General features: G+C 46.2%; 54 protein-coding genes, 15 tRNA genes, 2 rRNA genes and 1 pseudogene (1 of these 72 cut by a window edge). 50 read left to right on the forward strand and 22 right to left on the reverse strand.

The window, feature by feature from the left end; translation table 11 throughout:
• From KNQ09_RS00005 to KNQ09_RS00105, 21 genes are all read left to right on the forward strand, one after another.
• A 23S ribosomal RNA gene (locus KNQ09_RS00005) occupies positions 1-173 on the forward strand; the annotation flags it as partial.
• Positions 174-275: 102 nt separating this feature from the next.
• Positions 276-391: ribosomal RNA gene (gene rrf / locus KNQ09_RS00010) — 5S ribosomal RNA — on the forward strand.
• Positions 392-397: 6 nt separating this feature from the next.
• Positions 398-472 (forward strand) — tRNA-Asn (locus KNQ09_RS00015).
• A gap of 26 nt (positions 473-498) precedes the next feature.
• A tRNA-Ser gene (locus KNQ09_RS00020) sits at positions 499-589 on the forward strand.
• A gap of 21 nt (positions 590-610) precedes the next feature.
• Positions 611-685: transfer RNA gene (locus KNQ09_RS00025), tRNA-Glu, on the forward strand.
• A gap of 10 nt (positions 686-695) precedes the next feature.
• Positions 696-769: transfer RNA gene (locus tag KNQ09_RS00030), tRNA-Met, on the forward strand.
• 8 nt (positions 770-777) lie between these two features.
• Positions 778-853, forward strand: a tRNA-Asp gene (locus KNQ09_RS00035).
• Positions 854-860: 7 nt separating this feature from the next.
• Positions 861-936: transfer RNA gene (locus tag KNQ09_RS00040), tRNA-Phe, on the forward strand.
• Between the two features lie 31 nt (positions 937-967).
• Positions 968-1,051, forward strand: a tRNA-Tyr gene (locus tag KNQ09_RS00045).
• A 4-nt stretch (positions 1,052-1,055) separates the two neighbouring features.
• Positions 1,056-1,126: transfer RNA gene (locus KNQ09_RS00050), tRNA-Trp, on the forward strand.
• 9 nt (positions 1,127-1,135) lie between these two features.
• Positions 1,136-1,208 (forward strand) — tRNA-His (locus KNQ09_RS00055).
• Positions 1,209-1,218: 10 nt separating this feature from the next.
• Positions 1,219-1,290, forward strand: a tRNA-Gln gene (locus KNQ09_RS00060).
• 8 nt (positions 1,291-1,298) lie between these two features.
• Positions 1,299-1,373, forward strand: a tRNA-Gly gene (locus KNQ09_RS00065).
• A 6-nt stretch (positions 1,374-1,379) separates the two neighbouring features.
• Positions 1,380-1,453, forward strand: a tRNA-Cys gene (locus tag KNQ09_RS00070).
• A gap of 36 nt (positions 1,454-1,489) precedes the next feature.
• Positions 1,490-1,570 (forward strand) — tRNA-Leu (locus KNQ09_RS00075).
• 4 nt (positions 1,571-1,574) lie between these two features.
• A tRNA-Gly gene (locus tag KNQ09_RS00080) sits at positions 1,575-1,645 on the forward strand.
• A gap of 38 nt (positions 1,646-1,683) precedes the next feature.
• A tRNA-Gly gene (locus KNQ09_RS00085) sits at positions 1,684-1,754 on the forward strand.
• A gap of 89 nt (positions 1,755-1,843) precedes the next feature.
• Complete coding sequence (gene queG, locus KNQ09_RS00090) at positions 1,844-3,004, forward strand: tRNA epoxyqueuosine(34) reductase QueG (protein ID WP_064300395.1); 1,161 nt, start codon at positions 1,844-1,846, stop codon at positions 3,002-3,004.
• Positions 2,979-3,458 (forward strand): methylated-DNA--[protein]-cysteine S-methyltransferase, encoded by a 480-nt coding sequence (locus tag KNQ09_RS17525; RefSeq protein ID WP_214857012.1) that lies wholly within the window; start codon positions 2,979-2,981, stop codon positions 3,456-3,458. The genes queG and KNQ09_RS17525 overlap by 26 nt, the downstream gene beginning before the upstream one ends.
• A 3-nt stretch (positions 3,459-3,461) precedes the next feature.
• Positions 3,462-3,935, forward strand: coding sequence for a tRNA (uridine(34)/cytosine(34)/5-carboxymethylaminomethyluridine(34)-2'-O)-methyltransferase TrmL (trmL, locus tag KNQ09_RS00100; protein WP_023467320.1), 474 nt, complete (start codon positions 3,462-3,464; stop codon positions 3,933-3,935).
• Positions 3,936-4,182: 247 nt separating this feature from the next.
• Positions 4,183-4,749, forward strand: coding sequence for a DUF5366 family protein (locus KNQ09_RS00105; protein WP_029340917.1), 567 nt, complete (start codon positions 4,183-4,185; stop codon positions 4,747-4,749).
• Position 4,750: 1 nt separating this feature from the next.
• On the opposite strand, the gene KNQ09_RS00110 is transcribed toward KNQ09_RS00105, so the two are convergent.
• Positions 4,751-6,526 carry a transglycosylase domain-containing protein gene (locus KNQ09_RS00110; RefSeq protein WP_214857014.1) on the reverse strand — a complete coding sequence of 592 codons (1,776 nt, stop codon included), beginning with the start codon at positions 6,524-6,526 and terminating at the stop codon, positions 4,751-4,753.
• Between the two features lie 206 nt (positions 6,527-6,732).
• On the opposite strand from KNQ09_RS00110, the gene KNQ09_RS00115 reads away from it, so the two are divergent.
• From KNQ09_RS00115 to KNQ09_RS00130, 4 genes are read left to right on the forward strand one after another with little or no spacing between them, the layout of a single operon-like run.
• A complete protein-coding gene (locus KNQ09_RS00115) occupies positions 6,733-7,893 on the forward strand; it encodes a glucose-1-phosphate adenylyltransferase (protein WP_214857016.1) in 1,161 nt (386 codons plus the stop codon).
• A gap of 13 nt (positions 7,894-7,906) precedes the next feature.
• Positions 7,907-9,007, forward strand: a complete 1,101-nt coding sequence (glgD, locus tag KNQ09_RS00120; RefSeq protein ID WP_023467325.1) for a glucose-1-phosphate adenylyltransferase subunit GlgD — start codon at positions 7,907-7,909, stop codon at positions 9,005-9,007.
• A gap of 14 nt (positions 9,008-9,021) precedes the next feature.
• Positions 9,022-10,473: a glycogen synthase GlgA gene (gene glgA, locus KNQ09_RS00125; protein WP_029340919.1), complete on the forward strand. Its 1,452-nt coding sequence runs from the start codon at positions 9,022-9,024 to the stop codon at positions 10,471-10,473.
• A 28-nt stretch (positions 10,474-10,501) separates the two neighbouring features.
• Entirely contained in the window at positions 10,502-12,925 is a 2,424-nt protein-coding gene (locus KNQ09_RS00130; RefSeq protein ID WP_214857018.1) for a glycogen/starch/alpha-glucan phosphorylase, read from the forward strand.
• A gap of 41 nt (positions 12,926-12,966) precedes the next feature.
• Here the strand turns inward: KNQ09_RS00130 and KNQ09_RS00135 are convergent, their stop codons facing one another.
• Complete coding sequence (locus KNQ09_RS00135) at positions 12,967-13,785, reverse strand: sulfurtransferase (protein WP_133207896.1); 819 nt, start codon at positions 13,783-13,785, stop codon at positions 12,967-12,969.
• 93 nt (positions 13,786-13,878) lie between these two features.
• Between KNQ09_RS00135 and KNQ09_RS00140 the strand changes: the two genes are divergently transcribed.
• Both KNQ09_RS00140 and KNQ09_RS00145 read left to right on the forward strand, forming a co-directional pair.
• Positions 13,879-15,615 (forward strand): phospho-sugar mutase, encoded by a 1,737-nt coding sequence (locus KNQ09_RS00140; protein ID WP_214857019.1) that lies wholly within the window; start codon positions 13,879-13,881, stop codon positions 15,613-15,615.
• A gap of 138 nt (positions 15,616-15,753) precedes the next feature.
• Positions 15,754-16,650: an aldo/keto reductase gene (locus KNQ09_RS00145; protein WP_058265034.1), complete on the forward strand. Its 897-nt coding sequence runs from the start codon at positions 15,754-15,756 to the stop codon at positions 16,648-16,650.
• Positions 16,651-16,834: 184 nt separating this feature from the next.
• Here the strand turns inward: KNQ09_RS00145 and KNQ09_RS00150 are convergent, their stop codons facing one another.
• The 5 genes from KNQ09_RS00150 to KNQ09_RS00170 all read right to left on the reverse strand — a co-directional run bounded on the left by KNQ09_RS00150 (position 16,835) and on the right by KNQ09_RS00170 (position 20,801).
• The gene (locus KNQ09_RS00150; protein WP_023467331.1) at positions 16,835-17,023 is read right to left on the reverse strand and encodes a hypothetical protein; all 189 of its coding nucleotides are present in this window, start codon (positions 17,021-17,023) and stop codon (positions 16,835-16,837) included.
• A 141-nt stretch (positions 17,024-17,164) separates the two neighbouring features.
• Positions 17,165-17,815 (reverse strand): amino acid ABC transporter permease, encoded by a 651-nt coding sequence (locus tag KNQ09_RS00155; protein WP_023467332.1) that lies wholly within the window; start codon positions 17,813-17,815, stop codon positions 17,165-17,167.
• Positions 17,812-18,579 carry a transporter substrate-binding domain-containing protein gene (locus KNQ09_RS00160; RefSeq protein ID WP_133207898.1) on the reverse strand — a complete coding sequence of 256 codons (768 nt, stop codon included), beginning with the start codon at positions 18,577-18,579 and terminating at the stop codon, positions 17,812-17,814. The genes KNQ09_RS00155 and KNQ09_RS00160 overlap by 4 nt, the downstream gene beginning before the upstream one ends.
• A 163-nt stretch (positions 18,580-18,742) precedes the next feature.
• Positions 18,743-19,849 carry an ABC transporter ATP-binding protein gene (locus KNQ09_RS00165; RefSeq protein WP_023467334.1) on the reverse strand — a complete coding sequence of 369 codons (1,107 nt, stop codon included), beginning with the start codon at positions 19,847-19,849 and terminating at the stop codon, positions 18,743-18,745.
• Between the two features lie 118 nt (positions 19,850-19,967).
• Complete coding sequence (locus tag KNQ09_RS00170; RefSeq protein WP_050677719.1) at positions 19,968-20,801, reverse strand: PucR family transcriptional regulator; 834 nt, start codon at positions 20,799-20,801, stop codon at positions 19,968-19,970.
• Positions 20,802-20,875: 74 nt separating this feature from the next.
• Here KNQ09_RS00170 and KNQ09_RS00175 point away from each other — a divergent pair, with 74 nt between their 5' ends.
• On the forward strand, positions 20,876-22,012 hold the full coding sequence (locus KNQ09_RS00175; RefSeq protein WP_087679746.1) for a DUF445 family protein: 1,137 nt from the start codon (positions 20,876-20,878) through the stop codon (positions 22,010-22,012).
• A 20-nt stretch (positions 22,013-22,032) separates the two neighbouring features.
• Entirely contained in the window at positions 22,033-22,407 is a 375-nt protein-coding gene (locus KNQ09_RS00180; RefSeq protein ID WP_023467337.1) for a YlbF/YmcA family competence regulator, read from the forward strand.
• A gap of 52 nt (positions 22,408-22,459) precedes the next feature.
• On the opposite strand, the gene KNQ09_RS00185 is transcribed toward KNQ09_RS00180, so the two are convergent.
• The 3 genes from KNQ09_RS00185 to KNQ09_RS00195 form a co-directional block, all read right to left on the reverse strand.
• Positions 22,460-22,672: a YhzD family protein gene (locus KNQ09_RS00185; RefSeq protein ID WP_087679747.1), complete on the reverse strand. Its 213-nt coding sequence runs from the start codon at positions 22,670-22,672 to the stop codon at positions 22,460-22,462.
• Between the two features lie 58 nt (positions 22,673-22,730).
• On the reverse strand, positions 22,731-23,810 hold the full coding sequence (dinB, locus tag KNQ09_RS00190; RefSeq protein ID WP_133207900.1) for a DNA polymerase IV: 1,080 nt from the start codon (positions 23,808-23,810) through the stop codon (positions 22,731-22,733).
• 63 nt (positions 23,811-23,873) lie between these two features.
• Positions 23,874-24,779 carry a magnesium transporter CorA family protein gene (locus tag KNQ09_RS00195; protein ID WP_023467340.1) on the reverse strand — a complete coding sequence of 302 codons (906 nt, stop codon included), beginning with the start codon at positions 24,777-24,779 and terminating at the stop codon, positions 23,874-23,876.
• Between the two features lie 104 nt (positions 24,780-24,883).
• On the opposite strand from KNQ09_RS00195, the gene KNQ09_RS00200 reads away from it, so the two are divergent.
• On the forward strand, positions 24,884-25,804 hold the full coding sequence (locus KNQ09_RS00200) for an HD domain-containing protein (protein WP_029340932.1): 921 nt from the start codon (positions 24,884-24,886) through the stop codon (positions 25,802-25,804).
• A 12-nt stretch (positions 25,805-25,816) separates the two neighbouring features.
• Complete coding sequence (namA, locus tag KNQ09_RS00205) at positions 25,817-26,848, forward strand: NADPH dehydrogenase NamA (protein WP_133207901.1); 1,032 nt, start codon at positions 25,817-25,819, stop codon at positions 26,846-26,848.
• Between the two features lie 59 nt (positions 26,849-26,907).
• Here the strand turns inward: namA and KNQ09_RS00210 are convergent, their stop codons facing one another.
• The 4 genes and pseudogenes from KNQ09_RS00210 to KNQ09_RS00225 all read right to left on the reverse strand — a co-directional run.
• Complete coding sequence (locus KNQ09_RS00210) at positions 26,908-27,825, reverse strand: peptidylprolyl isomerase (protein WP_050677713.1); 918 nt, start codon at positions 27,823-27,825, stop codon at positions 26,908-26,910.
• A 259-nt stretch (positions 27,826-28,084) separates the two neighbouring features.
• A complete protein-coding gene (locus KNQ09_RS00215; protein WP_023467344.1) occupies positions 28,085-28,654 on the reverse strand; it encodes an HTH-type transcriptional regulator Hpr in 570 nt (189 codons plus the stop codon).
• Between the two features lie 83 nt (positions 28,655-28,737).
• Positions 28,738-29,079, reverse strand: coding sequence for a hypothetical protein (locus KNQ09_RS00220; RefSeq protein ID WP_023467345.1), 342 nt, complete (start codon positions 29,077-29,079; stop codon positions 28,738-28,740).
• Positions 29,080-29,193: 114 nt separating this feature from the next.
• A pseudogene (locus KNQ09_RS00225) lies at positions 29,194-29,622 on the reverse strand (HIT family protein); the annotation flags it as partial.
• A gap of 126 nt (positions 29,623-29,748) precedes the next feature.
• Between KNQ09_RS00225 and KNQ09_RS00230 the strand changes: the two are divergent.
• On the forward strand, positions 29,749-30,801 hold the full coding sequence (locus KNQ09_RS00230) for a TcaA second domain-containing protein (protein WP_064300384.1): 1,053 nt from the start codon (positions 29,749-29,751) through the stop codon (positions 30,799-30,801).
• A 35-nt stretch (positions 30,802-30,836) separates the two neighbouring features.
• Here KNQ09_RS00230 and KNQ09_RS00235 read toward each other — a convergent pair whose 3' ends face one another.
• Together KNQ09_RS00235 and KNQ09_RS00240 are read right to left on the reverse strand one after the other, a co-directional pair.
• Positions 30,837-31,088 (reverse strand): GlsB/YeaQ/YmgE family stress response membrane protein, encoded by a 252-nt coding sequence (locus KNQ09_RS00235; protein ID WP_029340936.1) that lies wholly within the window; start codon positions 31,086-31,088, stop codon positions 30,837-30,839.
• 33 nt (positions 31,089-31,121) lie between these two features.
• A complete protein-coding gene (locus KNQ09_RS00240; RefSeq protein ID WP_023467349.1) occupies positions 31,122-31,370 on the reverse strand; it encodes a GlsB/YeaQ/YmgE family stress response membrane protein in 249 nt (82 codons plus the stop codon).
• Positions 31,371-31,686: 316 nt separating this feature from the next.
• On the opposite strand from KNQ09_RS00240, the gene KNQ09_RS00245 reads away from it, so the two are divergent.
• Positions 31,687-32,421, forward strand: coding sequence for an ABC transporter ATP-binding protein (locus KNQ09_RS00245; RefSeq protein WP_064300383.1), 735 nt, complete (start codon positions 31,687-31,689; stop codon positions 32,419-32,421).
• Positions 32,418-33,554, forward strand: a complete 1,137-nt coding sequence (locus KNQ09_RS00250; protein ID WP_214857022.1) for an ABC transporter permease — start codon at positions 32,418-32,420, stop codon at positions 33,552-33,554. Before KNQ09_RS00245 ends, KNQ09_RS00250 begins: the two co-directional genes overlap by 4 nt.
• A gap of 60 nt (positions 33,555-33,614) precedes the next feature.
• Here KNQ09_RS00250 and KNQ09_RS00255 read toward each other — a convergent pair whose 3' ends face one another.
• Positions 33,615-34,913: an ammonium transporter gene (locus KNQ09_RS00255; RefSeq protein WP_023467352.1), complete on the reverse strand. Its 1,299-nt coding sequence runs from the start codon at positions 34,911-34,913 to the stop codon at positions 33,615-33,617.
• Positions 34,914-35,030: 117 nt separating this feature from the next.
• Between KNQ09_RS00255 and KNQ09_RS00260 the strand changes: the two genes are divergently transcribed.
• From KNQ09_RS00260 to mscL, 7 genes are all read left to right on the forward strand, one after another.
• Positions 35,031-35,333: a MerR family transcriptional regulator gene (locus KNQ09_RS00260; RefSeq protein WP_023467353.1), complete on the forward strand. Its 303-nt coding sequence runs from the start codon at positions 35,031-35,033 to the stop codon at positions 35,331-35,333.
• Positions 35,334-35,476: 143 nt separating this feature from the next.
• Positions 35,477-36,523 carry a uroporphyrinogen decarboxylase gene (gene hemE / locus KNQ09_RS00265; protein WP_023467354.1) on the forward strand — a complete coding sequence of 349 codons (1,047 nt, stop codon included), beginning with the start codon at positions 35,477-35,479 and terminating at the stop codon, positions 36,521-36,523.
• On the forward strand, positions 36,520-37,452 hold the full coding sequence (gene hemH, locus KNQ09_RS00270; protein WP_050677707.1) for a ferrochelatase: 933 nt from the start codon (positions 36,520-36,522) through the stop codon (positions 37,450-37,452). The genes hemE and hemH overlap by 4 nt, the downstream gene beginning before the upstream one ends.
• Positions 37,442-38,851 (forward strand): protoporphyrinogen oxidase, encoded by a 1,410-nt coding sequence (gene hemG / locus KNQ09_RS00275; protein WP_133207906.1) that lies wholly within the window; start codon positions 37,442-37,444, stop codon positions 38,849-38,851. Before hemH ends, hemG begins: the two co-directional genes overlap by 11 nt.
• 136 nt (positions 38,852-38,987) lie before the next feature.
• A complete protein-coding gene (cls, locus tag KNQ09_RS00280) occupies positions 38,988-40,439 on the forward strand; it encodes a cardiolipin synthase (protein ID WP_050677705.1) in 1,452 nt (483 codons plus the stop codon).
• Between the two features lie 75 nt (positions 40,440-40,514).
• The gene (locus KNQ09_RS00285) at positions 40,515-41,396 is read left to right on the forward strand and encodes a Cof-type HAD-IIB family hydrolase (protein ID WP_050677704.1); all 882 of its coding nucleotides are present in this window, start codon (positions 40,515-40,517) and stop codon (positions 41,394-41,396) included.
• A gap of 12 nt (positions 41,397-41,408) precedes the next feature.
• Entirely contained in the window at positions 41,409-41,801 is a 393-nt protein-coding gene (gene mscL / locus KNQ09_RS00290) for a large-conductance mechanosensitive channel protein MscL (protein WP_050677703.1), read from the forward strand.
• A gap of 260 nt (positions 41,802-42,061) precedes the next feature.
• On the opposite strand, the gene KNQ09_RS00295 is transcribed toward mscL, so the two are convergent.
• Positions 42,062-44,224, reverse strand: a complete 2,163-nt coding sequence (locus KNQ09_RS00295) for an ATP-dependent helicase (protein WP_214857023.1) — start codon at positions 44,222-44,224, stop codon at positions 42,062-42,064.
• Positions 44,225-44,470: 246 nt separating this feature from the next.
• Here KNQ09_RS00295 and KNQ09_RS00300 point away from each other — a divergent pair, with 246 nt between their 5' ends.
• The gene (locus KNQ09_RS00300; RefSeq protein WP_214857024.1) at positions 44,471-44,968 is read left to right on the forward strand and encodes a GNAT family N-acetyltransferase; all 498 of its coding nucleotides are present in this window, start codon (positions 44,471-44,473) and stop codon (positions 44,966-44,968) included.
• 47 nt (positions 44,969-45,015) lie between these two features.
• Here the strand turns inward: KNQ09_RS00300 and KNQ09_RS00305 are convergent, their stop codons facing one another.
• The 3 genes from KNQ09_RS00305 to KNQ09_RS00315 all read right to left on the reverse strand — a co-directional run bounded on the left by KNQ09_RS00305 (position 45,016) and on the right by KNQ09_RS00315 (position 48,648).
• Positions 45,016-46,482 (reverse strand): glycoside hydrolase family 32 protein, encoded by a 1,467-nt coding sequence (locus KNQ09_RS00305; protein WP_050677151.1) that lies wholly within the window; start codon positions 46,480-46,482, stop codon positions 45,016-45,018.
• Between the two features lie 86 nt (positions 46,483-46,568).
• Positions 46,569-48,152: a diguanylate cyclase domain-containing protein gene (locus tag KNQ09_RS00310; protein WP_214857025.1), complete on the reverse strand. Its 1,584-nt coding sequence runs from the start codon at positions 48,150-48,152 to the stop codon at positions 46,569-46,571.
• Between the two features lie 25 nt (positions 48,153-48,177).
• Positions 48,178-48,648 carry a GNAT family N-acetyltransferase gene (locus tag KNQ09_RS00315; RefSeq protein WP_214857026.1) on the reverse strand — a complete coding sequence of 157 codons (471 nt, stop codon included), beginning with the start codon at positions 48,646-48,648 and terminating at the stop codon, positions 48,178-48,180.
• 153 nt (positions 48,649-48,801) lie between these two features.
• Between KNQ09_RS00315 and KNQ09_RS00320 the strand changes: the two genes are divergently transcribed.
• Complete coding sequence (locus KNQ09_RS00320) at positions 48,802-49,719, forward strand: ABC transporter ATP-binding protein (protein WP_029340951.1); 918 nt, start codon at positions 48,802-48,804, stop codon at positions 49,717-49,719.
• On the forward strand, positions 49,697-50,440 hold the full coding sequence (locus KNQ09_RS00325; RefSeq protein WP_133207914.1) for an ABC transporter permease: 744 nt from the start codon (positions 49,697-49,699) through the stop codon (positions 50,438-50,440). Before KNQ09_RS00320 ends, KNQ09_RS00325 begins: the two co-directional genes overlap by 23 nt.
• A gap of 59 nt (positions 50,441-50,499) precedes the next feature.
• Here KNQ09_RS00325 and KNQ09_RS00330 read toward each other — a convergent pair whose 3' ends face one another.
• Positions 50,500-51,141 carry a YczE/YyaS/YitT family protein gene (locus tag KNQ09_RS00330; RefSeq protein WP_064300371.1) on the reverse strand — a complete coding sequence of 214 codons (642 nt, stop codon included), beginning with the start codon at positions 51,139-51,141 and terminating at the stop codon, positions 50,500-50,502.
• A 170-nt stretch (positions 51,142-51,311) separates the two neighbouring features.
• Between KNQ09_RS00330 and KNQ09_RS00335 the strand changes: the two genes are divergently transcribed.
• The 6 genes from KNQ09_RS00335 to lplA all read left to right on the forward strand — a co-directional run.
• The gene (locus KNQ09_RS00335; protein ID WP_023467370.1) at positions 51,312-51,875 is read left to right on the forward strand and encodes a glycerol-3-phosphate responsive antiterminator; all 564 of its coding nucleotides are present in this window, start codon (positions 51,312-51,314) and stop codon (positions 51,873-51,875) included.
• Positions 51,876-52,070: 195 nt separating this feature from the next.
• Complete coding sequence (locus KNQ09_RS00340) at positions 52,071-52,895, forward strand: MIP/aquaporin family protein (RefSeq protein ID WP_023467371.1); 825 nt, start codon at positions 52,071-52,073, stop codon at positions 52,893-52,895.
• Between the two features lie 30 nt (positions 52,896-52,925).
• Positions 52,926-54,416 (forward strand): glycerol kinase GlpK, encoded by a 1,491-nt coding sequence (glpK, locus tag KNQ09_RS00345; RefSeq protein ID WP_214857027.1) that lies wholly within the window; start codon positions 52,926-52,928, stop codon positions 54,414-54,416.
• A 133-nt stretch (positions 54,417-54,549) separates the two neighbouring features.
• Positions 54,550-56,205 carry a glycerol-3-phosphate dehydrogenase/oxidase gene (locus KNQ09_RS00350; RefSeq protein WP_023467373.1) on the forward strand — a complete coding sequence of 552 codons (1,656 nt, stop codon included), beginning with the start codon at positions 54,550-54,552 and terminating at the stop codon, positions 56,203-56,205.
• A 145-nt stretch (positions 56,206-56,350) separates the two neighbouring features.
• Positions 56,351-57,031 carry a DsbA family oxidoreductase gene (locus tag KNQ09_RS00355; protein WP_050677161.1) on the forward strand — a complete coding sequence of 227 codons (681 nt, stop codon included), beginning with the start codon at positions 56,351-56,353 and terminating at the stop codon, positions 57,029-57,031.
• 39 nt (positions 57,032-57,070) lie between these two features.
• Positions 57,071-57,181 carry the beginning of a lipoate--protein ligase gene (gene lplA / locus KNQ09_RS00360; RefSeq protein ID WP_050677162.1) on the forward strand. The gene runs 879 nt beyond the window's last position, so the window shows 111 of its 990 coding nt (coding positions 1-111); the start codon lies at positions 57,071-57,073; its stop codon lies beyond the right edge, outside the window.

The raw sequence follows: 57,181 nt of genomic DNA on the forward strand, positions 1-57,181 counted from the left end.
GTGCGGACGGGATAAATGCTGAAAGCATCTAAGCATGAAGCCCCCTCCAAGATGAGATTTCCCTTTGAGTAATCAAGAAAGACCCCTCAGAGACGATGAGGTAGATAGGTCACGGGTGGAAGCATGGTGACATGTGGAGCTGAGTGATACTAATCGGTCGAGGCCTTGTTCTAGCAGATGCATTGTTGATGACTTCAGTTTTGAGGGCGCGAGCCTTTCAAAAAAACGAAAAAAAGTCTTGACGTTATGTGAACATAATGTTAAGATAATAAATGTCTGGTGGCGATAGCCAAGTGGTCACACCCGTTCCCATGCCGAACACGGAAGTTAAGCACTTGAACGCCGAAAGTAGTTGGGGGCTTCCCCCTGTGAGGATAGGACGCTGCCAGGCGATCGTTCCGCAATAGCTCAGCGGTAGAGCAACCGGCTGTTAACCGGTAGGTCGTAGGTTCAAATCCTACTTGCGGAGCCATTTATTACTTCTTCACCACGTACAATGGAGAGCTGTCCGAGTGGCCGAAGGAGCACGATTGGAAATCGTGTAGGCGTCAAAAGCGTCTCAAGGGTTCGAATCCCTTGCTCTCCGCCATCATCACTTTCAATTCATAATGGCCCGTTGGTCAAGCGGTTAAGACACCGCCCTTTCACGGCGGTAACACGGGTTCGAATCCCGTACGGGTCACCATTTATAGCGTCGCGGGGTGGAGCAGTCTGGTAGCTCGTTGGGCTCATAACCCAAAGGTCGTCGGTTCAAATCCGGCCCCCGCAATTACATACGGTCCTGTGGTGTAGCGGTTAACATGCCTGCCTGTCACGCAGGAGATCGCGGGTTCGAATCCCGTCAGGACCGCCATTGTTAAGGCTTTGTAGCTCAGTTGGTAGAGCAAAGGACTGAAAATCCTTGTGTCGGCGGTTCGATTCCGTCCAAAGCCACCATCTTTATCAACAACATGATTTTCCCATTTGTGGGGGGGTAGCGAAGTGGCTAAACGCGGCGGACTGTAAATCCGCTCCCTCGGGTTCGGCGGTTCGAATCCGCCCCCCCCCACCACCATAGGGGCATAGTTTAGCGGTAGAACTACGGTCTCCAAAACCGTCAGCGCGGGTTCGATTCCTGCTGCCCCTGTTTACCATGGCGATTGTGGCGAAGTGGTTAACGCACCGGATTGTGATTCCGGCATTCGTGGGTTCAATTCCCATCAGTCGCCCTCTTATTATTGGGCTGTAGCCAAGTGGTAAGGCACTGGATTTTGATTCCAGCACGCGAAGGTTCGATCCCTTCCAGCCCAGCTTTTCAAGCGGAAGTAGTTCAGTGGTAGAATACGACCTTGCCAAGGTCGGGGTCGCGGGTTCGAATCCCGTCTTCCGCTCCAATGAGTGGCGCCATAGCCAAGTGGTAAGGCAGAGGACTGCAACTCCTTTATCGTCAGTTCGATTCTGACTGGCGCCTCCAACTATTTCTCAATTAAATAGTTTTGCAAGAGATTGTGCCGGTGTGGCGGAACTGGTAGACGCGCACGACTCAAAATCGTGTTCCTTTGGAGTGTCGGTTCGATTCCGACCACCGGTATCTTGCGGGTGTAGTTTAATGGTAAAACCTCAGCCTTCCAAGCTGATGACGAGGGTTCGATTCCCTTCACCCGCTTTATACTTTTTACACAATCTGATGTTTCACCTGATCATGCGGGTGTAGTTTAATGGTAAAACCTCAGCCTTCCAAGCTGATGACGAGGGTTCGATTCCCTTCACCCGCTTACTAAAAAAGAGCAATGTGTCGTTTTCGCTGACACTTTGCTCTTTTTGTTTAGGAATGGGATTTTAAAGAGGAAAGGAGTAGATCGTGATGGATGGTGTACAATTGAAATTGGCTTTACAAGAGTACGCAGCAGAGATTGGAATCGATGAGCTGAAGGTGACGACGGCTGATCCGTTTCTTGTTTTAAAACGTAGACTCCAAGCACAACAGGAGAAAGGATTTGCTTCTGGTTTCGAAGAGCCCGATCTCGATCTACGAACGACTCCTGCGTTACTCGTAGAAGATGCTGCTTCGATCATTGCCATTGCGGTCGCGTATCCAAGTACTCTCAAAAATGCACCTCGTGGCAAGGAAGGGGAGCGACGGGGGATTTTTTGTCGATCGTCCTGGGGACTGGATTATCACCAGGCGTTGCGACAACGCTTGACGTTACTTGAAGAAAAAATTCAAGAATTGAGTCCAGGTGCAAGGACGCGCTCCATGGTCGATACAGGAGAACTCGTCGATCGAGCAGTAGCAGAACGAGCAGGTATCGGATTCAGTGGGAAAAACTGCTCGATCATCAGTGAGGAGCACGGATCCTATCTCTATCTTGGTGAACTGATTACAGATATCGTCCTACCGCCTGATCAGCCAGTCGAAGAATTATGCGGGACATGCAATAAGTGTATCGACGCTTGTCCGACGGATGCGCTTGTTGAACCTGGCGTCATCGACGCTAAACGGTGTATCTCGTTTTTGACGCAGACGAAAACATTACTACCAGAACCATTCCGAATGGCGCTTGGGAACCGTCTATACGGTTGTGATACGTGTCAGCAAGTATGTCCGTATAACCGGAAGAAGAATGCGACACATCACGCTGAACTGCAGCCGGATCCAGAACAAGTCAAACCGCTCTTAGTTCCACTCTTATCCATGAGTAACCGTGAGTTCAAGAGCCGGTTCGGTACGTTGTCTGGCGCATGGCGTGGAAAAAAGCCGATTCAGCGTAATGCGATTTGTGCGCTCGTCCATTATCGAGACAAGAGCGCGATTGAGGCGCTACGGTTAATGACAGAAACGGATGCCAGGGAAGACATGCGGGCGCTTGCACTCTGGGCAGTCGGTCGAATTGGTGGAATTGAAAAAAAGTCATATATCGAATCACGTCTTTTAGCCGATACTGCAGTGGATGTGCAGACAGAAGGACAACGGTTACTTGAGGAGTGGGGGGAAGCAGATGCCATTTCAACAGCTCACTTATGAGTTTGGTACATTGCTCGTCGCATGGGAAAAAGAGCAAATCGTGTATCTCGATTTTGGATTGAATGAAGAGCGTGCTCGAACCTATTTGCAAGAAGAAACCGACGACGGTGAATTACCGAAAGCTTGGCGCATGGCGTTTGATCGTTACGCAGGAGGCGATCGACAAGCGCTTGATACACTTCCTTGTCAGTTGCGTGTCACACCGTTTGCGGAGCAAGTGTTGCAAGCTTTACGAACCGTTCCGTTTGGTCAGACGATCAGTTACGGTGAACTGGCTCGAATGATCGGGAAACCAAAGGCAGCACGAGCCGTTGGTGGTGCCTTGAACCGGAATCCGATTGCGTTAATTTATCCGTGTCACCGTGTCATAGGGGCGACTGGTAAACTGACGGGTTTTGCAAGTGGGATTGCCCATAAAGAAGCGCTTTTAGCGCATGAGATAGGAGAGAATTGAACCATGGCTATTCATGTCGTTATGTATCAACCGGAGATTCCTCAAAACACAGGAAATATTTCACGCACATGTGCAGCGACGCATTCCGTCCTTCACTTGATCCGACCGCTCGGCTTCTCGACGGACGATAAGCAGCTTAAACGTGCAGGTCTTGATTACTGGGAATTCGTCGATGTCCGTTACCATGATTCGTTAGAAGAACTGTGGGAGAAGCATCCGGAAGGTATTTTCTACTATATTACGAAATATGGAGAACAGTACCCGAGCCAAATTGACTTATCGGATGTTGAACAGGATTATTTCTTCGTCTTTGGTCGGGAAACAAAAGGATTACCGCTTGAAGTCATCGATGCGAACGCAGAGCGTTGTATCCGTCTACCCCAATCGAATCTCGTTCGCTCACTGAACGTCTCGAACACGGCAGCGATCATCGTCTATGAAGCATTGCGTCAGCAAGGCTATGCAGGACTTCTGTAACGTAAGATAAGCAAAAGCTCCATCCTGAAGTAGGATGGAGCTTTTATGAATTATTCGTTACCTTCAGGTTTTTTGTTGTAGCCTGCAGTGAAGATTGCTGTCAAAAACGCAAGACTTACGCCGACCATTAAGATAAATGCCATTTTTGTTTCCCCCTTCAGTCTCTTGAACCGATATAATCTATTATAGTATACCTGTAAGTGAAATTGTGTGCTACATATGAATTTTCTATGAATGGAGACTCCACATGCGTACGAATGTTTACCTATTAAGTTATGCTCCGCTGATCAGCATCTTGTTATTTAGTACGTCCCTTGCGATTGCAACGACGGAACTTGCATTACATTGGCTCGATCAAGTCGGCGTGTACGATGAACTACTGCAACTCTTGACGGCACGCGATACGAAGCTTGTCGTTTGGCTTGGTTTTTTGATCGTTTACTTCATGATCTTTAGTTCACTTAAACTATTGTCAGATACGATCAATCAGCTCGGTTTTGCCTTTTTTATCAAGGAACAAGAGGGTACGACACTCGGCATGTTACGTCCGGGTAGTATTCTGTTACTTATCGGAGGTTGTGTCAGCTTTGCCTTCATGACGTCCTTCTTGCATGTCGGAATCGTGTTGCTTGTGTCTTTTTTTATCTATTTTATCTTTTACACGGTACAAATTAGTAAAATGACGAGTGCAGCAGGAGCCGTCGGTTTGATTATCTTTTCTTTCTTAGCCTGGGGTGTTCTGCTTGCTGGTCTATCGTGGGTCGGTCTGACTTTATTCAATTCGTTCGGGGAAGCGATTTTATTTCCGAGTTGACTTAAGGACGTAAAATCGTCGCCCACGTCTGGACTTGTAACGTTGCATTCGCCTCAACAGGGAAGGGACGCGGGCGATCTGCCCCTAGCCAAATCCCTCCGATATGTTGATTTTTAATACCGACGAACCACATGTCTTTGTTATCGTTCGTCGTTCCTGTTTTTCCTCCGATATAGCGCGCAGAGGAATCATATCCTTTGCGTCCCGTTCCATACGTCATGACATTCTTTAAACCAGCCCGTAATTCCCGGTTCGTCTGACTGGACCAAATCCGTTGTTCTTTTTCTTGTGGTCGTTCGACCGTTCCATTTTTAAGCGTAATACTTTTGATCATCGATGCCGGTCGATAGATCCCGTCATTGACGAATACGGAATAAGCGTTCGTCAGTTCATATGGACTGATCCCGTATTGCAACCCACCTAGGGCACTCGTAAAGGCATCATCCTCACGTGTCCATTGGCTAAACTGGAATGGACGGATGGACTTCAATCCTTCCCGGAAAGAGACAGCAAATGCTCGAATTGCTGGTGTGTTATAGGAGTAAGCGATCGCATCGGCAATCGTTACTTGTCCGAGAATTCGATTTCCGCTATTTGACGGACAGTAGCCATCGATACAGACGGGACTACCGTCTAACGTGCTCGACAAGCGGGCTTTCGTCTTCTCAAGGTAAGGACCGTAGACAAGTAACGGTTTGATGGCTGAACCAGGTTGTCGGTACGACTGCACTGCTCGGTTGAACTGACCTGTCAAATTCGATTTGTAGCCGACAAGAGCTGTGACTCCGTGTGTTTGTCCGTCGATGCCAACATAAGCCCCCTCAATCGGGTTGGGTAGATTGCGAAGAGCTTCCTTAGCCCGTCGTTGTTCTGCTGAGTCGAGATATGTCGAGATGACCGCACCTTGTTGATGCAGATATTCTGCAGCAAGCTTCTCACTCCAACCCTTTTTTTGAGCGGTCATCCGAACGGCAGCTTGAACGGTGGCATCGATATAGTCCGGATAAGGGACACTCGGTTTATAGGATCGAGGCGACACACGAGAAATAGCAAAATCTTTCGTCAGTACACGATCGCGTATTAACGCTTGAACGATTCGTTGCTGACGTTTTTTTGTGTTTTCAGGAAAGCGCAGCGGGTCATAAAGAGAAGGATTATTCGGAATTGCTGTCAGAAAACTGATTTCAGACCAACTCAACTCACGTGCCGGCTTATTGAAATAGGATTTTGCGGCAAGTTCGATGCCATAAATATTATTCGCGAAATAGGCTTGATTGACATACGCTGTCATCAGTTCTTTTTTCGAATATTTTTGCTCCAAAGACACAGCAATTAGCAACTCTTTTATTTTTCTAGTATATGTTTTTTCGTTTGTTAGATATGTCATTCTTGCTAGTTGTTGTGTGATCGTACTGCCACCTTGAGATTTAGAATCAGACTGGTTTTTCGTAAACGCGCGTAAGATTCCTGTGATGTCATATCCGTCATGTTGATAGAAACGCTGATCTTCGATAGCAACAAACGCTTGCTCGACTTTTTTCGGCAATGTTCGAGGTGTTAAGTCATCCCGTCGCAATCCGTCATAGAGCTCGACCCGTTTGTTTTCATAGGTTACGGTGATTGGTTGGTAGGAGGTCAGTGGATGTCGTGTCGTCTGTTCATCGGCCCAGAAAAAAAGTGTGCGTGCTGTTTTTAACTCATCTTTAATTGAAAATAAGGAAAACAGAAGCATCATCGTAAGACCAAGTAAGACGAGATATCCTGTCGTAATTCGCATGAGAACTCCTTTCAAAAAGCCATTTCATTCCTATTATCGGTCTTTTATGGAGAAATCAATAGATTTTTTTTCGATTTTTGTATTTTAATAAACCTATTTTGCAGGAATGTTATATTAAAAAGAGAAAAGATTGGGTATATAGAAGTATCTGTGGATTTTACAACGCGAATTGTCTGAAAAAAAAGAGCATAAATGGAGGGGACGAAATGGCTAAAAAGAATGTCGTTGCGATGTTACTTGCAGGCGGAGAAGGGAAACGTCTGGGAGCTTTAACGAAACATACTGCAAAACCAGCTGTTGCATTTGGAGGAAAGTACCGGATCATTGATTTCCCACTATCGAACTGTACGAACTCAGGAATCGATACAGTTGGTGTATTGACGCAATATGAACCACTTGAATTAAACCGCTATCTCGGAATCGGGAGTGCATGGGATTTAGATCGACGTAACGGTGGTTTGACGATTCTACCTCCTTACCAGGCGCAAAACGGAAAGAACTGGTATGAAGGAACGGCAAATGCCATTTATCGAAACATGAGTTACATCAACCAATTTGACCCTGACTATGTTCTTGTCTTATCGGGCGATCATATTTATAAAATGGATTATGAACAGATGATTGAAGAGCATCGTCTTGGCGGAGCGGACGTAACAATCTCTGTTCGTGAAGTACCATGGGAAGAAGCACCACGGTTCGGAATTCTCAACACGGATGATGATCTCCGGATTAATGAATTCGAAGAAAAACCACAGAATCCAAAATCGAATCTTGCATCGATGGGAATCTACGTCTTTAACTGGGATGTATTAAAACGCCATTTGATTCAAGATGCTGGCGATGCGGAATCAAGCTTTGACTTCGGTAAGAACATCATTCCGAACATGCTCTTTGAAAACCTCAATATTCGTGCTTATAAATTTAAAGGATACTGGAAAGATGTCGGAACGATTCAATCGCTCTGGGAAGCGAATATGGACTTGTTGACGGCAGAACCAGAGTTTGATTTATATGATCCTTCTTGGAAAGTCTATTCGGTCAACCCGAATCAGCAACCACAATATATCGGGAATGCTGCGACAGTCGAGACATCAATCATCAATGAAGGATGTCATATCGAAGGTGAAATCAATCATTCGGTTCTCTTCCATGGTGTCGACGTAGCAGAAGGATCACTCGTCAAAGACTCGGTCATCTTCCCGAACGTCAAAATCGGACGAGACGTCACGATTCATCGGGCGATCTTAGCAGACGGTGTGATCGTAGAAGATGGCGCAACGATCGGTTCTCCAGACGGAGAAGTTTTCGTCATTGAAGCAGAAAGTATCGTCAAGAAGAACGAAGTCATCAAAGAAGCGATTCAATAAGGGGGATATTCGAATGAAGGTCGATTTATTAGGTGTCATCAATCTGAGTGGGGAAGAAGGCTTTTTCAAGGAATTGACGGAGCATCGTAACTTAGCGGCAGTTCCATTTGCAGGGCGTTATCGGTTGATCGATTTTACATTAACGAACATGGTACAAAACGATATCGCGAACATCGGGATTTTTACGCTCGAGAAATATCGTGGCATGATGGACCATCTTGGATCTGGTAAAGAGTGGGATCTTGACCGTTCAAACGGTGGACTCTATATCTTCCCACCTGCATTGTCACAAGATGCGAACGAGTTCCGTGGGGATCTATCGAACTTCCACCTTCACCGTGATTTTTTCCTTCGCAGTAAGGAAAACTATGTCGTCGTCTCTGGTTCAAACATCTTATCCGCGGTGGATTATCGCGATGTATTACGTGAACATAAAGAATCGAATGCGGATATTACGGTCGTCTATACGAAGCGTGAACTACCTTGTAAATACTGCCGCCCGATCCGTTTTGGTGAACAGAATCGCGTGACAGCGATTGGATCACGCGGATTCCAGCCGACGGATGAGACGTTCTACATGGAGACGGTCGTTCTATCGAAAAATCTCTTTGTTCGTTTAATTGATGAAGCGATTGCTCGTGGTGAGTACGATTTACTTCAGAGTATCATTCGTTCGCAACTGAACCGTCTACACGTGCACGGTTATGAGTACAGTGGTACATCACAAGTCATTCACTCGCTTCGTTCATACTATCGTGAGAGCATGCTGTTGCTTGAACAATGGGGAGCAATCAATGACTTCCAGCACGTCTATACGAAAATCAAGCATGAGCCACCGACACGTTATCTACCGGGTTCTGACATCAAGAACTCACTTGTCGCGAACGGCTGTAAATTAGAAGGAACGACGACGGACAGCATCTTGTTCCGTGGTGTCAAAGTCGGTAAACACGCTCGTGTCAAGAATTCGATCATCATGCAAAAATCAGTCATTGAAGAAGGCGCGGTCGTTGAGTACGCGATTCTCGATAAAGAAGTCACCGTCAAACGCGGTCAAGTCATCCGCGGAACGGCAGAAGAACCAATCGTCATCAAAAAACAAACAATCGTTTAAAGGAGATGTCATTCATGAAGGTATGGTTTGCTGCCACGGAAGCGACACCCTTCATCAAGACAGGGGGGCTAGCTGACGTCGTCGGCTCGCTCCCTTTAGCGCTTGCTGAGGAAGGGGCGGACGTTTCAGTCGTCTTACCCAATTACGGTCAGATCAAGGAGCAATACAAATCAGAGATGGAGTTTTTATTCGACTTCATCGTACCGGTCGGCTGGCGCCAGCAATTTGGTGCTGTCCTCCGATTGAAACAAGATGGTGTGACGTTCTATTTCATCGATAATGAGTACTACTTCAAACGGGATGGCGTCATTTATGGACATTACGATGATGCGGAACGGTTTGCGTATTTCTCACGTGCTGTCCTTGAGATGATTCAACATCTGGATCGAAAGGAAGTACCGGATGTCATCCATTGTCACGATTGGCAAACAGGTGTGATTCCAGCGTTCTTACGCATCCATTATCAGCATCTTGAGCGCTATCAAGATATTAAAACGGTCTTTACGATCCACAACTTACAGTACCAGGGTGTCTTCCCGGAAGAAGTGCTCGGTGACTTACTTGGTTTGAGTCATGAACATTTCACAGCGGATGGGATCGCTCATAACGGTCTCGTCAATTACATGAAGGCAGGACTTGTCCACTCCAATCAAATCACGACAGTCAGTCCATCGTACCGTGATGAAATCATGGATCCGTATTACGGTGAGACACTTGAGCCGGTCTTGCAACATCGCGCTGTCGACGTGCGTGGAATCTTGAACGGAATCGACTATCGTCAATTTGATCCTGCTCATGATACGCATCTCGTTGAGACGTATTCCGTTGATACCGTCACGGAAGGAAAAGCAAAAAACAAGGCTGCCTTACAAGAGGAACTAGGTCTCCCGATCAATCCGGACGTACCACTGTTCGGTTTCGTTTCTCGTCTTGTCGACCAAAAGGGAATCGATTTACTCGCGCATATCTTACCAGACTTGTTCGAACTCGATGCGCAGTTCATCATTCTCGGATCGGGTGAAGCGGAATATGAAGGGTTGTTCCATCATGCGACATCGATTCGTCCAGACAAAATCGCTTCTTATATCGGATTTGACGTTGGTCTCGCACAACGGATCTATGCAGGAAGTGATGCTTTCTTGATGCCTTCGCGTTTTGAACCGTGTGGTCTCAGTCAGTTGATTTCGATGAAGTATGGCTGTTTACCGGTCGTTCGGGAAACAGGTGGGCTCCGTGATACGGTTAAACCGTTCAATCAGTTCACGTTAGAAGGAAATGGATTCTCGTTCGCGAATTATAATGCACATGAGTTTTTAGAAGCGATTAAACGTACGATTGAGGTGTATCATGATCGACCAGTCTTTGAGCATTTGATTGAGACAGCGATGAATGAGGACTTCAGTTGGTTGCGTTCAGCCGACGAATACTTGGCTTTATATCGTTTGATTGCACCGTCCGCCACTTGATCGTATCACTGGGAAAAGGGGTTACGTCATGTTCAAAGATAAAGAGAAGTTCAAGGAGAGGTTTACGGAACGATTCGTTTCGATGCATGGCAAGGCAATAACAGAAGCAACAGAAAACGATATCTATCAGACACTTGCCTATCTGGTACGTGAGACGGTCACGACCGACTGGTTACGAACGAAGGAAACGTATATCCATAAAAAAAGTAAGCAAGTCTATTACTTTTCACTCGAGTTTTTACTCGGACGTTTCCTGCATAACAACCTATTGAGTCTTGATGTCTTAAAGGATGTGGAACGGGGACTTGACGAACTCGGATATCAGCTCAGTGATTTGACAGAAGAAGAGCCGGAACCTGGACTTGGGAACGGAGGGCTCGGTCGTCTCGCGGCGTGTTTCCTCGATTCCCTGGCTGCGCTGGGTCTGCCTGGACACGGGAACGGAATCCGGTATCAGTACGGTCTGTTTAAGCAAAAAATCATTGATGGTTATCAAGTCGAGTTACCGGATAACTGGCTGAAGAACGGGAACATGTGGGAAATCAGACGTTCTGATAAAACGGTCGATGTTCCATTCGGTGGACACGTTTGGCTTGAAGAGGTCGGTGATGGATATCGCGTCCATCATGAACCGGCTGAAATCGTCCGTGCTGTTCCGTACGATATGCCGATCGTCGGCTATCAAAACAATGTCGTCAATAACCTGCGACTTTGGAGTGCTGAGTCTCCACTTGATGATGATGAATTACTTAGCCAATACCGTGGGAACTATAAAGATTTACTGGCACATAAACAATCGATTCAGACGATTTCAGAGTTTCTGTATCCGGATGATACGACGTATGAAGGAAAAGAGCTGCGTCTAAAGCAACAATATTTCTTCGTCTCTGCTGGATTACGGAGTATCTTAACGTCCTTTAAAAAGCGAAATCATTCATTGAAGCAACTCGGCAACCATATCGCTATCCATATCAACGATACACATCCGGTCGTCGCGATTCCAGAGTTGATGCGGATTCTTGTCGATGAAGAAGGATTTGGCTGGGAAGAAGCATGGCGCATCACGAAGAGTGTCATGTCGTTTACGAACCACACGTTACTGTCAGAAGCACTCGAGCGCTGGCCGATCGATTTGTTCCGTCGCTTGTTACCGCGCATCTACCTCATTATCGAGGAAATCAACCGACGCTTCTGTAAGGATGTGCTTGCAAACTATCCACACATGGAAGCGCATATGCGAGATATCGCCATCATCGCGGATGACCGGATCAACATGGCGAATCTGGCTGTCGTCGGCACGCATTCGACGAATGGTGTCGCTCAGATTCATACTGAGATTCTGAAGCAGCGCGAGATGCGACTATTTTATGAGATGTTTCCGCTTCGCTTTAATAATAAGACGAACGGAATTACACATCGTCGCTGGTTCCTCTCATCGAATCCAGCACTGGCAAATCGTGTGACAGAAGCAATCGGGGATAGTTGGATTCAGCATCCGTCCGATTTGCAAAAGTTGACGAAATGGGCAGAGGATTCAGCATTACAGAAGGACATCGCCGAGATCAAACTTCAGCGTAAAGAAGAATTAGCGTTGCTCATTGAAAAAGAAACCGGTATCGTCGTGGACCCAACCTCGATTTTTGATGTTCAAGTCAAGCGATTGCATGCGTACAAACGTCAACTCTTGAATGCGTTACACATTCATTCGCTCTACTATCGTCTGAAGGAAGACCGTTCCTTCACGATGACACCGCGGACATTCATCTTTGGTGCAAAGGCGGCGCCAGGCTATCATTATGCAAAAGAAGTCATTCGTTACATTAATGCATTGGCACGCTTGATTAACGATGATCCAGACGTCAGTCCGTACTTGAAAGTCGTCTTCTTAGAAAACTATCGTGTATCGCTTGCTGAGAAAATCTTCCCGGCAAGTGACGTCAGTGAACAGATTTCGACTGCAAGTTATGAAGCCTCTGGAACCGGCAACATGAAGTTCATGATGAATGGTGCACTGACAATCGGAACGCTCGACGGAGCGAACATCGAAATTCGAGACGAGGTCGGGGATGCGAACATCTTCATCTTCGGCTTAACACCGCAAGAAGTCATGAATTATAAGCAGTACGGTGGTTACAGTGCATACGATCAATACAATGCTCAACCCGAGCTACGACGGATTATTGATAGTCTAGTTGATGGAACCTTATTTGCTCCAGGTGAATTCCAAGCGATTTACGATTCATTATTGACGTATAATGATGAGTATCTGATCCTGAAAGACTTCATGTCGTATCAACAAGCGCAGGAACGAATTGATCGGATGTATCAGCAACCAGAAGAATGGTATAAACGCGTCATTCTTAATATTGCGCGGTCAGGTGTGTTTTCAAGTGACCGAACGATTAAAGAGTATGCGAATGCGATCTGGAACATCAAACCGATTCAACTCTGAACAAAAAGACACTGACAGATGTTTCTGTCAGTGTCTGATGCTTACGAACGGGAGACATCTTCACCACGGCTGACCCAATCACTATAAGAGCCGGCATAAAGCCGGACATCGGTTTTCCCGAGTGAATGGAGAGCGATGACATTGACACACGCTGTCACACCACTTCCACAATAGAGGATAGGTGCTGTGACCGGTAGGATGTCGGCGTACAATTCTTTCAAATCTTCCGCGTCCCGTAAGCGACCATCTGGTGAGAGTGCTTGTTCGAAGAAACAATTCACGGCACCTGGAATGTGGCCGGCGACGTGATCGAGTGGTTCGATTTCTCCACGGTATCGATCGGGCGCACGGGAATCGATGACCATCGTTTCTGTCAGCTGATCCTTCAGCTCTTCGAACGAGACGAGCATCTCATCTTGAAAACGAGGCGCGTACTGAGAAGGTTCATAAGTAGGAACGTCGTCCGTGACCGGAAGATCGAACGCTAGGTAAGAGGAGAATCCGCCCTCAAGGACGACGACACGCTCATGTCCGATCCATTTAAATAACCACCACGCACGAGCTGCATAAGGAAAACCATCGTCATACAAGACGACGAAGTCTTCTGGTGTCACACCATGCTGTTCCAGTGTGTGTTGCCACGCTTCTTTTGAAGGAAGCGGATGCCGACCGCCGACCTCATCGATGGGACCGGAAAGGTCAGTCGTTAAATCCAGGTGCTGTGCACCTTCGACGTGTTGTTCCAAGAAAGCATTTCGTCCATATTCAGGTTGTTGCAAGTCATATCGGCAGTCAAACCAGCGAATCTGATCCGTTCGGACGAGCTGTTGAAGATCTGCCATTTGAATCGTAGGAAACATGCCTCATCACCTTACCCTTTCTAGTGTTAATCATATGAAAGGTATCGCATCATCGCAAGTCTTACCCTCATTTAAAAAAGGAGTCGATTTACCATGTCATGGAAAGAAACATATCAAAAATGGGATCAGTTCGCTGATTTAGACAGTACATTAAAAGAAGAATTAGTCAACCTAGCAACGGATGAAAAAGCAGCCGAAGAGGCATTCTATAAAGAACTCGAGTTCGGAACAGGTGGTATGCGTGGGGAAATCGGTGTCGGGACGAACCGGATGAACGTATATACGGTCCGAAAAGCATCACAAGGGTTCGCGGCATTCATTAAGGCGTCGGGGGAAGAAGCGGCAGCAAAAGGAATCGTCATCGCACACGATTCACGCCATTTCTCACCAGAATTTGCGCTGGAGGCGGCACGGACGCTCGCAAGTAACGGCATCAAAGCGTATCTGTTCGACGGTCTACGTCCGACACCAGAACTTTCGTTTGCAGTTCGGTCTTTACAAGCAGCGGGGGGGATCGTCATCACGGCGAGTCACAACCCACCAGAGTACAATGGTTATAAAGTATACGGGGATGACGGTGGACAACTTCCACCAAAAGAAGCGGATGAACTCGTTTCGTACGTCAGCCAAATCGAAGATGAGCTGTCGATTGAACTTGAGCAAGAAGAAGTCCTTCGTGCGAACGGATTGATCGTCCGTGTCGGAGAAGAACTCGACGAAGCGTACCAAGACAAATTACAAACGATTCGTGTCTTACCTTCGATTCAATCGGAATTAGCGGATCCACTTAAAATCGTCTTCACACCACTTCACGGAACAGGTCTTGTGCCTGTAACAGAAGGATTGAAACGTTACGGATTCGAACAGGTGACAGTCGTCAAGGAGCAAGCGGAACCAGACGGTGCGTTCCCGACCGTGACGTCGCCGAACCCGGAAGAACATGCTGCCTTTAAACTGGCGATCGAATATGGTGACCGGACAGATGCAGACATCTTGATTGCGACGGATCCCGATGCTGACCGTGTTGGAGTCGCAACACGTGATGCAGACGGAGAATGGACAGTCCTGACAGGGAATCAGACGGGAGCGTTATTGCTCGACTACATCCTTTCACAAAAAGCGGCACAGGGAACACTTCCAGCGAACGGATTCGTCGCGAAGACGATCGTTACTTCAGAACTGGGTGCATTGATTGCGCGTCACTATGATCTTCATGTCGAGAACACGTTGACAGGATTTAAGTTCATCGGGGAAAAAATCAAACAATACAACGCATCGGGTCAATATGAGTATCTCTTCGGCTATGAAGAGAGCTATGGTTATCTCATCGGAGACTTCTGCCGAGACAAGGATGCCGTCCAAGCGTGCTTGTTAGCTGCTGAGATGGCTGCGTATCACAAAAAAGAAGGACGGACGCTCTATGAGGCATTACAGGCGATTTACGAGCAGTTCGGGTACTTCGAAGAATCACTCCGCTCTCTAACGCTCAAAGGGAAGGATGGCGTGGCACAGATCGGGCGTATCATGGATACGTTCCGTGAGAATCCGCCAAAACAAGTGGCTGGAGAACAGGTCGTCTTATTCGAGGACTATGATGCGAGCATCGCCCACGATTTGAAGACGCATCAACCTTCACCAATCAACTTGCCAAAATCCAACGTACTGAAGTTTACGCTCAGCGATGGATCATGGTTCTGCCTTCGTCCATCGGGTACGGAACCAAAAATCAAATTCTACTTCAGCGTCACGTCACCAGATGCTGCTGAGACGACACGGAAACGTCAGCAGATCGAAGATGAAGTCATGCAAGAAGTCGAACAAATTCAATAAGTCCCATGCAGGATCACGTCATCGACGGGGTCCTGTTTTTTATCTCAAAGCATCAAAAAGTGAAATCCGTGCAACCGGTACCATTTTGAGGTACAGTAAACGAGATAGAGTTTATACGATAGAGGAGTTGGAAGACAGATGGAACGGATTCAACTAACAGAAGATTTATCATTCTCACGCATTATTCATGGCTTATGGCGATTGAATGAATGGGAGATGACGAAAGAAGAGCGTCTCGAATTGATCGAAGCATGCCTTGCTTTAGGAATTACGACGTTTGATCACGCGGATATCTATGGCGACTACACGAATGAACGCTTATTCGGAGAAGCGCTTGCTTTAAAACCGGAATTACGTGACCGGATGGAGATTGTCACGAAGACGGGTATCAAGATGAAAGGGAATCATTTCTCGGATCAGTCGTTATCATTCTATGATACGACGAAAGAGCATATCATCAAACAAGTGAACCGTTCTCTTCAAGAACTCGGTGTCGAGTATGTTGATACGTTGTTGATTCACCGTCCAGATCCGTTGATGGACCCGAACGAGATTGCTGAAGCGTTCGTAGAGTTGAAGGACGCAGGAAAGGTACGGACATTCGGTCTCTCGAACCATACACCTGCGCAACAAAGTCTCATTCAGTCGCGCTTACCATTCATGCTCGTGACGAACCAACTCGAGTTGTCGGTTTCGGAACTGAAACATTTCGAGGATGGATCCGTTGATCTCTGTCATGAAAATGAGATGCCGTTGATGGCATGGAGTCCGCTTGCAGGCGGTCGTCTCTTCAAGGACGAGCAATATGCACCGTTACGCGAAAAATTAGCGGAGATCGCAGAGACGATCGGGGCAGAAGAAATCGACGAAGTCGCATATGCATGGTTGCTCAAACATCCAGCACGTATCATGCCAATCGTTGGTTCTGGTAAGATTGAACGCATCGAATCTGCGGTTCGTTCGACGAAATTGTCGTTGACACGCGAACAGTGGTTTGAGATTTTGAAGGCATCACGTGGTCGTGACGTCGATTAATTGATTTTGAGATAGAAGCGAATCAATGCGTAAATTGTCCGTTAGCGAAATAAAGTGAGAGGATCGTTTCCGATATATCATCCGGAAGTGATCCTCTCTTTCGCTTACGTATAGAACATATGTCAAAAAAGTAAACAAAAAAAGCCCCATCTCAAGGGGGAGGAGAGATGGGGGATCTATGAGGTTAAGCTTCTAAGCGAAGCATCTCCTGACGATATTTATCTAAACGATCTTTACTTGCTGACATGGCAGCTTGGTCATTGGCTTGAATCGCATCGAAGAGCGTACTGAGCTCATAATCGATTTCGAGACGTAGCACTGGAATTCGCTGCTCTGCATCTTGTCTACGGAAAGCTTCAATTACTTGTTTCATCTCGGCCACGCTCCTTTATAAGTTGTCAGATAATTCTGATTTTTATTAGTATACTTGATTATTCCCGGATTGCCTAGTGCTAAACCTAAAAAAATCTAAAAAAACACACTTGAAATCCTGACGGTTCCAAGTGTGGAAAATTCATTCTGGAATGCTGAATCGTGCCTCTAAGCGATGCTGAACACTTTGAATGAGTGTTGACATGATCCAGTAAATCGCAGCTGAGAATAGAAGCAACGGCATGACAAGATACGTCGTAGCTGAAATCTGGTCAGAGACGTATGTCAATTCCTCAACAGCAACAATCGTACCGAGTGATGTCGATTTGATGATATCGATGACAGAGTTCGAAAGTGGTGGAATCGCCCGAGATAGTGCTTGCGGCAAGATGACGTCCTTGAATGTCTTACGGCGCGGAATACCGAGCGAGTCAGCGGCTTCCCATTGTCCACGATCGACAGAGGAGATGGCAGCCCGGAACGATTCCGAGATATACGCAGAAAAGTGAAGCGATAAGCCGAAGGCGAGAGCTTGGAATCCAGTCAATTGAAGGACAACGAGACCATTGTATAAAATCAGGATTTGTAACAGCAATGGTGTTCCTCGGAAGAAGGAGACGTATAAACGTGCAAAACCGCTAAAGACGGCAAGACGGCTATCACGCATGACGGCAAGAATCAACCCGAGAATAAGCGCAAAGACGATGGCGAGACCACTTGCAAGAAGGGTCGTACCAATCGCCTTTGCGTAGACGTCCGAGTTATCTCGGACGATCGTCAGTAATTCACTCACTTACTGATATCCTCGTTGAAATACTTCTTACCGATTTTTGCAAGAGTGCCGTCTTCTTGCATATCAGCGAGTGCTTTATTGAAGTCTTCTGTATACTTACTGTTTTTTGCCATCATGAAGCCTGATTCGTTCTTGTCGAATGTTTCACCGACCGCTTTAACTTTGTAGCCTGCTTTCTTCAGCTCCGTCAAGACGAAGAGACGATCGTTCATAGCAGCATCAACACGACCTGCTTCAAGATCTTTTAAGACTTGGTTCGCACCTTTGTAGTATTTCACTTTCGCGCCAGCTTCTTCAGCTGTTTTGGCATAAAGTGAACCTTGTGTCGAACCGACTGTTTTTCCTTTTAAGTCGTCGAGTGTTTTGATGTCGTTCGTTTTATTGTTGACGATGATCGTTGAACCAGAGACCGTATACGCATCAGAGAAAGCGTATTTTTCTTGGCGCTCAGGCGTGATTCCCATTTGGTTCGCGATGACATCGATCCGTTTTGAATCAAGTGCTGGAATGAGTCCTTTGAAGTCCATCGCTTTGTAGTCGACTTTATAGCCGGCACGTTTTGCGACTTCGTTCATGACGTCTACGTCATAACCTGTCAATTTTCCTTTTTCTTTATACGTGAAAGGTGGGTATGTTGCTTCTGTACCGACTGTAATGACTTTTGACTCTTTATCAGAACCTGCGTTGTCGTTCGAAGCGCCGCATGCTGCAAGCACCCCCGCTGTCGATAATGCTGCTACAGCTAATTTCAAACCGTGTTTCATAGCGCTCTCTCCTTTATAAATGAATGATTTCAATTCCTAGTTTTCGAATAGGATTAATTTTAAGCTACAAGCAGTATCATACAAAGTTACAGGAACGTCTGTCAATAAAAAAGACTGCCCTTAAAAGGACAGTCTGAAACATCGTAACTGATCGATGATACGATTAACGGATCGTTGCTTCCGTCGCAGAGTCGAAGAAGTGTGCTTTTGTCATATCGAAGAAGAGATCAAGCTGCGATCCCATCTCGACGTGTGAACGTGAATCAACACGTGCCGTGAACGCTTGTTGTCCAACTTTTGAGTAGAGATAAGACTCTGCACCCATCAATTCGGATACTTCGATATGTGCTGGGAAGCGATGCGCTGTTTTAGTGTCTTGGTAGATCAATTCCGCATGGATGTCTTCTGGACGAATTCCGAGGACGAGATCCTTGTTCGTGTAACCGCGATCGCGGAGAACTTTCATTTTTCCTTCTGGTACTTCGAATTTCTCTTCTGTTCCTGAAACGTGGAAGAGACCGTCTTCCGCTAATTTACCTGTTAAGAAGTTCATCGATGGTGAACCGATGAATCCAGCGACGAACATGTTATCTGGGTGATCATAGACTTCTTTCGGCGTACCGACTTGTTGAATGATACCCGCTTTCATGATGACGATTCGTGTCGCAAGCGTCATCGCTTCCGTCTGATCGTGCGTAACGTAAATCGTCGTCGTCTCAAGACGTTTGTGTAGCTGAATGATTTCCTTACGCATTTGTACCCGCAATTTAGCATCTAAGTTCGAGAGCGGCTCATCCATCAAGAAGACTTTAGCATCACGAACGATGGCGCGACCAATTGCTACCCGTTGACGCTGACCACCAGAGAGTGCTTTTGGCTTCCGCTCGAGGTATTCTTCAAGACCAAGGATACGAGCTGCGTTATCTACGCGTTGCTTGATTTCATCTTTTGGGAACTTCCGAAGCTTTAATCCGAATGCCATGTTATCGAAGACGTTCATGTGTGGATACAACGCGTAGTTTTGGAAGACCATCGCGATATCGCGATCTTTTGGCGCTACATCGTTCATGCGTTTGCCATCGATGATGAAATCCCCACCTGAGATTTCTTCGAGCCCAGCGATCATCCGAAGTGTCGTTGATTTACCGCAACCTGATGGTCCGACGAAGACGATGAATTCTTTATCTTTAATGTGAAGGTTGAAGTCATCAACCGCTTTTGCATCACCTGAGTAGATTTTATCGATATGTTCAAGACGAATTTCAGCCATGTGTAGTTCCCCCTAATGTAAATGATGAAATAATAACGCTTACAAGATTTAGTATAAAAGAAGTCAGGGAGTCTGCCTATGGACAACCTGACTAAATGCAAACGTTTTCAATTAGGCATTATGCTACAAGAAGTAAGGTATAGAGGAAAGTAGCGCCTTCAAATGAGCGAACATCGATTCCAGTCTGCTCCGTCAATCGGTCGAGTCGATACTGGAGGCTATTTCGATGTAAGAATAGATGTTTTGCTGTCAGGGAGACGTTCAAATTAGCTCGGCAAAAAGCAAGGATTGTCTCACGAGACTCTGCCTCAAGGGAACGAATGAACTGATCGACGAGTGTCGCGCGGTGCCGGTCATCTAGACTCGCAAGACGGATCATGGCAGGCAAGAAGCGTTCGATGTGCATCGAAGGAACGAAAGCAAGCGCTGCTTGTTCAAGTTGGAACTGAACGGCGATATCGCCTGCAGCACGTTGTTGACCAAGCAATACCTTACCGTCGAGTACAAAATCAGATTGTAACGCTAAAAATAAATCGGATAGTTCAGACTCAATGACAAACTCTTCGCGTTCGACGACCGTGAAGCGGTGTGTGCTAAAAGGAATAAGGATGCTCGTCTGCGAAAAGAAAGAGGAGAGCAATTGTTGAATTTCTTCACTTGTCCGTTCATCGGTTGGATTGAACAAAAAATGGACAAGTCGGAATGACTGATCTTCGAGGGCATGAGCAGATTGGATACGCTCTCGCCATAGATCGATATCAGACCGCGACGTCGTGATGATGCGTTCAGCGAATACATCAAGCAGTTGTTGTTCGCGGTCAGAGATGGCAGTCGCCTTGATTCCAAAACAGAGTCCATCTTCAAGGCGATATACGCTATACTGTTCCTGGCAATAAACATTCGGATCGGTCGTAAGCTGGTCATTGAATACAGTCATCAGTTGTCGTAACACACGGCATCACTCCTAAATCGTACATAACTATCTCGACTTTACCATAAGTCGAAAATCGGAAGGAATGATAACTTATGTCAGATACGTTTTTACTCGTATTGAAACTTGTCGGAATCATTGTCATTGGGGCCCTGATTGGCGCAGTCACGAATCATCTAGCGATTCGGATGTTATTTCGACCACTTGAACCGAAATACATCGGAAAATTTCGCGTGCCGTTTACGCCGGGTCTGATTCCTAAACGGCGAGATGAACTAGCAGCGAATCTCGGACGGACGGTCGTCAAGCATCTCTTGACGCCAGAAGGGATCGGGAAACGTCTCGCATCACCAGCTGTTCGTGGAGCTGTCACACGGCTCGTCGAACAAGAAGTCATGAAATGGACACGTTCAGAAGAGACGACGGAAGCGTGGATTAGTCGATTCATCGACGAACCAAAACAACGGATTCAAGGGAAAATCAGTTATCACTTGGAGCAGGAGTTTTCACTCCTCATGGGTAAATGGCGTGAAAAATCCGTACGCGAGTTGATCGGGGAAGCCGGAGAACAAAAAATCGAGGAGGTCATGCCAAGACTCGTCACATCCGTATTGCACCAAGCAGAGGAATATTTTGATGGACCAGAAGGACGTCTACAACTCGAGGAAACTGTTGCTCGTTTCATCCAACAGCGTCTCGGAGGTGGGATGTTCGGGATGTTGCTCGCGAACGTCAACGTCGTTGATATGATTCAGCCGGAGCTGAAACGGGTACTTCAATCAGAGTCGACGTCTCAGTTCATCCTTGCCTTATTACGTCAGGAATGGCAAAAGGGACTAGATCGTCCACTGTCGTCTTATATGACAGAAGAGACGGAGTCACGGATTCGACAGACCGTCAAAGAACAAGTCTTGGCGCGTTTACCGATTGAATCGATGCTTGCTACACCATTACGCGTCTGGTTGAATCCCCTCGAGTCACAATTACTCGAGCAACATGTCCCTGTCGTCATCGATCATCTATTCGAACGGACGACGAATCAAATCGGGCAAATTCTACAAACGCTTGATCTCGAAACGATTGTTCGAGAAGAGGTCGGTTTGCTGGATACTGCGTATCTCGAGGAAATCGTCTTATCGATTTCCAAGCGAGAATTCCGGGCTATCACTTGGCTTGGAGGGTTGTTAGGTGGTTTAATTGGATTGATACAGGCGGGGCTTTATCTCGTCTAAACAAATTGGAGGTTTTACTCATGGCAGAAACAAACTTATACGATCACGCGTACACACTGGAGCGTGCATTACGTGAGACTTCGGAGTACACGACATTAAAAGATTTGTACACGCAAGTTAACGCGGATCCGGAATCAAACGAATTGTTTGCATCGTTCCGTAACATCCAACTCGAATTACAGCAAAAGCAGATGCAAGGTGAAGAAATCACACCAGACGATATGGCGTCTGCCCAAACAAAGATGCTTGAAGTCCAAAACAACCCATTAATCAGTCAGCTGATGCAAGAAGAGCAACGGATGCATACGATGTTGACGGAAGTCACACAAATCATCATGAAGCCGTTAGAAGAACTCTACGCGCCAATGATGGAGCAACAAGACGACGTTCAATAAGTCATCAAAAAGGAAGACGCGCCATTATGGCCGTCTTCCTTTTTTGTATGGCTCAAGATGAAGTAGGGACGATCCGTGGCAAGTAAGCGCGCTCGAAATGAATCAAACGACCTGAACGTGTGACACGTGCTGCATGATGAGCGTACCCACTCTCATTGAGACGCCGAATCCCTTCTTCTCGTGCCTGTCCATCAGTCTCTGCTTCAAAGACGTCATCGAGTAACGTTTCACCACGATCTGAAAAGACTGTAATCGTATACTGCATACTTGTTCCTCCCTTGTCTGATCGGTCTTGTATTTAGTATAGTGAATCACCATTCATTTTACAAGCGCAAGTCTAAGTCTTGCCACGTCAACTGTCGCGCAGCGGGAGGAGTAGTCAGGTGACTGACCGTCATACCAATCAAGCGGATCGGTCCGTCGAAGGTGATGCCATTGAAGAGTTTCGTTGTTTCCTCAAGTAATCGTTCTTCGTCCGCCGTCTCTTCTGAAAATGTATGCCGTTTCGAACGTGACTGGAATGTATCGGTCTTCCACTTGATCGTGATCGTCCGGCAGACGAGTTCTTTTTTTTGAAGACTCGCAATGACGGATTTTGATTCTCGAATCAACGTCTCAAATATCGTATCGATATCCTCCGTATCTTCTTCAAATGTTGTCTCAGAACCAATCGATTTTCGCTCGCGTTCCGGACGAACCGGACGCTCGTCGATCCCGTGTGCCATCGCATGCAGTTCCGTTCCCCGATCACGTCCAAGTATTGCTCGTAATTGTTCGACCGGCATTGCTTGGACATCTGCGACGGTTTCAATCCCTTGCTTTCGTAACGCTTGTTCCGTGACTTTTCCGACGCCGTGTAAATCTCCAATTTTTAATGGAGACAAGAAACTGAGGACGTCCTCTGGAGGAACGACCGTCAAGCCGTTCGGTTTCTCGTATCCGGAAGCGACCTTCGCGACGAGCTTAGAGTTAGAAACACCAGCAGAGGCCGTCAGACCTGTCCGTTCTTTAATTTGCTGAAGAACATATTGCGCGATATAGGTCGCACTTTTTTGATCAAAATAATTTTCCGTGACGTCAAGATACGCTTCATCAAGCGAGAGAGGCTCGACGAGCGGTGTCACTTCTCGAAAAAGCGCCATGATTTGCGCACTGACAGCTCGGTAGACGTCAAAGCGGGGACGAATGAAGACCGCACGGGGGCAGAGCTGGAAGGCACGTCTTGACGGCATCGCGCTATGGATCCCGTATTTCCGTGCTTCATAGGAACAGGTCGCTACGACACCACGTGCATGAGGCGGTCCACCGACGACGACGGGAACACCTTTTAATCGAGGACGATCGCGTTGCTCGACGGAAGCGTAAAAGGCGTCCATATCAATATGAATGATTTTTCGTTCCATCGTACAAGCATCTCCTTTCAGTAGATATGATACAATTAGTATAACGAACTTATGTTCTGATATCTATTTTTTTGGTCGACTGTTCTTTGGCATCCGAACAAGAGCGCCTAACCATCCACGCCAGCGCATCCAGTAGAAGATGCCACCGGTCGAGAGAAAAATTAGACCAAGGGATAGGGCGTAACCGTATTTCCATTCTAATTCCGGCATGATTTTAAAGTTCATCCCCCAAATCGCACCGAGAGCCATCGTCGGTGTCGCGACGGCAGTAAAGATTGTTAATGCCTTCATGATTTCGTTTCCACGGAAGTTCGAGACGGTCGTCGATAAGTCGAGCAGGACCTCAATGTCTTTTTGATAATGTTCAATGAGCATCAACAGACGGCGGACACGTTTCGTAGCTAGTTTCAACGAGAGATCCTCGAGATACGCGTCCTCGTCGAGAAATGATTCTTCACCAGCCATGACGAGCTCTTGAAACGGAACGATTAAATCGGACCAGTTCTCGATCGTGTCGCGTAAAGCGAAGATGCTATCGAGCGAATCTTCATTGATGCTGCCACGTAGTTCATCTTGTCTTGAGAACAGTTCAGTCTCAAACTGATCGATACCGGCAAAATACGTGTTCAGCTGTAAAGCAAGAATCGTATAAAAAGCCGCAAAGGGATGCGCGGGAGAATAGGGAGCGACCAGGGACACGATCGAATCCGACAATCCGATTGTGATGAGTTTTTCTTTCGTTACGTAAAAGCAAATCGAGCGGCGGTCACTTTTGTCGACAGGATTTTGCCAGGTGACGACAGCGCCATAGAGAACCCCTTTTTCCGAGCGGGTGAAGTTCATGTCTTTCGATCGCAGCTGCGTCACCCAGTCCATTTCGGATTGGTCGACGGCAGCCGTCGGAAATGTTTGTTCATAGTCAGCTAAATCGAGATAGCGAGACCAATTAAATTGAGGTTCCAGTTCCATGTTCATGACTCCCATATAGTAGAATGAAATAGTATATGCATTAAGTGTAGTCAATGGAATATAAAAAAGACACCTATTTTACAGATAAAGGACGTGTTTCAAGTATGAAAGGAATTGGTAAATTAGCAGTTGGAGAAACGCTCGATCAACGAGCGATGATCAAGCAAGCGGTCAAAGGAATTGCAGCAAATGGGAAACCATACTTGACGCTCATCTTGACGGATAAGACAGGTGAAATCGAGACGAAGATGTGGGATACGAGTGATCTTGAAAAATATGCGCCGAAGTCAATCGTCCATGCTGCTGGAGAAGTCATGGACTATCGGGGACGGACACAACTCAAGCTCAAACAAATCACGGTCCTAGAGGAGACGAATGTCGAGGACTATGTCCAATCCGCGCCGATTCCGCGAGAGCAGATCGAGACGGAAGTACTCGCGTTCGTAGAATCGATTCAGAACAGTGATATGAAAAAGCTCGTTAAACATTTGATTACTTCACGATTCGACGCCTACTTCACGCATCCGGCAGCGGTCAAGAACCATCATGCTTTTTACTCGGGGCTGTCATACCACGTCCTTTCGATGTTGCGTCTAGCGGATCAAATCGCTCAACTCTATCCGACCTTAAACCGTGACGTGCTAATCAGTGGCATCATTCTGCACGATTATGCGAAAATCAAGGAGTTATCCGATCCGGTTGCACCGGAATATACGTTGCCTGGTAAACTCGTCGGTCATATTACGATGATGGTAGCGGAACTTGAGAAAGTCGGAGCAGAATTACAAATTGACGCAGAAGTACTGACGGTCTTGCAACATCTCGTCTTAAGTCATCACGGACGACCGGAATGGGGTTCTGCCGTCGCACCACAGATGCGCGAGGCAGAAGTCTTGTTCTTGATCGATAACCTTGATGCACGGATGACGATGATGGATCGTCTCCTTGAATATGTCGAGCCAGGACAGTTCTCGGAACGATCATTTGCATTAGATAATCGTGCTTTTTATCGTCCGAAGCTATAAGGGGGAAAAAAGATGAAGACGAAGTTGTTTGATACGGTTCAACTCGGAACGTTGACATTCCGCAATCGGGTCATCATGGCGCCGATGTGTATGTACAGTGCAAAAGAAGATGGACTCGTTACGGATTGGCATGTCACGCACTATGCAACCCGTGCAATGGGTGGTGTCGGTGGTGTCATCTTAGAAGCGAGTGCCGTCACGCCAGACGGTCGTATTTCAGCCGGTGACCTTGGGATTTGGTCAGATGCCCATATCGAAGGACTACAACGGATCGCAGAGCAAGTCAAAGCAGCGGGTGCAAAAGCAGGCATTCAACTGGCCCATGCTGGGCGCAAAAGTACGACGGCAGAACCACCCGTCGCACCGAGTGCTTTACCGTTTGATGACACATACGGTCATCCGCGAGCATTAACGCTTGAGGAAATCGCAACGATCAAACAACAGTTCATCGATGCAGCACTACGTGCGGAACGAGCAGGGTACGATTTCATTGAAATTCATGGGGCTCATGGTTATTTATTGAACACGTTCCTCTCTCCGTTATCGAATGTCCGCGAGGATCAATACGGTGGATCGATTGAAAATCGGATGCGCTTGTTGCTAGAGATCATTGATGGGATTCAGGACGTCTCAAAGCTTTCGATTTGGGTCCGGATTTCAGCAGCGGATCACGCAACAGGAGGAATGACGGCAACGGACTATATTCCACTTGCAAAAGAACTAGCCGCACGTAACATCGATCTACTCGATTGCAGTTCAGGGGCTGTCGTCGCCAATGCCGTACCGGAAGTGTATCCAGGCTATCAAGTGAGCTATGCGGAAGAATTGAAACGAGAGACAGGTATCGCCACGGGAGCGGTTGGATTGATCACGACAGCTGCCCATGCAGAAGAAATCGTCCGTAACGGTCGAGCGGATATCGTACTGCTCGCACGTGAGTTACTGCGTCAGCCTTACTGGGTCTATCATGCGGCAGCCGAACTAGGAGACACGGTCGCCTTGCCGAAACAATACGAACGAGCACCGATTCGGACGGTACGCTAACTATTAATCATATGAAAAAACGACACAAAAAAGGAAGCCCCAAAGGCTTCCTTTTTTGATTACTGCTGTTGTTGTTGCATCATCTGTTGTTGCATTTGTTGTTGTTCTTGTTTGTCTAAATCAAAAGCATCCTTGAAGTCTTTGTTTTCGATTTTAACATCGTATTCTTTCATGAGTGAACGGTAGATATCGTTCGGGTTGACTTGTGCTGCTTTTTCTTCAGCAAGTGCTTTTTTGATGCGTGATTTTTCTTTATCAAGTGTAAAGTCTTTCTTTTCTTTACGATCGACTACTTTGATGATGTGGTAACCGAACTGTGTTTTAATTGGATCGGAGATTTTACCTTCAACGCCATCCTTGAACGCATAATCTTCGAATTCCTTGACCATTTTACCTTTTGTGAAGTATCCAAGGTCTCCACCTTTTGTACCGCTACCTGTATCTGTTGATTTCTCTTTTGCGAGTTTCGCGAAGTCCGCGCCGTCATCCAATTGTTTTTTAATGTCTTTTGCTTCTGACTCTTTCGCAACGAGGATATGGCTTGCTTTAACTTCGACTTTTTCTTGGTCAAAACGCTCTTGGATTTCTTTATCTGTTACTTTTGATTTCGCAGATTTTGCTTCCGTTAAGAGCATTTGTGTGCGAAGAACTTTCTCGAATTCTTTTTCATTCTTGATTCCAGCAGATTTCAATGTTGTACTGAACTGCTCTTTATCCGGGAACTGGTCCTTTGTCTTCTTGACTTCTGCTTCGACTTCTTTATCCGTGACTTCTTTGCCGTATTTCTTCTCAAGCAATTTGTTCATCGTTTGCTGGAAGGCGATTTGAGCACCAGCTTTTTCGTATGCTTCTTCTTGGACGTCAGCCTTGTTGACTTCGCCACCTTTGTAATTGATGACGGCTTCGTCATTTGATCCACATGCTGCTAACGTAAATACACTTGCGACTGCTGCTGCGCCTAACAATTTCTTTTTCATACATACACCCCTAATTTACCATTTATTTCAACCGTTTTATCATATCATATTCTCGTCTGGTTGACAGCTGTATCTTGTCATGCCGAGAGATACTTGCTCTTTTCCATGCTATCACATCCAAGTAGCCGGTTGAGGATAATTTTTATGGGAAATTGTGAGGGAAATAACGCTCTTGAGACATAGTAGTAATGTCCTTGTCATGAGGAAAAAAGACCTAAAAAAAGCATTCTAGCTAGAGGCTAAAACGCTTTTAGTAAGGTTATGCTTTTTTGATTGAGTCCATGACTGGATCTTGAGGGCGACGATCTGCTTCTTCTGTGATCATCTTTGATGTCTCAGCGAATATGTCCATGAAGCTGTCACCATACAAGCGACGTACGATCGCAGAAATGTCCGTTAATTCCGGGAACTTCCCGTACAGTTCCTGAAGAGGAAGTGATGCACGGAAGACACCGTTTTCTTCAGGGCGGAACGCTTGAATCGTCTCAAGCAAGAGTGATTCGCCCTCTGGTGTCAACTGGACGTAGGTATTTCGTTTATCTGTTTCCTTTTTTGAGAACGTCAACAGTCCGCGGTCTTCTAACTTCTTCGAGAAGTTGAACGCCGTCGAGACGTGCATGACACCATACTTCGCAATCTCTGAAATCGAGGCACCGCCTAGCGCGTGCGAAATCCACAAGATATGATGTTCATTGATGTTCAGATCAAAAGGCTTGATCCAATTTTGCCAATCTTTTTCTACCGTTTTCCATAGTGCTTTGCTTAACTGGACAATCTTGTGGCTATACAACAAAGCCTCTTGTCCAGGATATAACTTTTCGTGTTCCATATCTGACTCATCCTTTCGAAAGGTGACAATGGCTCAAACGCGCAAAATGCAAACTATACAAAAACAAATCGAAGCAACGGATCTTACTTTTGTGGAGAAAGCTGGTCTGCTTCCTGTTTCGCTTCATCAGCGAGAGACTGGATCTTCGTGAGCGATGCTTGGACTTCCGTTTGGTATTCCGAGACGCTCTGCATGACTTCTTCTTTGAAGTGCATACCAGACGCTTTTGCTGTCTCTACTAAGTTCTTGCCCTCCTGGGTCAAATCCTGCACATTCGTTACGATTGTAGAATAAGAATTTCGACGTTGATGACCGTTCGAAGAGTCGCTTTTCGTACCTTGGCGAAGCGCCTTCAGACCGTAAAAAGTCACAAGTGTTAGCGTAGCACCAAAAGCGACCCAGTTACGGGCGGGACGCTTCGACATATTGAACCTCCTTTTTAATATTAAAATATTTGTTTCATATTATTTTACCGAAAATCGAATGAAAGAAACCTATTTCGGCAATATTTTTCTAAGAATAGAAGAAAAAGAGCAGACTTAGATGCGAGAAGCGATCGAGTTAGCGAGTTCAGCCAATTCCTCTGCCGTATAATCGTCATTATGAACTTCCCATTTCGCACCGAAACCGTCTTGTTTATCGTGACGCGGAATGAGGTGCAGGTGGAAGTGGGAGACCGATTGACCCGCTACTTTTCCTGTATTCGATAAGAGATTCATGCCAGCTGCCTCTGTCTCTTGTTGAAGCGCACGACTGATTTGCGGGATCGTCGCAAATACGTCTTGTGCTTGTTCAGGAGAAAGATCATACAAATTATCGGCATGTTGTTTTGGGATGATGAGCGTATGTCCTTTCGTCACTTGTGACAAATCGAGGAAGGCGAGAACTTGTTCGTTCTCGAATACGATATGACCAGGGACTTCTTTGCGAGCAATTTTACAGAAGATACATGACTCTTTTTGCATGGAACGTTCACTCCTTTGGGTAAGATAACATTAGTATACGGAAAGTTTCCGACTTCCGCACGATTGACAGTCAAATTGAACCCGATACACTTAGAAACATACAGCTATTGAAGGGAAGGAGCGAACTGCATGGCATCACGAGTAGCCTCGACGGCACAAAAAAAAAGAAAACGGCGTCTGCTCGTCGGTAGCGTTATCGTCGTCGGTCTTTTCTTATTCGTTGCCTTTTGGTTTGGGCGTAACATGCAAGAAGCGGCGAAAATGGAGAAAACAGACGAGCGTCTTGCTACCTTGTTAAAGGAAAAGGATCAGCGTGGATTCCAAAAGCTAGTCACGATGAACGATAAGTCACTACCGATGAGTGAGGCGACGCGACTCGTTAACTGGTTGACGGCTGATGCAGAGCGGACGGACCGGGTCATCGCACAAGTCAAACAGGATCAAGACGCAGGTAAGCAAGTGAAGACACATCTGTTTTCGTTACAAGAAGAGGATGGATGGCTTTGGTATGACCGGTACTCTCTCGATGTGAATCCTCAACGGTTAACCGTTTCGAGTGATCTACCGGGAACAAAGGTTTCACTAGATGGAGAAGAAGTCGGGACGATCGATCAGAAATCTCTTGAAGTCAAGCGTTCTCCTGGAGAGTACGATGTTCAAGTAAGTGCGGAACAATCAGGACAGACCGTCCAGGAATCAAAGACTGTACAACTCGGAGATGAACCGAACGCGACAGTCGACTTTAAATTAGCTGATCGGTTCAATACGACCGTTTCGAACGAATATGCAGTCGATATCAAAACGTTACTTGAGACGGAAGTGAAAGCCCGGACTGGAAAAAGTATCGATACGATGACTGGCTATCTTGGACGTTCGCGTGACTCGTTTGAGAATACGTTCGGCACGCCTGATTCGACCGTTGCCAATCGAGCGCGGTACGATGGATATGAAGTAACCTATCAGTCGGGGCAGGTGGAAGAATTGTTAATCCGATTGAATAAGACTCCGGATGAACTTGAAGCCATCGCTGGAAAACCAGAACGAAAGAAGCGAGAGCAAGTCGGTACGGTTTGGGAATATCCGTCTAGTTTTCTCGAAGGTGTGTTCGAATGGTTGAATCTGCGAGCAGAAAAACGTGTCGTCGAGCGAGAAGACGGCATGTGGTTACAATTAAAAGACTAAAAAAATCCTCGGACAGAACGTCCGAGGATTTTTGGTTATCGTTTATTCACCGCACGGAGAATGAACGATACGATGAGGATAAGAATGATAGCTCCGAGTAAAGCAGGTACGATTGCGAATCCAGCAACCATTGGACCCCAATCTCCGAATAATGCTTGACCAATCAATGCACCAACGAAACCAGCGATGATGTTACCGATAATACCACCTGGAACATCTTTACCTAAAATCAAGCTTGCTAACCAACCAATAATACCACCGACGATTAATGCCCATAAGAATCCCATTTAAAACACTCCTTTTCAATTTAAGATATATGATTACTTACGTACTGCCCGGAGAATAAGTGAGACGATGAAGATCAAGATGACTGCTCCGAGAATAGCCGGAATGACTGCGAAACCAGCGATTTTTGGTCCCATTGAACCAAAGATGGCTTGACCGATCATCGAACCGATGAAACCAGCGATAATGTTACCGATGATGCCACCCGGCACATCTTTCCCGATAATTAAACTTGCGATCCAACCGATGAGACCACCAATGATGAGTGCCCATAAGAAACCCATTTTAAAACATCTCCTCTACATATTAGTTTTACCTGTTTTCAGGCAGTTATAAACACGTGCGAAAATGAAAAAATCTGAAATCGTTCATTCTTTAAATGACTAGACAATTAGACCACTTGATAGAGAATGAATGGACGATTCATTGATTTCACTTTCAATTTACATGTAAATCGTTTTCATATATTGATGTAACGATTACACTTAGAGTAATTGCCGAAAAAACAAGTATTAAAACATTATATTTAAAAAAACTAGGCGTTAAGCTAGAAAAACGAAGCAAATCTACTTTACGATGAGCCTAAAGGGAGTGGCGAACATGTTATTAGATATCAAAGGTTTATCAGGTGGATATGGATCGAAAACCGTCCTTCATGACATTAGTATCGAAGTGGATCGGGGTGAACTCGTTGGTTTAATTGGTTTAAACGGTGCTGGGAAATCGACGACGATCAAGCACATACTCGGTCTTTTGCCAGTCAAGACGGGATCAGTTCGAATCAATGGAATGGATTTAGCAACGAACGAAACCGAGTATCGTCGTCAAGTTGCATACATTCCAGAACAACCGATGTTATATGAACAACTGACATTACGGGAGCACCTTCGTCTGATGGCACAAGGATATGATGTCGAAGAAGCGATCGCGACAGAACGCGCGCAACATTACGCTGAACGACTTCGGATGACGAAGCAACTCGAATGGTTTCCAAGTGTCTTCTCAAAAGGAATGAAACAAAAAGCGATGATCTTGTGCGCACTCGTCACAGGGAGTGAGCTGTTGATCGTCGATGAACCGTTTGTTGGACTAGATCCGCTCGCGATTCGCGAGTTATTACAGATTTTTAGTGAACTCAAGCAAGACGGTAAAGGTATTTTAATGTCGACGCATATCCTTGAGACAGCAGAACGGCATTGTAATCGTTTCGTACTCTTACATGAGGGTCACATTGCAGCGGAAGGGACGACAGCTGCTTTACGCGCACGATATGGATTACAAGATGGAACACTAGATGATCTGTACGTCGCTGCAATCGAGGAGGCGGAACGATGAGCAGCCAGTCCTTATGGAGGGAACGGTATCAGGCGGCGATGACCGAGACGGTGAAATACACAAGGTATATGGCGAATGGTGGACTATTATTCACCGTGTACTTCGTTATTTTGTACGGTTTAGTCGTATACGGTCGTTTCCTCGACCAACTCGATCCATCGTTTCCTGGTCGGTTCGTCATGGCAGCCTTGTTTCTGATTTTACCGCTCTACCGGACGAGTCGGACGTTTCTCGTTGAGGCGGACCAAGTGTTTTTGTTACCGGTATTAGCGAAGTTATCAGGGTTTATGCAACAAGTACGAGCGTACAATGCGGTCTTTGGTATCATCCGTGCCGTGATTCCATTTTTAGCTGTCGTTGTTCTCTATGTTCGAACGGAACAGACGACACCACTTGAACTTGTTTTACTTGGGGTAGCACTTGGACTGTTCGGAGCAGCAGCGAACTTATCAAAACTTGAAGGAATTGCACATCGGACGGTGCTGTTATATGCGTTCGGAGCGGCACTTCTCGTCATCATCGATATGGCGTGGATGGCGATCGTCGTCGCACTTCTCTTAATGGTCGTCCTTCATCTGAAGCGTCAGGATCATCTTCCTCTACGCGAATGGATTTCACTTGAGCAGGAATCGCGCGATCGATTTTATCGATTAGCGAATTGGTTCGTCGATGTGCCGCATCTATCGGCAACGTATAAACGCCGTCGTCTCTTAAGTAACATGGTCGAGCGGATTCCATATCGAGCGCAAACGACATTCGATTACTTGTATGTCAAACAGTTCATCCGGAGTGGAGACGGGATCGGATTGATTGTTCGTTTGACGTTAATTGGAGCTGTTTTCATGTGGTTGGCAAGTGGAAATGTTTGGTTCGTCGCCTTAGCGATTCCAGCGTTCGGAGGACTAACTAGTTTTCAGTTGGCGCCATTCACGAAAGCAGTCGATCAGCATCTTTTGACTCGTCTATTACCATTTGGAAATGCCGTACTGGCGAAACGGAAAATCATCCGCTTCGCAGCAATCAGTCAATGCATCGTCCTGACGCTACTTGGATTCTTCTTCAGTGGATCCCTCTATGTCGTTGGTGGGGCAGCCTTGGCGCTTGTGATTGGTGAATACTACGCTCGAAAGTAATAAACAAGAAAGAGCCTACGCGATGAATCCATCGTGTAGGCTCTTGTTCTTTACTAATTATTAATTGACACGTTCGTTTGAGAGGTCTTCTTCTTCAACCATACGTAATTCTTTGCTGACCGGGGCAGGAAGATCGTAAGAAGATTGACCATGTTCTGCAACATCCAGTCCGCGGAGTTCATCTTCGCGTGTGATCCGAAGACCAATCGTAAGGTCGAGAACTTTTAAGAATGCGTAACTTAAGACGCTGACGATGACGACGGCAAAGACGACACCAAGTGCTTGAACGCCGAGTTGCGTAAAACCGCCACCATAGAAGAGACCAGCTTGTCCGATCCCTGTGATTTCAACGAGTCGTGGTGAAGCGAAGAATCCAGTTGCGAGTGTACCCCAGATACCAGCGACGCCATGAACGGAGAAGGCACATAATGGATCATCCACACGGCTTGCGAGAAGAATGCTCGTTCCATATGTGATGACACCAGCGAGGAAACCGATGACGACAGCTGCCCACGGTTCGACGAAGGCACAGGCTGCTGTGATCGCAACGAGTGCAGCTAAGACACCGTTGATGATCGACGGAATGTCTGCGACACGACGGTGCCAGAATGAGATGGCAAGAGCACCGAGGGCACCTGCTGCAGTCGCAAGTAACGTCGTCAAGGCAACATAACTAAAGAATCCATCGGCAATCGTTAGTGTCGAACCAGCGTTGAAGCCGAACCAACATAACCAGAGGATGAAGGCACCAACGACAGAGTAGATGACATTGTGTCCAAGTAACGGTGTTTTTTCAGCACCGATTCGTTTCTTGAGCAGTAAAGCGGCAACGAGTGCGGCAATCCCACCTTGTAAGTGGACGACCGTTGATCCAGCGAAGTCTTGCATCCCGAGCGAACCAAGGAATCCACCTGCCCAAACGGAACGTGCGATGATCGGATAGATGATAGCAACGAAAAACGTTCCGAACAACAGGTAGACGGATAATTTAGCACGTTCTGCGAATCCGCCCCAAGCGATCGCGAGGGAGACAGCGACGAATGAGAGTTGGAAGAGGAACTTCACATCAATCGTGATGTTCGACCAATCAAGACTGCTGAATCCTCCTTGTAAAAAGAATCCTTCCGTTCCGATGATAGAATTGCCATCACCGAACGTCAATCCGAATCCGATGGCCCAAAAGGCGAGAGCGGCAACCGAGAAGCTGATGATTTGTTTGACGGCGACGTGCCCCGCGTTCTTCGCCCGTAACATCCCTGTTTCTAGAAGTAAGAATCCGATTTGCATCGTAAAGACGAGCAGTGCTGCGAATAAGACATAAAACGTATCGACTGAGATAGCGAGTTGTTCCAGTTTCATTGTCGTTCCTCCTTTATCCATTTAAAGTATGTGTTTACTTTAGACGGAAATACTTTCAAAGAAACGTGTTGTGTCAGAAAATCTGACATGGTATTTTTGTGGAAAGGAGTGACGAAGATGAACTACCGCGAAAAAAAGGTGATGTCGATCGGAATCGTCTGTGAATTAACCGGCTTGTCAGAACGTCAGATTCGTTACTATGAGGAACGGAAGCTAATCTTTCCAGAACGGACAAATGGAAAGACACGAAAATATTCGTTTACGGATGTCGAGCGACTCGTCGAAGTCGCGGAAAAAATCGAGGATGGCTGGCGCACGCACGAAATTCGAGAAAAAGAACGCAAGGTAACGGAACAACAACGTTCTGACTTGATTCGTGGTCAGTTGAATGCTGCATTCGGTCTTTACAAGAAACAGTGAACATTTCATGAACTGGTAACAGAACTGTCATTTTGTAAACGATTTATTGGCACAGACTTCTTAATTTCAGATATAATGTTTCTGTGTTCACAAACTTATCGTACGTTTTTTTGGGGCGTTAGAACGAGTATAAAGGGGTAGTTATGATGAAGAAATTCAATGATACGTTTTTGCGGGCGATCCGTGGCGAGCAGATTGATCACGTTCCCGTCTGGTACATGCGACAAGCAGGTCGTTATCAAGCGGAATATCGTGAAATCAAGAAGACGCGGACGCTTTTCGAGATCACACATGACTCGGAACTAGGCGCATATGTGACAGAACTACCTGTAAAACAATTAGGGGTCGATGCAGCGATTCTGTATAAAGACATCATGACGCCACTTCCATCGATGGGCGTTGACGTCGAAATCAAGAGTGGTATCGGTCCAGTCATCGCGAACCCGATTCGCACGATGGCAGATGTCGAAGCATTACAACCATTTAACCGTGAAGATATTCCATATATCTATGAAACGATTCGTTTGTTACGGGAACGACTCGAAGTACCGTTAATTGGTTTTTCCGGGGCACCATTCACGCTTGCGAGCTATATGATTGAAGGTGGTCCTTCGAAGGGATACCATAAAACGAAAGCATTGATGTATGGACAACCTGAGGTATGGCATGCCTTAATGGAGAAACTAGGTGACATGGTCATCGATTACATCAAATCACAAGTGGATGCAGGAATCCAAGCGTTCCAAATCTTTGATTCATGGGTCGGAACGACAAGCCGGAAAGATTATGTCCGTTACATCAAGCCAACGATGGAACGCATTTTCACGGAATTAAAAGATACAGGCGTGCCGATGATCATGTTCGGTGTAGGAGCGAGTCACTTGGCAGAGGAATGGCACAGTTTACCGTTAGACGTCGTCGGACTTGATTGGCGTTTGTCGATTGACGAAGCACGTGAGCGTGGACTGACGAAACCTGTCCAAGGAAACCTCGATCCGTCTTATCTGTTAGCACCATGGGATATCCTTGAAGCAAAAACGAAGGAAATTCTCGACATGGGAATGAAGCAACCAGGATTTATCTTTAACCTCGGTCACGGCATCTTCCCGGAAGTCGATCCAGAAGTATTGAAACGTTTGACTGCATTTATCCATGATTATTCGAAAGAAAAAATGGAGGTAGGAAAATGAAGACGTTAGGACTACTTGTTATGGCGTACGGTACGCCATATAAACCAGAAGATATCGAGCGTTATTATACGCACATCCGTCGTGGACGCAAACCGTCTCCAGAAGCATTGGCAGAGTTGACGGAACGTTACGAAGCCATCGGTGGTGTCTCACCACTCGCACAAGTCACGATTGATCAGGCTGAAGAGCTACACCGTCAATTGTCTGAGAAATATGCTGGTGAAATCGAGTTCAAGCTCTATCTTGGTCTGAAACACATCGAGCCATTCGTTGAGGATGCTGTCGAGCAAATGGCAAAAGACGGCATTACGGAAGCGGTCACGGTCGTTTTAGCACCTCACTATTCGACGTTCAGTATCCGTTCATACAATGGTCGTGCGAAGGAAGTCGCGGATAAGCACGGTATTCGTCTCGCATCCGTCGAATCGTGGTACAAAGAAGAAGCGTTTCTCGATTGGTGGGGTAAAGAAATCCGCAAGACGTTCGACGCTTTACCAGTACCTGAAGAGAAAGCTGTTCTCGTCGTTTCAGCACACAGTCTACCTGAGAAAATCATTGCAAACGGTGATCCATACCCAGAGCAATTGAAAGAGACAGCCGAATTGATCGCGCAACGTGCTGGTGTACCGCATATGATCACAGGCTGGCAATCGGCTGGACAAACGCCAGAACCATGGCTTGGACCAGATGTTCAGGATTTGACACGTGACGTCTACGAAGAAAAAGGATACGAAGCATTCGTCTACGTACCCGTTGGTTTCGTTGCCGATCACCTAGAAGTATTGTTCGATAATGATTACGAGTGTAAAGTCGTCTGCGACGAACTCGGAATTCATTATGCGCGACCTGTCATGCCAAACGCGGATCCAGCTTTCATGAAAGCTGTCACGGAAGCCGTTGCGAAACAGGTGGGTAGTTATGTCCAGTAAACGTCTCGTCATCGTGGGCGGTGGTATATCAGGACTTGCAGCCGCCTATTATGCAGAGAAGCAGTTTCCGGAGATGAACATCACGTTACTCGAGGCAGAGGGTCGTCTCGGTGGTAAGGTGGCGACATATCGGGACGAAGGATTGACGATCGAGCGGGGACCGGATTCATACGTCGCACGGAAACACGTGTTGACGGATCTCATCGAAGAGATCGGATTAGGGGAGCAACTCGTTCGCAATAACACGTCGCAAGCGTATATCTTGGATGCGCGTGGTCTCCACCCGATTCCAAAAGGTGCCGTCATGGGGATCCCGACCGATTTAGAGTTATTCGCAGAGACATCTCTACTGACGGAAGAAGAAAAAGCAGAGGTGACAGAACGATTGCTTCACCCTGCTCCTGATTTGACGATTCCGGAAACAGACATCCCATTAGGGGAATACCTACGTCCGCGTCTTGGAGATGCACTCGTCGAGAAGTTGATCGAACCGCTTCTTTCAGGCATCTATGCGGGTGATATCGACCGGATGAGTACGTTCGCGACCTACCCGCAATTCGTTGCGAATGAGCAAAAGGCGGGAAGCTTGTTCGAAGGAATGCGCCTCATGCGTCCGCTTGATCAACAACAAGGTCCGACGCTTAAAGCGACAGGTCAATTCTTATCACTTGCTACTGGACTCGAGTCTCTCGTCGAGCGTTTAGAAGAGGTGCTTGAACGGACAGAGATTCGTCTGGAGACACCACTTCGTTCCATTGAACGGGAAGAAGACGGGCGGTATCGTCTCGAAACGGATCACGGTCCAGAATATGCCGATGATATTTTGTTGACGATTCCGCATCGCCAAGTCGTGTCCCTGTTACCAGAAGCGACGCTTCCTGGGCTTGCGAACCTTTCGACACACTCGACGGCGACGGTCACGTTGATTTTCGAAAAGGAAACAGCGTTACCGATTGATGGAACGGGATTCATCGTCAACCGTCGGGCGCCGTATTCGATTACAGCATGTACGGCGATCGATCAAAAGTGGAATCATGCAGCACCGAATCATACCGTGCTCCGTGCCTTCATCGGACGTCCCGGAAAAGATGCACTCGTTCGTGAATCTGACGAAGTGATTGAACGTGTCGTCTTAGAAGATCTTGAAAACATCTGTGGTCGTCCCTTGCAACCGGAGCGTGTCGTCATCAGTCGTCTATTAGACGGCTTACCGGCCTACACGGTAGGACATGCACAGCGGATTCAAGAAGTGCGAGAAACCGTCGCTTCGCACTATCCACACATTCATTTAGCCGGACTCGCCTATGATGGTGTTGGTTTGCCAGACTGTGTAGCAGGTGTCAAAGCGACACTTGAACAAATGGCGTTACAACAACCGGAACCATGTCCAGAATCATGACACGCCTAAACCTTTTTGAAGCTAGCAGTGCTTCAAAAAGGTTTTTTTGTCTTCAGAAGAATGACATGGAAGGAAACGGGAATAAGAGACAGAGGAATCAAAATCGAAGAATACCGTTGAAGCGGGAGGGAATCGTATGGTGGAAGTATGGAGTACGTTCACGATCATCATCGTCTACGGATTGCTTATCATGAATATCTTGGCTGTCCTGACGGTTATTTTTCTCGAGCGGCGCGATATTGGTGCGACGTGGGCATGGGTATTCATCTTGTATTTCGTTCCGCTCGTTGGGTTTCTCGTCTATCTGTTTTTCGGAAGACTGTTGAAAAAAACGAATTTTTATCGTGTCACGGATGAAGAACAACTGGAACAGGATAGACGGATCGCCTTACAGAAAAAAGAACTTGTAACGATGGGACGGCACCCGATGATTCAAAAACACCGGGATATGATTCGGATGAACCTGATGTCGAACGGTTCGTTACTCAGTCTCTCGAATCAACTACAGATTCTTTCGGATGGCGAGCAGAAGTTCAATCGGATGATTCAAGATATCCGCCAGGCTGAGCATGAAGTGAATATCCAATATTACATCATTCAGAAAGATCGCCTCGGGTTAGCGTTGATCGATACATTGACCGATTGTGCCCGTCGTGGGATTAAAGTCCGTCTATTGTATGATGCTGTCGGATCACGTAGTCTCAAACGGACGGATTTCAAGGATTTACTCGCACACGGGGGAGAAGTGTTTGCCTTTTTCCCGTCGACGATTGGATTCGTTAATTTTCGATTGAACAACCGCAATCACCGTAAATCCTGTATCATCGACGGTCGAATCGGCTACATTGGTGGGTTCAACGTTGGTACGGAATATCTCGGTATCGATGAAAAGTTCGGCTACTGGCGGGATACACATTTTCGCTTGGAAGGTGACGTCGTTCACGATCAACTCGATCGCTTTATTCTCGACTGGAACCAAGCAAGTGACGTCTATACGGAAAAATCTTTGTTTTACTATGGAACGCATAGGATTCAGGATATATTACCGATGCAAATCGTCACATCGGGTCCGGATTCTCGTTCAGAGTATTTGAAGCTTGCCTTGATTAAAATGATCAACGAAGCAAAACGGACGATTTATATCCAATCGCCTTATTTCATTCCAGACACGAGTTATTTAGATGCATGTAAGGCAGCCCTCTTATCCGGAGTGGAAGTACGCATCATGATTCCGAACAAACCGGACCATCCATTCGTTTACTGGGCAACGACTGCTGCTGTAGGGGAACTGCTATCTTACGGAGCTAAAATCTACACGTATGAACCTGGATTTTTGCATGCGAAGACGATCGTCGTCGATGGAGAAATTGCTTCGGTCGGAACAACGAATATCGATGCGCGAAGTTTTCGTTTGAACTTCGAAATGAATACGATCGTCTATGACCAGGCAGTAGCGATTGAACTAGAACGGCTCTTCCTCGCCGATTGTGAGGTATCAAAGCTCATGACGGTCGAGTCGTATGCCGCACGTTCAAGAACGATTAAATTCAAGGAAAGTATTTCGCGTTTGTTGTCACCGATCTTGTAAACCGTGTTTACGACCAGTCAAAATGTGAAAAATGGTATAGTGGTATGGAAATAGAAAAAGAGGAGAGTGAAGACGATGGCAAATCCAATCAAACTACTCGTATCAGACATGGATGGTACCGTTCTTTCAGGTAAACAACGAATTGAACCGGAGACGATTCAGGCAATTGAAGCGGCACGCGAACAAGGTGTCGAATTTGCAATCGCGACAGGACGTAACTACTTAAATGCAAAAGAATTAACAGACGCAGCAGGAATCCACTGTCCAATCATTGCTTCAAACGGGGCACGTGTGATGACCGTCGATGGAGAAGAGTTAAGTGCAACGACTTTGACGACGGAACAAGCACAGCAAATTTACGGTATCATCAGTCAATATGAAGTTTTCTTCGAGATGTTCTGTGATCAAGGACTCGTGACAGCACAAGGAGCGACGATCGACGCAGCCTATGATTCCCTGAAAGAGTTGAGTGAAGAGAGTGATCGGGCGAAACAAGTGCTTGATTTCTTCCACGATCGTTATTATGTCCACGAAGACGTCAAGATGATTGATGGATTCCGGTCGTACATTCGTAACCAAGCGGGAAAAGTATTTAAATTCATCTCATTCTCGTTTGATCAAGAATTGATGAAAAAAATCTGGCAGGAAATCGAGCAAAAGGTCGAAGGTGTCTATGTCACGTCGTCAGGACACGATAACATCGAAGTCATGGCTGTCGGTGCCGATAAAGGAACGGCAGTTAAAATCCTCGCGGACCACCTCGGTGTGCCAATCGAACAAGTCGCTGTCATCGGTGATAATCTAAACGATCTTCCAATGTTCAAAGTTGCCGGAAAGGCGATCGCGATGGGAAATGGTCATGATGAGGCAAAAGCGATTGCCCATCACGTGACGAAAACAAACGATGAGCACGGCGTCGGATATGCGATTCAGCAGTTGGCGTCCCGCGCTTGGTAAGGGGGACGTTTCATGTTTAAAGCATTTAAGGAGTTCGCGTTTCGAGGAAATGTGATCGACTTAGCGGTCGGAGTCATTCTTGGTGCTGCGTTTAGCGGGATCATCAAATCCCTCGTCGACAGCGTGTTCATGCCACTGATCGGCATCATCATCGGTGGTGTTGATGTCAAGGGATTGTCGGTCATGGTCGGAAATGCAGAGTTGCAGTACGGTCAATTTCTTCAAGCGAGCATCGAATTCTTGTTGATCGCCTTTGCGCTGTTTATCTTCGTCAAAGGCATCACTTCATTCCGAAAGAAGGAAGAGGTCGTCGAAGAAGAAGCGGTACCAACGACAGAAGAAAAATTATTGACAGAAATCAGAGATGCCTTGATTCGTCAAAGTGAGTCATCGACTAAAAATTGACGGATACAACAAAGCTGACTCAAAAGTCAGCCTCTACAAAGATAAGGGTGGCAGAATGATGATCTGCCACCCTTATCTCGTAAAAAAGAATGACGCGTCACACGCCACTCCTACAGGAACAAGCGCATTATGCGCTGTCAGAGACAAACAAGACCCTCTTTCCTGCTTGAATGAAGCAGGAAAACTGGCTTGTGTCTCGCCTGAGGAAAGGGCGTGGAAAGACGAGTCATTCTTTTTTTTGAGTCAGCTCCTTTTTTAAATCATAAAATTTCGAGTAATGCATTTTCAGAGCAGACTTGTAACGAAAGCTGTTTTTTCATTCCTTGATCAAATGAAATTTCTAGCACGTCGTCAACCAGGTGCAAAACGGTTCCGGGACCAAATGCTGTATGCGAGACACGCATGTTCTCAGTGATCGGAAGTGGAGGAACGCTAGCTCGCGCTGCAATAGCAGGGCGCTGGCGTTCTACTTTTCGTTTTGCAGCGTCAGGCGTGACGAGGCGATGGACGTCTTCGACGAATGGCGAGACATCAAATGATTTCGATTTAAAACGATAGGACAGGAGATGTAGTTCGTGTCGCGCCCGTGTCATGCCGACGTAAAACAAACGTGCAGCTTCTTCCATATCATCGAGTTGTCCATTCTTGTACGCCTTGATCGTATCAGCCGATGGAAGAATCCCAGAAACGAGATCAATCATGAAGACGCGATCGAATTCAAGTCCCTTCGCACTGTGAAAGGTCGAAAGGGTGACCGCATTTTGATTTTTATTTTGTTTCGCATCACGCATCAATTGTTCGAGATGCGTGATCCGTTCACGAAAGGCGAGTAGTGTCGGTACATCACTTGCGATGTTATCAATCGTATTCAATGTTTCAAGCAGGTGATCGAGACTAAAACCGAGGCTCTCACTCATTTTCCGCAAATTCTTTTCGTAGCCCAGTTCATGACGAATCAGAGAGAGGGCAGCAGATGGTCGAACGGTCTGAATGGAAGCGAACGTGCGCTTCATTTGTTGAAGTTGTTTCTTTTGATAAAACTTCATCTCGATTTTGTTTATGAGTAGATCAAATAGAGATTCACCCGTACCGAACTGTTGCAATTGAGCCATTTGCGCTTTTGAGATATACCCGGCGAATTTCGTATGGATAGTTGCTAACACATCGATATCTGTCGGATCTTGTGCGAATGTCATGAAGTTTAAGATATCCTTCAAAATCCAATGACTGAAGAATTTATGATCGACATCCTTAATATAAAATGGAATATTTGCTTGATCCAAAGCATTCATCACATTGATCGAAGAAGCATTGTTGCGATATAAGATGGCTACTTCACGATAATTCGTCTCTGTCCGTAGTTGATTCAACAGATAGCGGGTCTGATCCTCGTAAGTTGGTAACGTCTCTAAGATGATCGGACGAACCGAGGCGTTCTCCGTAAACATCTGTTTCGGATAGCGTGCTTTATTGCGCTGAATGAATTGGTTCGCGACTGATACGATGTCTTGAGACGAACGATAATTTTGCTCCATGTAAAGAATTGTCGCATTCGGATACGTATCCTTGAAATGGAGGATTTTCGAAGCATCTGCACCACGCCAACTGTAAAGTGTTTGGTCATCATCCGCGACAACACATAGACGGTTGTGTGGTAAGGCTAACTTCTCGACCAATTGATGCTGGACGAGTGACGTATCCTGACTCTCATCTGTTAAGATGTAGTCGAAGCGACGCTGATAATGTTGCAACAGACGACGGTCTTGCTCAAGAATCGTATTCGCATACGTCAACATATCATCAAAGTCGAGTAACGGATGTAAGGGATCACGCGACTTAAATTGTTCATATGCCACATAGATATCAGGGAAATGTTTGATCGTCGTCGGTACTGCCTTGATTTCCTTTAAAGAAAGGAGACGGTTCTTGACGAAGGAAATCATTCGTAATAACTCATCCATCTGGTCATCGGTAATGACACTCCGATTAATTTCCTGGAAAATACGCCGGAGTAACATACGTTTATGTGGCGCATTCGGATGTTGTTGATCCATTGGTCCCTCAATGATCGTATAGGAGAGACGTTGCTGGGATGTATGATCCCGAACGACTTGAAAAGCAAAGCTATGAATCGTCGAGAATGCCGCTGTCGTTCCAATTAATTCGTGAAATAGATGATAAAAACGATCCGCCATCTCACGAGCTGCAGCCTTACTGAAGGTCAGCCCTAAAATACGATGTGGTTCGATCTTTTTTTGTAAAATCAAATAGGCAATCTTAAAATTAAGCGTCGTTGTTTTTCCAGAGCCGGGTGAGGCGAGTAACAGCAACGGACCATGGTCATGTTCGATTGCCTGTTGTTGGACAGGATTCAGTTGAATGCCGGTCAATCGCTCCATCTGTTCGAAAAAATCTTCATGCATGATACAGTTCACCTCGAGCGTATTTATTTCTCGTCCAATAATCGAACTTTCCCTAGTGTATCATTTTTAGTGTCAGGATTGGATTACGGAAAGAAGAACCGTGGAATAAAGAGACAAGAGCCTATTGGATGTTATGTAAGACGAGCACCCTAAAAGACTAGGCAAATGGACACAAAAACATTAAAATGGGAATAGATGTAAGAGAGTACTCTCTTGTCCTGTACAAAGAGGGAAGGCGGAATGAGAATGTCTGTAGTGAAATTACACATGTATACGAATGAACATTATGAACAATGTGATGCGTTCATTCTTCCGGAAGAACAAGTCCAGTTTACTTCTTTTCCGACGGATGTCGTCACAGATGCGGTTGCCCATCCAGATAAATTCCCGGTTGTCATCAAAAAAGACGATTCAGTCGTCGGATTTTTTATTCTTCATCTTAATCCCCCTAAAACACATCGAACACATGAACAAAGTGTCCTATTACGTGCCTTTTCCATTGATGCACGCCATCAGCACCAAGGATATGCGAAAGAGGCAATGATGCAGTTGCCAGAGTTCGTGCATCATCATTTTCCGGAAGTCACAGCGATCACACTAGCGGTCAACAAAAAGAATATTGCTGCAAAATCACTGTACTTCAAGACGGGATACGTCGATACGTTACAGTCCGTCATGGGTCCGATTGGGGAGCAACACATCCTTGCATTTGATCTAGAAAAAGAATCTCGATTAAAACAATGAAGTAAAAAAGCATTTTCCTGATTCTATTCAGGAAAATGCTTTTTTATTTAAGATAAATCGTAGAGTGAGAGATGCGCACCTGCTTCACCAGAGAAGGCAATCCCTCGACTGGATGTTTTCGGGAAAATCCGTCCAGATGCAACGGCTTCTCCGTCATTCAGGAAAAGTTCAAACGAAGAACGATCCACGAACAAACGTAATGTATGCAAGTCCTTCGCAAGAATCGTCGATCGCGAAGTGCCGAATGATTCAGCAGGGACTTCCGCACCTGAACGGCTTCGATCGATTGTAAATTGACGTGATACAGCATCGTAGTGGAATACCGTCTCTTCTGTAGCGTCTTGACGAATCGAGAAGCGGAACGAGTCCGACGTCAGCTTCAAGTCTGTCATCACGAGCTCGAAAATCTCGGCTTCCGCAATTGTCACATCTTGCTCGAAAAGAATCGTTTCGTCAAACAGCGTCTCTTTTCGTAGCTGTGTCAGTTCACGGACAGGTCGTTGACGAAGTCGTCCCTGTTCGATCGTTAATTCACGTGGCAATGTCAAAGCATGTGCCCAGTTATAGATGTCAGAAGGATAACTGATGTCCGGTAAACCCATCCAACCAACGAGAATCCGCCGACCATCTTCCGCCTCAGTTGTTTGTGGCGCATAGAAGTCAAATCCGAAATCGAGTTCTTGGAACGGTTCATGTGTGAATGTTAAGTCGGGTAAAGCTAACGGTTCACCGATGAGGTAACCGGACTGGAAAATATTTTGATAGTTCGTACCATCCGGTTCAATCCCTTGAGGACTAAAGAGGAGGACGCCTTTTCCATCAAGCTCGAAATAATCAGGACATTCCCACATATAACCGAATGTCGGGTAGTTCGTCTGTAACTCACCGAGGAATGTCCAGTGCTCTGCATCTTGAGACTGATAGATGACAGTACAACCCGTCAAGTCAATGCGCTGTGCACCAATGATGCAGTACCAGATGCCCGATGCATCTTGGAAGACTTTCGGATCACGGAAATGTTCCGTATATCCTTCAGGAACGTTTGGGATAGCAGGTGGTAAATGTTTTTCGATTCGTCCATCCGAGCGGAGATGACCGACGATTTGGCTCGTATGGCGATTCCAATCCGCATCCCGTTTATTACCGGTGTACATGATGTGCACTTGATCATCTTTAATGAAACCACTACCGGAATAAGCACCGTGCGAATCAGGATCGTCATTCGGGATCAAGGCGGCTCCTTCATCGAACCAATGTACAAGATCTTTTGATGTCATGTGATACCAGTACTTCAGCCCGTGTACGGGTCCGAGTGGAAACCATTGATAAAACAAATGATAGAGACCATCATGATAGACGAAACCGTTCGGATCATTCAAAAGTCCGGTCGGAGGTTGGATATGGTAAGAAAATCGCCAAGGAGATGTGCGAACTTCTTCCTTCATCGCTTGGTAGACGCTCGGATCGACATCCGAGAGGGGACGGTATCGTGCTTCACGTGTCCATTGATTCATGTTGACAGCTCCTCGTTGAAAAATTATACGCTTCTCGTTCACCTTACGGAGGAGAGCAGCGCTTGTCAATCCTCCGTCCTGAATGGTCAATGAACGGACATACATCCTCTGCCGTTTTGCTTCGAACGATAGAGCGCTAAATCAGCATGATGCATGACTTGTTCGAGTGATTCTCCTGTCACCTGTTCGGCGACTCCGATACTCATCCCGATGTGGACGGTTTGTTCTTCTAAGTGATACGGCATCGAGACGTGAGCGATCCATTGTTCACCTAAATATCGTGCCTCTGTTAAGGATTGAGTCGTCAAGACGATGATGAACTCATCGCCGCCCAGACGAGCCACGAATCCACCCGGTGGAAGCAATTGTTCGAGACGTTGACTGACTTCGATCAGCAGGAGATCACCTAGCGCGTGACCATACGTATCATTGACTGATTTAAAGCCGTCTAAATCAAGGCAAAGATAGATAGAATGCGTTTCTGCAGGCAATTGTTCGATGTATTGAGCGAGACCGTTGCGGTTCGCGAGACCAGTCAGGCTATCGCGTTGTGACAAGCGTTCAAACGTTATTTTCTCTTGTTCGGTATGTAGCAAGCGATGAATCAGTCGTTGTAAGGCATCCGTCAGTGTCTCGATTTCTCGGATTCCACGATGATTCGGGAGTGATTTTGATGGATCATCCTGCATCTGTTGGGCGGCATGTGTGATTTTTAATAATGGTCGTGTCAATAGCTTCGCTAACATCCAGCCAAGTACGGCTGTAACGAAAGAGGCAATCAAACCAGCGATGAAAATCGTTTGACGTAAAGCATCGGCATCAGCGAACGCAATCGAAGTCGGTTGACGTACGAGAACCGTCCAACCTAAGCCATCGTAATCCTTGTAACCTCGGCTTGTGCTTTGACCAGAGACAAATTCTTTCCCTTGCCAGGAAGCGGTCGCAGAAGCATTCGAAGTCAGCGTTACGCTATCGGGTAATGTTTTACCGCTCCATCCGCTTGGTCCAAGTAAAATCGTTTTTCGATCTTGACTAATGATGAAGACATCGACTTGTTGGAGAGAGGACGTGGCGCTCTGAAAACTTTGTTCGATCGCTTTTGCCCATTCGAAGCTGAGATGTGTCGCAAGGACACCAGAAAATCGACCCTTATCATACAAAGGTGTACTAATATCGACGAACTGTAACGGTTCACCGCTTGGGTTCGGCAATAATTTTGCGAGTAGGACAGCTTCATGGACATCCCCGATGAATGGTTGTGATAAGGCTTGTTGGAAGACGGGACGTTCCTTGATCGACGTTCCTTCCAGAATCTGATTCGTTGACGCAACGACGTTACCTTTCGCATCTAATCGACCAATCCAAGAAAAGTCAGGAATCTGCCGTTGTAACTCTTCGAGTGTCCGTCGCGTTTCTGTTTTTTGTTCTGTTTGTTGAATCGTTGATAAGGAACCCAGCAATTTTACTTCGGCATAACGTGACCACATGTAATGATCAAGCTTATCAGATAGTTGGTGAGCGGTCGTTGACAGATTCATCCCGACTTCCGATTGGAGTCGGTTTGTTGCATGTTGACTAATGAAGAAAGTTAATCCGAGCGTCATGCTAAAAAATAGCAGGGAAATCAATCCCGCTAACAAAACATCAAAGCGAAGTGAGGGTTTGGACATTGTGTGATACTCCATTCATACGTTTTCATTTGTTTTTACTTACATCATACACGTAGACGTCTACGAGTTGTTCGCGGTTCGAGAAACTCGTTCGCGCGTATCGGAAATCGTGTTTTTCCCAAAAAAGACGGGCTCTTAAATTATCAGGTAAGACCGCGAGATGAATGTGAGGTTCCTGACTTAGGAATCGATCACAAAAAGCGGATAGTAACCGACTGCTAATTCCCGTACCGTGTTGAGAAGCATCCATTAAGAATAAACCGATCCAAGGTGTACCGTCTTTTGGATGCTTCGGTAGGTAGTCAATCAGTAAGACGGGTTCTCCGTCCACATACCCAATCAGCGATACGGTATCGGGATTTAAAAACTCTTCCTGTAAGGTCGAATCAGAGAGCGGAAGCACTCGTTCTTCTAAGAGCGCATATTCAGGAACGCTCGCGTACAACGATTGGATGATCGGAAAGTGATCATGTGTTACTCGTTCAAAGCGAATCATCTAGCGACTCCAGTCTTTATTTTTAATATAAAATTTCTGTTGTTACGCCTTTTTAATTGGAATCAGATTACATATTTGTAAGAAATGAAACTTATCCTTTAAAATCACGTACACTAATAGCATAGACAAAATATGAATGAGGAGGAAGAGCAGATGTTAAAGATTGAAAATATCTCAAAGCGTCTCGGGAAAGAGCAAATTTTAAAAGACGTCAGTTTTGAGGTATCCCCAGGAGAAGTGTTCGGCTTCCTCGGACCGAATGGAGCAGGGAAGACGACGACGATTCGGATCATCACGGGACTACTCGAGCAGGATGCAGGGAAAGTCACAGTCAATGGATTTGATGTCGTAGAAGAGCGTTCGAAAGCGCTGACGCAAATCGGAGCAATCGTGGAAAATCCAGCGTTTTATCCTTATCTGACAGGAAAACAAAACTTAGTTCATGCAAAAAATCTCATTCCGGGACTCGGTCAAGTGGATTATGATGCACTAGCACGACTCGTCGGTCTCGAAGGAAAGCTTTCAAAAAAAGTCGGAGAGTACTCACTCGGAATGAAGCAACGACTCGGAATTGCTCGTGCCTTGCTACATAACCCGCGCGTCTTGATTTTAGATGAACCGACGAATGGTCTGGATCCATCCGGAATTGCAGAGCTTCGTGAATATTTACGCCAAATGGCGCGTGAGCAAGATATCGCGATTTTAATTTCAAGCCACATGTTGAGTGAGATGGAACAAATCAGTGATCGTTACGCGATCATCGATCAGGGTGTCATCAAGTCGGTCGAGTCCGTTCGTAATGAAACCGGAGCGAAAATCGCTCTTCGTGTCAATGCGGAAGCGATGACAGATGTACTCGATGCCCTTCGCGTCGCAAACTACCCATCAGAAGTACTCGAGAATAAGATCATTATCACCGCACCGGAAAGTGAATGTCCAGCTATCGCTCGACTCGTCGTGCCGATTGCCGATTTACATGAACTGACCGTTAAACGTTTGACGCTCGAGGAACAATTCCTGCAAGTAACGAAAAAAGAGGGGGATTCACATGCTTTCGCTCATACAAAATGAATGGATGAAATGGTGGACGACTAAAAAAGCGAAGATTGTCTTAGCACTATATGTCGTTATTGCAGTTGGTATTATCATCATTGCAAAGACGAATGATTTTGAGTTCACACGTTATGATTATTATTCATTAACGTTCCTTTTACTGACATCTCTATTAGGAATCATCACGATTGTCTTCACGGCAGAAGCCATCGGGAATGAAGTACGTTATGACACGATGAAACACTTATTAATGAGTCCGTATTCACGAATGACGATTTATTTCTCGAAACTTATTTTTTCGATCTTGATCATGTTGCTCCAATTCGTGTTCATCGCTGCGATCGTCTACGCAGGCTCATTTGCGTTTTCAGAGGCAGGAGATCCAATTCTGTTCCGCGATACGATCGTCGAAGTTGTCAGTCCGATTTTTACAATATTCATGACGTTATTCTTCTCATTGTTGTTCCGTTCTGTTGGAATGATCATCGGCTTCACCGTACTAGCTCAGTTCTTTACGAGCATTGCGGGTAACTTACTGGTTGGTTTCAAACCAGCAATCGCTAAGTGGATCGTATTCATGCATTTAGACTGGTCAATGTATTTCAAGGATTCTATGACCTATGGTACGAGTGAAGCGATGGGAACAACTTTGACGTTCTCCGCCTTGTTCGTATTGGCTCATATCATCGTCTTGTTAGGTGCATCGATTCTTGTCTTCCAAAGAAAATCATATACGTAAATGAAAGAGCTGCTATTGATAGATGAATTTGTCTATCAATAGCAGCTCTTTTACAGTATTCAAGAACTTGTCCGTTTAGGTGGACGTGCCGTAATCGGGAACAATCGCTGAAACCATTCGATCAGTGGACCGTTCAATAAGAGGAAAATGAAAGTTCCGACTCCGATGCCGATCAGTTCGCGTTCAATCAGTGAAAAGAGGCAAGCAATCAAAAAAGGAATACCGAGGCTGATCGTTGCTCCGAGTGATGTACTTTTAAAGCGGCTGATCAGTGACTTCATCAAGTAATCCGGTGGCATCAATACGAATCCGATTTGGAGATAGAGGGCGAGTCCAAGTGAAATCAATGGCATACCGATCAACATGTACACGGCGCGCATCCAAAGTCCCTGTGGTGTGTAAATCAATTGATGGATGGATAAGAAGAAATCAATCGCGGCGCCGAAAAGGACGACGAGTGCAAAACTGAGAACAATCGTCCACCAACTAAATCGACTCCCGAGAGAAAGTGCTGCAATCAAAGCAAGCACATGTAAGACGATGATCGCTAGTCCGACAGTTAAAGGTGAGATGGCCGCGACGGCTTCACTCGCTGAAGTCCAAGGTGCACTCCCGATCGAGGCGGTCACCATGAAGCTGTTTCCTAAGGCGTTAATTAAAATAGAGAATAAATAGATGACAATCCGTTTTTGCTGACTCATTGACGTGCACAGACGGTAGGACTGCGCGTTCACCTCCTGAAAAGAAATCGTTTCGTTAAGCTATACCCTAATCGTAGCGCTCTTTTCACTTATTTTCATGAAAAGAGCATTGCCTATTCCTCCTGTTTCACGACATACTTAGGACACATTACGAATCAGGGGGAGAACATATGACATATTTTGGACAGAAGATCCTGCCTTCCGTTAGAAAATTAGAAGACTTTGAAAAGATGCTGAAGAGTCCATATGAATATGGGGTCTTACTCGAAATGCACGTATCGCGCTTAAAAGCAGTCTATGAGATGGCGCATCGTTACGACAAAAAAATGTTTTTGCACATGGATCTCGTTCAAGGATTAAAAAATGATGAATACGCCACGGAATACGTCTGCCAAGAATTAAAGCCGTATGGTGTCATTTCGACGAAGGCGAGCGTCATCTTGAAAGCACGTCAAAAAAAGGTCAAGACGATGCAACGCATGTTCTTACTCGATTCGAGTTCACTCGAAAAAAGTTATCAACTCATGGAACGGACGCAACCTGATTACATCGAGGTGTTACCTGGATTAATGCCAAAGTACATTCAAGAAGTGAAAGAAAAGACGGGGCGTCTCGTATTCGCTGGTGGACTCATCGATACGGTCGAGGAAGTGGAACAAGCAATTGAAGCAGGTGCCTCAAGTATCACAACATCGAATAAGGACTTGTGGCGTCATTTTGAACCACGCTCCTAACCGGATTGTGATGAAAATCATTCGGATTGTTTGACAGCGTTTTCACTGATTGTTATAGTGATATCAAGTTGATACAAAGTGACGGAGAAAAGGGAGATTCACGTGTGAGTCCTGCTTGAAGAACATTCAAGTATGAACTGACGTGGATCTCCTTTTTATGTTGCTTTTTTCACATAACCAAAAGGAGGAACACATATGTCACCCATTTTAGCGGAATTTTTAGGCACAGCTTTGCTTGTCGCGCTTGGGAACGGTGTTGGTGCAGGCGTTAGTTTGACGAAATCGTTTGCGAAGGATGCAGGTTGGATCGTCATCACGTTTGCGTGGGGTTTTGCCGTGGCGATTGCAGCGTATGCCGTCGGTCAATTCAGTGGAGCACACCTTAACCCAGCAGTAACGCTTGGTTTAGCCTTTGACGGTTCATTTGCATGGGCGGACGTACCAGGCTATATCGTCGCTCAAATTGCCGGCGGGATACTTGGTGCAAGTCTTGTTTTCGTCCATTACTTACCACACTGGGCGGAGACGAAAGACCCAGCAACGAAACTCGGCGTCTTTGCGACGTCACCAGCGATTCCACATACATTTGCCAATCTAATGAGTGAAATGATTGCGACATTCTTACTTGTCATCGGGTTATTGTCGATCGGAGCGAATAAGTTCTCCGATGGTCTGAATCCATTGATCGTCGGTTTCTTGATCGTCAGCCTCGGTATGTCATTCGGAGGCACGACAGGATATGCGATGAATCCGGCGCGGGACCTTGGTCCACGTATCGCTCACTTCATCTTACCGATTCACGGGAAAGGATCATCGAACTGGGGATACTCATGGATTCCGGTTCTCGGACCAGTTCTCGGTGGAAGTCTTGGCGGATTGTTTTATCGTTCGGTCTTCACAGGAAAAGATACACCGGCTTTTTGGATTGTAGGACTTGTGACAATCGTCATATTAGGCTTATGCTATAGATTCGGTGTTCGTCCGAACAAAACAACGTCAGTGGAGTCAAAGTCAGCTTAACTTATTTAGATACAAAAGGATGGGGAAGAGATGGAGAACTACATTTTGTCATTGGATCAGGGAACGACGAGTACACGTGCGATCCTGTTTAATCGTGCCGGCGAGATCGTTCATTCAGCGCAACAGGAATTCACGCAGTATTTTCCGAAACCAGGTTGGGTCGAACACAACGCAAACGAGATTTGGGGAAGTGTCCTTGCGGTCGTGGCGACTTGTCTGACGGAGGCGAACGTAAAGCCATCGCAGATTGCTGGTATTGGGATCACGAACCAACGTGAAACAGCTGTCGTCTGGGAAAAAGAAACAGGGAAACCGATTCACAATGCAGTCGTGTGGCAATCGAGACAAACGGCTGAAATCTGTGAAGCGCTTCGAGCAGCCGGTCATGCTGAGCTCTTCCGTGAGAAGACAGGTCTATTGATTGACGCTTATTTCTCTGGTACGAAAGTCAAATGGATTTTAGATCATGTCGAAGGAGCACGGGAACGTGCTGAACGTGGTGAACTATTGTTCGGTACGATCGATACGTGGCTCATCTGGAAATTATCCGGCGGAAAAGCACATGTGACCGACTATTCGAATGCAAGTCGTACGTTGATGTATAACATTCATGAATTAAAATGGGATGACGAGTTACTCGATATCTTAGATGTCCCAAAAGCCATGCTTCCGGAAGTACGACCATCTTCTGAAGTGTATGCAGAGACAGCAGGGTATCACTTCTTCGGAGAAGCGGTTCCGATTGCTGGAGCAGCTGGCGATCAGCAAGCCGCATTGTTTGGTCAAGCGTGTTTTGATACTGGAATGGCGAAGAACACGTACGGTACAGGCTGCTTCATGTTGATGAATACAGGGGAAGAGGCTGTTAAATCAGATCACGGATTGCTGACGACGATCGCGTGGGGCGTTGATGGAAAAGTAGAATATGCTTTAGAAGGAAGTATCTTCGTCGCAGGTTCTGCGATTCAATGGCTACGTGACGGCTTACGTCTCATTGATGATGCCAAAGAATCAGAAGGCTACGCAACACGCGTCACGTCTTCAGACGGTGTCTACGTCGTACCGGCATTCGTTGGTCTCGGTACACCTTACTGGGATTCAGACGTTCGTGGTGCCGTCTTCGGTTTGACACGTGGTACGGAAAAAGAACATTTCATCCGCGCGACACTTGAATCACTCGCTTATCAGACACGCGACGTCCTATCTGCGATGGAGCAAGATTCAGGGATCGAGATGAAGACGCTTCGCGTTGATGGTGGAGCGGTTAAGAACGACTTCTTGATGCAGTTCCAAGGTGACATCATCCAAGCACCAGTTGAGCGTCCGGAAATCAATGAAACGACGGCGTTAGGTGCAGCGTACCTCGCAGGTCTTGCTGTTGGATTCTTTGAGAACCGTGAACAAATTGCGACGCAATGGAAAAAAGAACGTCGTTTCGAGCCGAGTATGGCAAAAGAAGAGACGGATGCGCTCTACGGTGGATGGCAAAAAGCTGTTCAAGCTACGATGTTGTTCAAATGATGTGAGGTATGTTATAGTAAGGTCAAGTTAATAAATCGGTCGGAGAATATGGAGAGACCACAGCAACAGTTGACATAGTCAGCATGTTTGTTGTGGTCTCTTTTTTTTCGAACCTAAACAGGAGGAACTATTCATGGCTAACCAACCATTCTCAAGCAAAAACCGTGCAGATGTCTATAATCGATTAACACGTGAAGAACTCGATCTACTCGTCGTAGGTGGCGGGATCACAGGTGCGGGGATCGCCCTCGATGCAGCGTCACGCGGTATGAAGATTGGCCTCGTCGAAATGCAGGATTTCGCGTCCGGTACGTCTAGTCGTTCAACGAAATTAGTCCATGGTGGTCTACGTTATTTAAAACAATTCGAAGTTCAGATGGTCGCTGAAGTCGGTAAAGAACGTGCGATCGTTTACGAAAACGGACCACACGTCACGACACCAGAGTGGATGTTGCTTCCAATGCATAAAGGCGGTACGTTCGGACCGTTCAGTACGTCAATCGGTCTTCGTGTTTATGACTTCTTAGCAGGTGTTAAACGTTCTGAATGGCGTACGATGCTATCTGCGAAAGAAACATTAGCGAAAGAACCACTCGTCAAACAACAAGGTCTCAAAGGTGGCGGTTACTACGTCGAGTACCGTACAGATGACGCTCGTCTAACGATTGAAGTCATGAAAGAAGCGGTCGAACACGGTGCACGTGTCGTCAACTATACAAAAGCAGAAGAAATCATCTACGATGCTGGAAAAGTCGTCGGCATGCGTGTGACGGACCTCTTGACAGGTGACGTACATGAAATCCGTGCGAAAAAAGTCGTCAATGCGACAGGTCCATGGGTTGATGAATTACGTGAAAAAGATGGTTCTAAAGTCGGGAAACAACTTCGTTTGACAAAAGGCGTCCACGTCGTCATCGATCAATCGAAATTCCCACTCAAACAAGCAGTCTACTTCGATACACCAGACGGTCGGATGATCTTCGCGATTCCGCGTGATGGAAAAGCATACGTTGGTACGACAGATACGTTCTTCGATAAAGATACTGCACATCCGAAATTCACAGTCGAAGACCAGGACTACGTCCTAGACGCGATTCACTATATGTTCCCAGAGGTTAAAGTGACAGCAGAAGACGTAGAATCAAGCTGGGCTGGCGTACGTCCATTGATTTATGAAGAAGGAAAAGATCCTTCTGAAATTTCACGTAAAGATGAAGTATGGCAGTCTGAGTCAGGTCTCATCACGATTGCTGGTGGGAAATTGACTGGATACCGTAAAATGGGTGAGCACGTCGTTGATCTCGTCGCTAAACTCTTGAAAAAAGAAGAAAACGTCGCGTACGCACGTTGCTCGACGAAAAACATGCCAATGTCTGGTGGACACGTCGGCGGAGCAAAAGGATTTGCTGAATTCTTAAAAGCTCAAACAGCAACGAACGGTCTAACGACAGAAGAAGTTCAATTCCTAGCAAAACGCTACGGTTCGAACTTACCGAAAGTACTGGAATATGCAGCAGCATTCGATGCAGCAACGACAGCTCTTCCACGTTCTGTCTATGCACAACTCCATTACAGTATCGAACATGAAATGGTCGCTCGTCCAATCGACTTCTTCATCCGCCGTACAGGTGCTGTCTTCTTCGACATCGCTTGGGCTCGTGCGCACAAAGATGCCGTCATCGAAGAAATGAAATCTGTCTTGAACTGGACAGCAGAACAAACAGATGCTTATACGAAAGAACTCGATATCGAAATCGAAGATGCAGCACATGCACTCGTGACAGAATAAGCTCTCTAACTCATCAAGGAATCAAGATCAATATGATCTTGATTCCTTTTTTGCATATTCGTATTGGCGCGGGCGGAAAGATTGCAACTCTGTCTAGAGGCGACTATGCTTAATGTATGAAATTACACAAAAGGAGAGAACACAGATGAAAGTAGAAGTATGGTCGGATTACGCATGTCCATTTTGTTATATTGGGAAGCGTCGTTTAGAACAAGCAATTGCGAATGAAAAGTTAGATGTCGAGGTCGAATTCAAGAGTTTTGAACTTGATCCAAATGCACCGGCAGTGCCGACGCAAGGGTTATACGAAATTCTTGCGTCAAAATATGGAACGACTCTCGAACAAGCACGGAATATGTCGCAAGGTGTCGTCGATACAGCACGTCAAGAAGGATTGCACTATGAGATGGATCGTGTCATTCCAGCCAATACATTCGAGGCTCATCGCCTGACTCAATTCGCAAAAAAACATGGTAAGATGAATGCAGTATCAGAAGCACTGTTCACAGCGTACTTCATGAATGGAGAAGATTTGAATGACCAAGCCATTCTGACACGAATCGCAGTAGAAGCAGGACTTGATGAGGCAGATGTCAAAGCGTTTCTCGCGTCAGAAGAACTGGCGACGGATGTTCGAGAAGAAGAAGCGATGGCACAACAACTGGGTGTCCGTGGTGTACCGTTCTTCGTCTTTGACCGGAAATATGCCATTTCTGGCGCACAACCAGTGGAAGCCTTCGAACAAGTCTTCGCTAAGATGCGTCAAGAACAAACACTTGAAGTCATCGCTGAAGGTGACGCATGTGGTGTCGACGGTTGTAACTGATCACATTATGATTCCATCACAAAGGAGCACGAAACCCTTATGAAATTCATCTTCCATCCTGAGATTCGCGATGCGCGAATCAATCTCGCTGTCGAAGAATTCATCTTGAACAACCTGAACGTTAATGAAGAAGACTATTTCTTGTTTTAT

It is taken from the genome of Exiguobacterium sp. s191 (assembly GCF_018618955.1).
Classification (GTDB): Bacteria; Bacillota; Bacilli; order Exiguobacteriales; family Exiguobacteriaceae; genus Exiguobacterium_A; species Exiguobacterium_A abrahamii.

Coding starts and splice junctions, on each gene's coding strand:
- KNQ09_RS00130 (WP_214857018.1), top strand. CDS start 10,502: ATGTTCAAAGATAAAGAGAAGTTCAAGGAGAGGTTTACGGAACGATTC.
- KNQ09_RS00335 (WP_023467370.1), top strand. CDS start 51,312: ATGACATATTTTGGACAGAAGATCCTGCCTTCCGTTAGAAAATTAGAA.
- KNQ09_RS00110 (WP_214857014.1), bottom strand. CDS start 6,526: ATGCGAATTACGACAGGATATCTCGTCTTACTTGGTCTTACGATGATG.
- KNQ09_RS00135 (WP_133207896.1), bottom strand. CDS start 13,785: ATGTTTCCTACGATTCAAATGGCAGATCTTCAACAGCTCGTCCGAACG.
- KNQ09_RS00210 (WP_050677713.1), bottom strand. CDS start 27,825: ATGAAAAAGAAATTGTTAGGCGCAGCAGCAGTCGCAAGTGTATTTACG.
- KNQ09_RS00230 (WP_064300384.1), top strand. CDS start 29,749: ATGGCATCACGAGTAGCCTCGACGGCACAAAAAAAAAGAAAACGGCGT.
- KNQ09_RS00340 (WP_023467371.1), top strand. CDS start 52,071: ATGTCACCCATTTTAGCGGAATTTTTAGGCACAGCTTTGCTTGTCGCG.
- KNQ09_RS00285 (WP_050677704.1), top strand. CDS start 40,515: ATGGCAAATCCAATCAAACTACTCGTATCAGACATGGATGGTACCGTT.
- queG (WP_064300395.1), top strand. CDS start 1,844: ATGGATGGTGTACAATTGAAATTGGCTTTACAAGAGTACGCAGCAGAG.
- KNQ09_RS00105 (WP_029340917.1), top strand. CDS start 4,183: ATGCGTACGAATGTTTACCTATTAAGTTATGCTCCGCTGATCAGCATC.
- KNQ09_RS00250 (WP_214857022.1), top strand. CDS start 32,418: ATGAGCAGCCAGTCCTTATGGAGGGAACGGTATCAGGCGGCGATGACC.
- KNQ09_RS00300 (WP_214857024.1), top strand. CDS start 44,471: ATGTCTGTAGTGAAATTACACATGTATACGAATGAACATTATGAACAA.
- hemG (WP_133207906.1), top strand. CDS start 37,442: ATGTCCAGTAAACGTCTCGTCATCGTGGGCGGTGGTATATCAGGACTT.
- KNQ09_RS00295 (WP_214857023.1), bottom strand. CDS start 44,224: ATGCATGAAGATTTTTTCGAACAGATGGAGCGATTGACCGGCATTCAA.
- KNQ09_RS00260 (WP_023467353.1), top strand. CDS start 35,031: ATGAACTACCGCGAAAAAAAGGTGATGTCGATCGGAATCGTCTGTGAA.
- KNQ09_RS00175 (WP_087679746.1), top strand. CDS start 20,876: ATGTCAGATACGTTTTTACTCGTATTGAAACTTGTCGGAATCATTGTC.
- glgD (WP_023467325.1), top strand. CDS start 7,907: ATGAAGGTCGATTTATTAGGTGTCATCAATCTGAGTGGGGAAGAAGGC.
- KNQ09_RS00115 (WP_214857016.1), top strand. CDS start 6,733: ATGGCTAAAAAGAATGTCGTTGCGATGTTACTTGCAGGCGGAGAAGGG.
- KNQ09_RS00185 (WP_087679747.1), bottom strand. CDS start 22,672: ATGCAGTATACGATTACAGTCTTTTCAGATCGTGGTGAAACGTTACTC.
- cls (WP_050677705.1), top strand. CDS start 38,988: ATGGTGGAAGTATGGAGTACGTTCACGATCATCATCGTCTACGGATTG.
- KNQ09_RS00145 (WP_058265034.1), top strand. CDS start 15,754: ATGGAACGGATTCAACTAACAGAAGATTTATCATTCTCACGCATTATT.
- glgA (WP_029340919.1), top strand. CDS start 9,022: ATGAAGGTATGGTTTGCTGCCACGGAAGCGACACCCTTCATCAAGACA.
- KNQ09_RS00240 (WP_023467349.1), bottom strand. CDS start 31,370: ATGGGTTTCTTATGGGCACTCATCATTGGTGGTCTCATCGGTTGGATC.
- KNQ09_RS00330 (WP_064300371.1), bottom strand. CDS start 51,141: ATGAGTCAGCAAAAACGGATTGTCATCTATTTATTCTCTATTTTAATT.
- KNQ09_RS00235 (WP_029340936.1), bottom strand. CDS start 31,088: ATGGGATTCTTATGGGCATTAATCGTCGGTGGTATTATTGGTTGGTTA.
- KNQ09_RS00140 (WP_214857019.1), top strand. CDS start 13,879: ATGTCATGGAAAGAAACATATCAAAAATGGGATCAGTTCGCTGATTTA.
- hemH (WP_050677707.1), top strand. CDS start 36,520: ATGAAGACGTTAGGACTACTTGTTATGGCGTACGGTACGCCATATAAA.
- KNQ09_RS00315 (WP_214857026.1), bottom strand. CDS start 48,648: ATGATTCGCTTTGAACGAGTAACACATGATCACTTTCCGATCATCCAA.
- KNQ09_RS00255 (WP_023467352.1), bottom strand. CDS start 34,913: ATGAAACTGGAACAACTCGCTATCTCAGTCGATACGTTTTATGTCTTA.
- hemE (WP_023467354.1), top strand. CDS start 35,477: ATGATGAAGAAATTCAATGATACGTTTTTGCGGGCGATCCGTGGCGAG.
- KNQ09_RS00150 (WP_023467331.1), bottom strand. CDS start 17,023: ATGAAACAAGTAATTGAAGCTTTCCGTAGACAAGATGCAGAGCAGCGA.
- KNQ09_RS00180 (WP_023467337.1), top strand. CDS start 22,033: ATGGCAGAAACAAACTTATACGATCACGCGTACACACTGGAGCGTGCA.
- KNQ09_RS00245 (WP_064300383.1), top strand. CDS start 31,687: ATGTTATTAGATATCAAAGGTTTATCAGGTGGATATGGATCGAAAACC.
- KNQ09_RS00220 (WP_023467345.1), bottom strand. CDS start 29,079: ATGTCGAAGCGTCCCGCCCGTAACTGGGTCGCTTTTGGTGCTACGCTA.
- KNQ09_RS00200 (WP_029340932.1), top strand. CDS start 24,884: ATGAAAGGAATTGGTAAATTAGCAGTTGGAGAAACGCTCGATCAACGA.
- KNQ09_RS00215 (WP_023467344.1), bottom strand. CDS start 28,654: ATGGAACACGAAAAGTTATATCCTGGACAAGAGGCTTTGTTGTATAGC.
- KNQ09_RS00310 (WP_214857025.1), bottom strand. CDS start 48,152: ATGTCCAAACCCTCACTTCGCTTTGATGTTTTGTTAGCGGGATTGATT.
- KNQ09_RS00165 (WP_023467334.1), bottom strand. CDS start 19,849: ATGGCTGAAATTCGTCTTGAACATATCGATAAAATCTACTCAGGTGAT.
- KNQ09_RS00350 (WP_023467373.1), top strand. CDS start 54,550: ATGGCTAACCAACCATTCTCAAGCAAAAACCGTGCAGATGTCTATAAT.
- KNQ09_RS00160 (WP_133207898.1), bottom strand. CDS start 18,579: ATGAAACACGGTTTGAAATTAGCTGTAGCAGCATTATCGACAGCGGGG.
- trmL (WP_023467320.1), top strand. CDS start 3,462: ATGGCTATTCATGTCGTTATGTATCAACCGGAGATTCCTCAAAACACA.
- KNQ09_RS00325 (WP_133207914.1), top strand. CDS start 49,697: ATGCTTTCGCTCATACAAAATGAATGGATGAAATGGTGGACGACTAAA.
- KNQ09_RS00195 (WP_023467340.1), bottom strand. CDS start 24,779: ATGGAACTGGAACCTCAATTTAATTGGTCTCGCTATCTCGATTTAGCT.
- KNQ09_RS00305 (WP_050677151.1), bottom strand. CDS start 46,482: ATGAATCAATGGACACGTGAAGCACGATACCGTCCCCTCTCGGATGTC.
- namA (WP_133207901.1), top strand. CDS start 25,817: ATGAAGACGAAGTTGTTTGATACGGTTCAACTCGGAACGTTGACATTC.
- dinB (WP_133207900.1), bottom strand. CDS start 23,810: ATGGAACGAAAAATCATTCATATTGATATGGACGCCTTTTACGCTTCC.
- mscL (WP_050677703.1), top strand. CDS start 41,409: ATGTTTAAAGCATTTAAGGAGTTCGCGTTTCGAGGAAATGTGATCGAC.
- glpK (WP_214857027.1), top strand. CDS start 52,926: ATGGAGAACTACATTTTGTCATTGGATCAGGGAACGACGAGTACACGT.
- KNQ09_RS17525 (WP_214857012.1), top strand. CDS start 2,979: ATGCCATTTCAACAGCTCACTTATGAGTTTGGTACATTGCTCGTCGCA.
- KNQ09_RS00320 (WP_029340951.1), top strand. CDS start 48,802: ATGTTAAAGATTGAAAATATCTCAAAGCGTCTCGGGAAAGAGCAAATT.
- KNQ09_RS00355 (WP_050677161.1), top strand. CDS start 56,351: ATGAAAGTAGAAGTATGGTCGGATTACGCATGTCCATTTTGTTATATT.